This window comes from Mycoplasma sp. CSL10137 (assembly GCF_017116845.1).
GTDB lineage: Bacteria > Bacillota_I > Bacilli_A > Mycoplasmatales > Metamycoplasmataceae > Mycoplasmopsis.
In genome coordinates, this window is sequence record NZ_JAFIRE010000005.1 from 1 (window position 1) to 48,120 (window position 48,120).

38 protein-coding genes and 1 riboswitch are annotated in these 48,120 nt (G+C 26.5%); of the genes, 26 read left to right on the forward strand and 12 right to left on the reverse strand.

The window, feature by feature from the left end:
* A partial coding sequence (locus JXZ92_RS02875; RefSeq protein WP_205852272.1) for a helix-turn-helix domain-containing protein occupies nt 1–559 on the reverse strand: 559 nt, incomplete at its 3' end.
* A 518-nt stretch (nt 560–1,077) separates the two neighbouring features.
* Nucleotides 1,078–6,738 (reverse strand): MGA_1079 family surface serine endopeptidase, encoded by a 5,661-nt coding sequence (locus tag JXZ92_RS02880; RefSeq protein ID WP_205852273.1) that lies wholly within the window; start codon nt 6,736–6,738, stop codon nt 1,078–1,080.
* A gap of 372 nt (nt 6,739–7,110) precedes the next feature.
* On the opposite strand from JXZ92_RS02880, the gene JXZ92_RS02885 reads away from it, so the two are divergent.
* On the forward strand, nt 7,111–9,153 hold the full coding sequence (locus JXZ92_RS02885; protein WP_205852274.1) for a discoidin domain-containing protein: 2,043 nt from the start codon (nt 7,111–7,113) through the stop codon (nt 9,151–9,153).
* A gap of 167 nt (nt 9,154–9,320) precedes the next feature.
* Here JXZ92_RS02885 and JXZ92_RS02890 read toward each other — a convergent pair whose 3' ends face one another.
* Genes JXZ92_RS02890 through JXZ92_RS02920 form a run of 7 tightly spaced genes read right to left on the reverse strand, consistent with a single transcriptional unit; the run spans nt 9,321 to nt 14,877 of the window.
* Nucleotides 9,321–10,700: a M17 family metallopeptidase gene (locus tag JXZ92_RS02890; RefSeq protein ID WP_205852275.1), complete on the reverse strand. Its 1,380-nt coding sequence runs from the start codon at nt 10,698–10,700 to the stop codon at nt 9,321–9,323.
* A gap of 57 nt (nt 10,701–10,757) precedes the next feature.
* The gene (locus JXZ92_RS02895; RefSeq protein WP_205852276.1) at nt 10,758–12,128 is read right to left on the reverse strand and encodes a M17 family metallopeptidase; all 1,371 of its coding nucleotides are present in this window, start codon (nt 12,126–12,128) and stop codon (nt 10,758–10,760) included.
* A complete protein-coding gene (locus JXZ92_RS02900) occupies nt 12,121–12,513 on the reverse strand; it encodes a YigZ family protein (protein ID WP_241006987.1) in 393 nt (130 codons plus the stop codon). The genes JXZ92_RS02895 and JXZ92_RS02900 overlap by 8 nt, the downstream gene beginning before the upstream one ends.
* On the reverse strand, nt 12,506–13,360 hold the full coding sequence (gene ylqF, locus JXZ92_RS02905) for a ribosome biogenesis GTPase YlqF (RefSeq protein ID WP_205852277.1): 855 nt from the start codon (nt 13,358–13,360) through the stop codon (nt 12,506–12,508). The genes JXZ92_RS02900 and ylqF overlap by 8 nt, the downstream gene beginning before the upstream one ends.
* Nucleotides 13,353–13,631 carry a hypothetical protein gene (locus JXZ92_RS02910; protein WP_205852278.1) on the reverse strand — a complete coding sequence of 93 codons (279 nt, stop codon included), beginning with the start codon at nt 13,629–13,631 and terminating at the stop codon, nt 13,353–13,355. The genes ylqF and JXZ92_RS02910 overlap by 8 nt, the downstream gene beginning before the upstream one ends.
* 3 nt (nt 13,632–13,634) lie before the next feature.
* Nucleotides 13,635–14,357, reverse strand: coding sequence for an RNA methyltransferase (locus JXZ92_RS02915; protein WP_205852279.1), 723 nt, complete (start codon nt 14,355–14,357; stop codon nt 13,635–13,637).
* Nucleotides 14,344–14,877 carry a tRNA (cytidine(34)-2'-O)-methyltransferase gene (locus tag JXZ92_RS02920; RefSeq protein WP_205852280.1) on the reverse strand — a complete coding sequence of 178 codons (534 nt, stop codon included), beginning with the start codon at nt 14,875–14,877 and terminating at the stop codon, nt 14,344–14,346. The genes JXZ92_RS02915 and JXZ92_RS02920 overlap by 14 nt, the downstream gene beginning before the upstream one ends.
* Nucleotides 14,878–15,112: 235 nt before the next feature.
* On the opposite strand from JXZ92_RS02920, the gene secY reads away from it, so the two are divergent.
* The 12 genes from secY to JXZ92_RS03880 all read left to right on the forward strand — a co-directional run bounded on the left by secY (nt 15,113) and on the right by JXZ92_RS03880 (nt 24,389).
* Nucleotides 15,113–16,528: a preprotein translocase subunit SecY gene (secY, locus tag JXZ92_RS02925; protein ID WP_205852281.1), complete on the forward strand. Its 1,416-nt coding sequence runs from the start codon at nt 15,113–15,115 to the stop codon at nt 16,526–16,528.
* A complete protein-coding gene (locus JXZ92_RS02930; protein ID WP_205852282.1) occupies nt 16,522–17,160 on the forward strand; it encodes a nucleoside monophosphate kinase in 639 nt (212 codons plus the stop codon). Before secY ends, JXZ92_RS02930 begins: the two co-directional genes overlap by 7 nt.
* Nucleotides 17,161–17,221: 61 nt before the next feature.
* The gene (gene map, locus JXZ92_RS02935) at nt 17,222–17,968 is read left to right on the forward strand and encodes a type I methionyl aminopeptidase (protein WP_205852283.1); all 747 of its coding nucleotides are present in this window, start codon (nt 17,222–17,224) and stop codon (nt 17,966–17,968) included.
* 16 nt (nt 17,969–17,984) lie between these two features.
* Entirely contained in the window at nt 17,985–18,185 is a 201-nt protein-coding gene (gene infA / locus JXZ92_RS02940) for a translation initiation factor IF-1 (protein ID WP_371813988.1), read from the forward strand.
* 17 nt (nt 18,186–18,202) lie between these two features.
* Nucleotides 18,203–18,316, forward strand: a complete 114-nt coding sequence (rpmJ, locus tag JXZ92_RS02945) for a 50S ribosomal protein L36 (RefSeq protein WP_174893073.1) — start codon at nt 18,203–18,205, stop codon at nt 18,314–18,316.
* A 19-nt stretch (nt 18,317–18,335) separates the two neighbouring features.
* Nucleotides 18,336–18,704, forward strand: a complete 369-nt coding sequence (gene rpsM / locus JXZ92_RS02950; protein ID WP_205852284.1) for a 30S ribosomal protein S13 — start codon at nt 18,336–18,338, stop codon at nt 18,702–18,704.
* A 2-nt stretch (nt 18,705–18,706) separates the two neighbouring features.
* Entirely contained in the window at nt 18,707–19,096 is a 390-nt protein-coding gene (gene rpsK / locus JXZ92_RS02955; RefSeq protein WP_174893071.1) for a 30S ribosomal protein S11, read from the forward strand.
* A gap of 35 nt (nt 19,097–19,131) precedes the next feature.
* The gene (locus JXZ92_RS03870; RefSeq protein WP_205852285.1) at nt 19,132–20,142 is read left to right on the forward strand and encodes a DNA-directed RNA polymerase subunit alpha; all 1,011 of its coding nucleotides are present in this window, start codon (nt 19,132–19,134) and stop codon (nt 20,140–20,142) included.
* 1 nt (nt 20,143) lies between these two features.
* Nucleotides 20,144–20,512, forward strand: coding sequence for a 50S ribosomal protein L17 (rplQ, locus tag JXZ92_RS02965; RefSeq protein WP_174893069.1), 369 nt, complete (start codon nt 20,144–20,146; stop codon nt 20,510–20,512).
* A gap of 89 nt (nt 20,513–20,601) precedes the next feature.
* Complete coding sequence (locus JXZ92_RS02970) at nt 20,602–21,330, forward strand: class I SAM-dependent methyltransferase (RefSeq protein WP_205852286.1); 729 nt, start codon at nt 20,602–20,604, stop codon at nt 21,328–21,330.
* A 36-nt stretch (nt 21,331–21,366) separates the two neighbouring features.
* Entirely contained in the window at nt 21,367–23,739 is a 2,373-nt protein-coding gene (locus tag JXZ92_RS02975) for an MYPU_1760 family metalloprotease (protein WP_205852287.1), read from the forward strand.
* Nucleotides 23,739–24,389: a DUF402 domain-containing protein gene (locus tag JXZ92_RS03880; protein ID WP_205852288.1), complete on the forward strand. Its 651-nt coding sequence runs from the start codon at nt 23,739–23,741 to the stop codon at nt 24,387–24,389. The genes JXZ92_RS02975 and JXZ92_RS03880 overlap by 1 nt, the downstream gene beginning before the upstream one ends.
* A gap of 26 nt (nt 24,390–24,415) precedes the next feature.
* Here JXZ92_RS03880 and recO read toward each other — a convergent pair whose 3' ends face one another.
* Nucleotides 24,416–25,087, reverse strand: coding sequence for a DNA repair protein RecO (gene recO / locus JXZ92_RS02985; protein WP_205852289.1), 672 nt, complete (start codon nt 25,085–25,087; stop codon nt 24,416–24,418).
* A 124-nt stretch (nt 25,088–25,211) separates the two neighbouring features.
* On the opposite strand from recO, the gene JXZ92_RS02990 reads away from it, so the two are divergent.
* Genes JXZ92_RS02990 through JXZ92_RS03010 form a run of 5 tightly spaced genes read left to right on the forward strand, consistent with a single transcriptional unit; the run spans nt 25,212 to nt 31,928 of the window.
* Complete coding sequence (locus JXZ92_RS02990) at nt 25,212–25,526, forward strand: hypothetical protein (RefSeq protein WP_205852290.1); 315 nt, start codon at nt 25,212–25,214, stop codon at nt 25,524–25,526.
* Nucleotides 25,526–27,175: a DAK2 domain-containing protein gene (locus JXZ92_RS02995; protein WP_205852291.1), complete on the forward strand. Its 1,650-nt coding sequence runs from the start codon at nt 25,526–25,528 to the stop codon at nt 27,173–27,175. Before JXZ92_RS02990 ends, JXZ92_RS02995 begins: the two co-directional genes overlap by 1 nt.
* A gap of 1 nt (nt 27,176) precedes the next feature.
* Complete coding sequence (plsX, locus tag JXZ92_RS03000) at nt 27,177–28,148, forward strand: phosphate acyltransferase PlsX (protein WP_205852292.1); 972 nt, start codon at nt 27,177–27,179, stop codon at nt 28,146–28,148.
* Between the two features lie 2 nt (nt 28,149–28,150).
* Nucleotides 28,151–28,984 carry a ribonuclease III gene (gene rnc / locus JXZ92_RS03005; protein ID WP_205852293.1) on the forward strand — a complete coding sequence of 278 codons (834 nt, stop codon included), beginning with the start codon at nt 28,151–28,153 and terminating at the stop codon, nt 28,982–28,984.
* 7 nt (nt 28,985–28,991) lie between these two features.
* On the forward strand, nt 28,992–31,928 hold the full coding sequence (locus JXZ92_RS03010; RefSeq protein ID WP_205852294.1) for an AAA family ATPase: 2,937 nt from the start codon (nt 28,992–28,994) through the stop codon (nt 31,926–31,928).
* Nucleotides 31,929–31,988: 60 nt separating this feature from the next.
* On the opposite strand, the gene JXZ92_RS03015 is transcribed toward JXZ92_RS03010, so the two are convergent.
* Together JXZ92_RS03015 and JXZ92_RS03020 are read right to left on the reverse strand one after the other, a co-directional pair.
* Nucleotides 31,989–32,852, reverse strand: coding sequence for a hypothetical protein (locus JXZ92_RS03015; protein WP_205852295.1), 864 nt, complete (start codon nt 32,850–32,852; stop codon nt 31,989–31,991).
* Nucleotides 32,852–33,778, reverse strand: coding sequence for an RluA family pseudouridine synthase (locus JXZ92_RS03020; protein WP_205852296.1), 927 nt, complete (start codon nt 33,776–33,778; stop codon nt 32,852–32,854). Before JXZ92_RS03020 ends, JXZ92_RS03015 begins: the two co-directional genes overlap by 1 nt.
* A 293-nt stretch (nt 33,779–34,071) precedes the next feature.
* Between JXZ92_RS03020 and ffh the strand changes: the two genes are divergently transcribed.
* From ffh to JXZ92_RS03060, 8 genes are all read left to right on the forward strand, one after another.
* Nucleotides 34,072–35,412, forward strand: a complete 1,341-nt coding sequence (gene ffh / locus JXZ92_RS03025; protein ID WP_205852297.1) for a signal recognition particle protein — start codon at nt 34,072–34,074, stop codon at nt 35,410–35,412.
* A gap of 265 nt (nt 35,413–35,677) precedes the next feature.
* A riboswitch (Lysine riboswitch) is annotated at nt 35,678–35,844 on the forward strand.
* Between the two features lie 109 nt (nt 35,845–35,953).
* Nucleotides 35,954–38,758 (forward strand): OppA family ABC transporter substrate-binding lipoprotein, encoded by a 2,805-nt coding sequence (locus tag JXZ92_RS03030; RefSeq protein ID WP_205852298.1) that lies wholly within the window; start codon nt 35,954–35,956, stop codon nt 38,756–38,758.
* A gap of 72 nt (nt 38,759–38,830) precedes the next feature.
* The gene (locus JXZ92_RS03035) at nt 38,831–39,997 is read left to right on the forward strand and encodes an ABC transporter permease (protein ID WP_205852299.1); all 1,167 of its coding nucleotides are present in this window, start codon (nt 38,831–38,833) and stop codon (nt 39,995–39,997) included.
* Nucleotides 39,987–41,297 (forward strand): ABC transporter permease, encoded by a 1,311-nt coding sequence (locus JXZ92_RS04260; protein ID WP_205852300.1) that lies wholly within the window; start codon nt 39,987–39,989, stop codon nt 41,295–41,297. The genes JXZ92_RS03035 and JXZ92_RS04260 overlap by 11 nt, the downstream gene beginning before the upstream one ends.
* Nucleotides 41,298–41,305: 8 nt before the next feature.
* Nucleotides 41,306–42,361, forward strand: a complete 1,056-nt coding sequence (locus JXZ92_RS03045) for an ABC transporter ATP-binding protein (protein WP_205852301.1) — start codon at nt 41,306–41,308, stop codon at nt 42,359–42,361.
* Entirely contained in the window at nt 42,348–44,786 is a 2,439-nt protein-coding gene (locus JXZ92_RS04265; RefSeq protein ID WP_205852302.1) for an ATP-binding cassette domain-containing protein, read from the forward strand. Before JXZ92_RS03045 ends, JXZ92_RS04265 begins: the two co-directional genes overlap by 14 nt.
* 726 nt (nt 44,787–45,512) lie before the next feature.
* Entirely contained in the window at nt 45,513–47,339 is a 1,827-nt protein-coding gene (gene pepF, locus JXZ92_RS03055; RefSeq protein WP_205852303.1) for an oligoendopeptidase F, read from the forward strand.
* Nucleotides 47,340–47,341: 2 nt separating this feature from the next.
* The gene (locus JXZ92_RS03060) at nt 47,342–47,803 is read left to right on the forward strand and encodes a hypothetical protein (protein ID WP_205852304.1); all 462 of its coding nucleotides are present in this window, start codon (nt 47,342–47,344) and stop codon (nt 47,801–47,803) included.
* Nucleotides 47,804–48,120: the final 317 nt, after the last annotated feature.

Consider the following 48,120-nt stretch of genomic DNA (forward strand, 5'->3'; position numbering starts at 1 on the left):
CTTCCCAATGTCCAAATACTAGTCTTAAATCGACTTCTTTAGGTCTAGCCCATATTGGTAATACGTATTCAGCACTTTTAATGAGTCTGCTTATTACAGAAGATTGCCGCTTTCCGCCTTTTTTATAGTAAGATCTTAATCTATCTTTTCTGGTTATAATTCATTTATTAGTTTTGAGTCAATTAAAAATAGTTTTTATAGATGGTATTAAAATATTATTGTTTTTACTTTTTACATAATTATATGTAGCCTTAACACCGTGAAATTTTTTATCATATTTTTTCTTAAAATAATTGCTAAATTCTTCGAATTTAAAATTAACATCAAATCTAAAAAGATATTTATGTGATTTTCTTCTCAGCCTTTTTTCTTCGGCAATTAAAAAATTATAATTACCATAATAATCACAATTTTTTCTTATTTCTCTTGAAATCGAAGAAACATTTCTTCTTAAACTTCTAGCGATACTTCGTAAAGAAAAGTTATTTTGAATACTATTTTGTATAAAAAATCTTTCTTCTTTAGTAATTTGATTGTAATTTTTTGTTGTATAATTCATATGGTTCCTCGGTTCATGTGGAGCCATTTTTTTATTAAAAAATTTCAAGTGCTCCACAACTGTATTTTATATTAATTGTGTTGCTCTTGAAATTACAATTTAGCATCAAGCCTACTAAATAGGTTTGATTTTTTAATTCATTTTTAACAACAATATACTTATCATTTTTTTGGTGATACACCAAATATTAATCATTGATAGACATTTTTTATATATTTTAAAAATAGTGTTTTTAATAAAATACTTATTTATTCAACAACTCTAATCGTAATATAATAATCCAAATAAGTTAAGAGAAGATAATTTAATCAACGTCAGTTTTAGAATACTTAATTCATATAACCTAAAAGAAAATATTAAGAAATTTTAGTGAAAATGAAGTAAATTAATTAAGTATTTATAATCGAATAAAAACCTATATTGATTTTATCGATATGGGTTTTGTGACAAATTTAGCTCACCTAACTTATCATAATATGTAACTATGATGTTTTTAATATTTGATTATTTTTTGTAAATTATTCATCTACATCTTCTTCTTTGTAATCATTTTTGAAGAATCATGGAGTACTGAACTTATACGGATGTTTTAAGTTTTCTCTTATAATTTGACTTGCAAAAGAATTAGAGTTGTTAATTTCAAATGGATTTTCACCTTTAAAGTTCATTCCCATATAATTTAATGTCTTAGTTGCGAATGTAGGACCTGACGATTCAACGGCGTGTCAACCTTGACTTCAAGTTGCTACGTATGTATCGTTATCAAGATACATACTTGTTCCAGAACCACCTGATCCTAAGTATATTGGCGGTTTGTAATCGCCGTCTAATTTAATATTTACAAAATCAATTTTTTTGCTTCAATTATTTCCTTCTCCGCCTCTAAAATAAACAGGCCTTCTGTTAATAACTCCTGACATATTACCGCTTGGGAATCCTAAAATCGTTGTATTTTGATTTGAAACAACTTTATTCGATCTTGCTATTAATGGATGAATATCGAACTTTACGTTATTCATTTTATTATTTATATAATCAAGTTTATAAACAATGTTCATGTCACCTTGTCGCTTAGCTTTTTTATACGCTTCTGTAAAATCACCAATAAATACTGTTAAGTCCACTGTAATTTTTTCATTTGAATTATTATTATCTATTTGTTCAACACCGGATCATATAACGGTAGTAGGTATATTCTTTTTATCCATATGTGCATAAAGAACATCATAATAATCGTTAATGTCATTTTTTCTATGTTTAGGAGCTAACAATAAATTAAAGTTTTCTTCATATTTTGTGTTATCTTTGTTTATATCGTTAAAGTTTTTGATTCTACCACCACCAATAACGTGTCTATTTGTGATTAAATAATATCTATAGTCATTAGGATCATTATTTACTTTACCGATTATAGATGTTGATCCAAAATAACCAGGACCTATAAATTGAACAGATCTCATTCAAGTATCTTTAGCTTGTTTTCAATCATCATGTTTATTTCAGTTTAGTGTGTCCACATTGGTTTGGTATCCATTATGAAATTTGAATCATACATTTTGGTTTGGTCAATATTCTGATTCGTTAAGAAATTCAGAATCATTACTAAATAAAATTGGTTGATTATTATCAGTATAAAATACATCGTTATAGTCAAATCTATTTGAATTAACTTCAAATAATTCATCTTGTAAATTGTTTGTGTATTCAATACTTACTTTGGCAGCTGATGGCATTACTACTATTGCGTGATTTGGGTCAAATAGTTGATTTTCTTCAAATTTATAGTCTTCAGGAGAACCGACAACAACTTTTTGACTTCTATCTTTTGTTTGGATTACTACTTTTATACCTTTTTCTTCTTCTCAAATGAAGAATATATCATACACATAATTTTTATTATTAATTTTTGTGTAATGCGGCTCAGTTTTCTCTATTTTTATTATTTTATTTTCTTTTAGTTGGTTTCAATCTATAGTATATGTATAGGTATTATCTGTAAATCAACCCCCATCACCTCAAACCCTTGAATTTTTCTCTCTATCATTGCTTAACAACCCTGCATATATTGTAAAAATAAGTTTAGCGCTAGAAACATTTTTTCTTAACAATGTTTTTTCTATATATTTTTTATCCAAATATCAATATGCATTATTTTCGTTTTTATCTTCTTTCCAAAGAAGGTCCCTTCAAAATGGTTCAATTTGTCTTTTTCTTTTAACTTTATCATGCGAAATATAAATTGTGCTCAAAGGACCTTGTTCGAATTGAGGAGTTTTAATTTGTTTTAAATCAGTTTCAATAAAATCTTTAAATCCTATAACTCTATACCAACTTTTACCTTTTATTTCTTTATTTTGATTATTAAGTATATTTTTGGAATTAATTTTTAATTTAATATACAACTCATTATTTTCAAGTTTTTGTACTTCATCTATTTTTATATCTGACGCTTTAATTCTAAAGTTATTATAATAAATATAACCATCACTTTCTTCTGTTTTTATTGTAAAGGAATTTCTTAATTCATCTTTGTGGTTTTTGAAGTACTCAGCATTATTAGATTTTAAAATTTCTTTATTAAATACTAAATCGTCAAGAGATATATTATTTACAATCACTTCAGGATATATAGCTTGCTCATAGTCGTTTACCAAATTAATTAATTCATATTCTTTGTCATTGGTAAATCTTATATTACTATTTTGTTTATTAATTCAACCAATTTTGAATTTTAATCCTCTTCTACCTACTAATTTAAAGTCGTAAAAGTAATAAAAGTAATTATTAATTAAAGGATTTATATCCATTTCAAATCTAGTTATATTTTCTTTATTAATTTTATCTTTTTCGCTTAAAGGAATATAATCTAATTCATCTTTAATAGTTCCATTAGATTCTATTGTATGTCTACCATTATTGTCATCTCAAAAAGTATTAGATATTTTAAAGAAATAGTTAAATTTATTGAAAGCTTTTTGTTCTATAAAATTAATAGGATTTAAAGTACGGTAGTTTGTAATTACCCCTGGTCCATAACTCACATGACCTTGTGCTAGTCTTCAATGAATTGCAGATTCATTCATTTGATTTATTAAATTAAGAATATTAGTATCGGTTATCTGTGTGTATTTTTGATCATTAAAGTCTGAAGAAGTAAAATATTCACCTTTTGGTTTTATGTTTTCATAATTTAAAAACATAAAATTGTTTATTGTAAATTTGTTGTTAATACCATTTTCAGGTTTGGGCGCTTCAACTCCATTTTCTGTATATCATAATTTTAAATCTGTTCTTCTTCTGAAATCATCAACATTTTCAACTGACTCAATATAAATTTGGTATTTTCCAAATTTAGGAAGATTATAAAATTCGTTAAACTTTTCTATTGCTTGTGAAGCTAAAAAATCAGTATGATTTCATCTATTTGTAGGGTCTTTTAGAGTAATATTAGTAAATAATTTTTCAATGTTGTTTGAATTGATTATTTCTAATATTTTATTTTTATTATTTTCATCTCAGTATTCTTCGAGTGTTGTTTTTCTTGGTACAAAATGTTTAATTGCTGATAAATTTATTGATTTTAAAATTTGGTTATTATATAAAACGTCAACATTCCCGTTTAAAATATTGTTATTGATATTTATATTAGAAATTTTGTATTTAAAAAAATTATTTAGTTCAAATTTAGAATTTTCGAATATTTTACTTCTTTGATTATTATTTAAGTTATTAAATTCATCTAATGTATATGAGTTAAGTAAATCATAATTAATATTAAATAAAGAATCTAATTCGTTAAATGTTATCGCATCAAGTTGGTCTTTTATGCCTCGTTCATATGTTCTAGATTTTTCAAATGTTATAGAAAAATTATCTACACCTTTTATTTTTGCTTCAACTACAACTGTTAGTATTTCTAAGTTATCTCCAGAAACTTTTAAATCCTTAATTGTGTAATTAAATTTATCGTTATCAAAATGATCGAAGAAAAGAGAAGCGTTTTCTAAATTAAATGAACCAGAACTTTTTAATGAATCCAAATTATATTTTGATTCTTCTTCAAAATTATTAAGATTGAATTTAGAAACTGTCATTTCTTCTAAAAGTTGATGTGCTGTTTTTGAAGCGTTGTCTTGTTCGTTTTCAATTTGGATTAATTCATTAATCACTGATTTTAATTTATCTAAATTTAAATTTTCGCTTGTAAAATCATATTGTTTAAGTTGATTTGTAAAAAATTTTCTATGTTTGTTTTTAAACATATAGAAATCAAATTCTTTTTTGCCTAAAATTTGTTTATTTTTTATTTTAAGTTCGAAAGATTGAATTTTATTTAATAAACTTAATATTGAATTGTTTAATTGATCAAAATAAATTTCTTGAGCACCTAATTGATCAATAGTTTTAATTAATTTGACTCTAAATATTATGTCATTTTTTATTTCGTTAATAATTTCAAAACTTTTTATTTTTTCAATTAATAAGTTTGTTTTTTCTTCAAATTTATTTTCGTATTTATTTAATTTTTGTTTTATATTATTAATTTCAAAATTCACTACCGAAGAGTTAACTTCATTTAATAGAGTATTTTTAATTTCGCTTGAAATTTTATTACTATCGGTTATGGATTTAATAAGAGTTTGTTTGTTTTCTGTAAAGCCATCTTCTAATGATTGTAATTTATTATGTTGAATATATTCTTTAATTTCTGTAATCAAGTCACTTATAGCTAATGAGCTTATGTTTTCTTTTAATAAAATTAAAGATTCGTTAAGTTTATTTTCGAAGTCAAATGATGATAGTTCGTAATATTTATTTATATTATTTGCAATTTCAATATTAAAATCATTTTCTAATAGTTTATTTACTAGATTTTCTTTAATTTCTTGATTATTATATGCAATTTGTTTTTTTGAAAAATATATATCTCTTATTATGGAATTTTTTAAATTATATTCATCGATTGAATTTAAATATTCTTCCATTTTATTATTTTGAGAAATTATGTAAATATTTCTAGATTCTGCAAGTTTTTTTCATTCGATAATTTTTTCTTCTAAATAATCATTAAGTTTTGTTATATCGATTATTTTTGCTTCTACTATTTTATTTATTTCATTAGTTAAATTAATAAATTTGCTTTCGTTTGTGAAACTAATATTTATTCCTTCTAAAGCTTTTGTTTGTTTAAATTCGAAATAATCATTTAATTTTAAAATTACTTTAAAAATGTTATTATTAAATATTTCATAATTTGTAATTTCAAATCGGTTGTAGTTCTCTAATATTTTATTTTTAAATTCTATAACATTCTTATTTTTAAAATTTGAAAGTGTATTTGATAATATTTCTTTATATTCATTAACCTTTTGTTCTTTATTTAAAATTGATGTTAAAAGTTCGTTTAATTTATCTATTTTTGTAATATTTTTTATGTTGATATCATTGTAACTAAAGTTTTCTTTATTTATTAAGTTATTTAAAAATGTTCATAACTCATTTATTTCATAACTATTCTTAATAGTATTTATATTAGAAATTTTATTGTATAAGTTAATTGAATTATTAATAGAACTTAAAAAATTAATAATTTTAGTATTTAAATCGATATTCTTATTACTATTTATTAAAACGTCATACTCTGTTAATATATTTTCTTTAAAGTTAGAAAATTTTGGATTAACAAAATGAGAGAATGACTGTTTCAATTCGTTTAGGTTTTTTATTAAATTATTATTTAATTCAGAAATGAATATTGACAAATTATCTAATTTTTCTGAAAAATCTTTAAATTCTAAATTATCAGATTTGATAATTTTTTTATATTTTTCTTCAAATTTATTTAAAATGTAATATTTTTCATCGTTATTTAAATTATTTGAATTTTTAAATAATGTATTTATATTTTTAGAAATTACCACAAGAATACTATTTAACTTTTTATAATATTCTTGATCGGAATACTTTGGATAATTATTCAAAATATTTTTTTCGAAACTTTCGAAAAATTCATCATCATTATTTTGTATTTCAATTTCTAATTGCTTTTTATATTTCTCTCTACTTTGTTCAGGGTTGTTTTTGTTTTTATTAAATAATGCTCTTGAAGTTATGCCTACAGTAATTGCAATTGTTGTTAAAGACAATGCTGCTATAATTATTTTTTTCTTTTTTGACATATTTTTCCTTTTAATTAATATTTATTTTAAATTTTCGTGTTAGTTTGGAGGGTTATTTTTAAACACCGTATAAAAATTTTAATTAATTGCTTGTAGCAATATCATTTAAACATGGTATCACCACATAAATAAAGTTATTTATATTTAGAAATTAGAATCATTTTTTGGTTTTATAATTAATTATAAACTTTTTTTATTTTAATTCTAAAAATTAAATATTAATTACAATTACTATATTTTTTTTATAAAAAAGATGATTTTATCTTTGTTTTTTAACCTTTTATTCACTTTTTATAATATTTATAGTTTAATTTTATGAGTTGCTAAAAGCAACTATTTATATAAATAGAAAATTATTATAAGGAAACAAAAATGAAGTTAAAAAAAAGCATAATACTTTTAACAATTGCTGGAGTCACCGCAGCAGTTGCAATACCAGTATCTATATTAGCTGCTAATAAAGTTAAAAAAGATAATGATAAAAAATTTATTGATGAAAGTTTAAATAAACTAGAAGGTCAAGGAAACCAAGGCGGAGAAGCAAGCCAAGATGGTGGAGCTACAACTCAACCAACTCAACCAAAAGAAGGAGGCGGAGAAGCAAGCCAAGATGGTGGAGCTACAACTCAACCAACTCAACCAAAAGAAGGTGAAACACATAATGGTGAAAGCGAAGGAAACCAAGATTCTAATACTGAAACAACAATAGACCCTGAAAATTTCTCAGGAAGAGATTCTTATGGATATTATGAAAATATAGTATTGGATACTAACCCAGGCGAAAATGAGGTTAAAAACACTGGAGACCAAAGTGTTAACAATTTATTTGATAAAAGTATTAACACTGAATATTGAGTAAAAAGTGGTAAAGAGCCACACAGAGACTGAATATTAGAAAATAACACATTAACAATTAAATTACCAAGTAAGAAACTAGTATCTAAGATTCTTGTTGCGCAGGGTCTATCACGTCCTTCTGATGTTTTAGCTAATTTTGAACTAGAATATCAATCAAAAGATGGTAGTTGAGTTTTATTTAATGATTCTAAAGGTAATAATAATAAAATTCAGTTCTTTGAAAGAAATGACGCTGTTTTAACCGATAAAGTAAGAATTAAAAATAAAAATAACACTCAAGGTTGATGAAGAATTGGTACATTTAAAGTAGGGTATGATGAACCTAATACTAAAATAGATCATAATTTAATTTCACAAAGAGATGATGAAGGATATTATTTAGGATTATCACATAATGCTAATTCTTACGATAATACAAAAGAAGTTTTAAATGCAGATGCAAGATATAATATAGATAATTTATTCGATTCAAAGGCTGACACTGAATATTGAGTTAGAAATGGTAGAGGTTCTGCAGAATTCCATTCAACAGTTAATGGTAATACATTAACCTTAGATTTACCAAAAGAAAAATTAATTAATAAAGTATTTTTCGAACAAGGACAAACTGGAGATACTGATAAATTAACAAATTTTGTTGTGGAATACAAAAATGGAAGTGGAGAATGACAACAATTTAGTAATCAAAAAGGAAACAGTGATAAATCACAAACCTTTAAAATAAATAAACCTGTTTTAGCAACAAGTGTAAGAATAAGAAATATTGATACTATTCAACATTGATGAAGAATTGGTACATTTAAAATAGGTTATGATATCCCTATGGAATTAACTAAAGAGAATGCTAAAAATAAAATTTCTATTAGATTTAATAAAAAAGAAATAACATGAGAAAGTAAGAATAATATTTCAAATGATAACATAGAATTTAATGTAGAACAAGGATTTGAAAACGAAATAAAAAATGTTTTATTTAAAAACATTGAAATTGAAAATAATCAAATATTTTTAAACTATTCATTTAATTTCAATGATGAGACTGTTGATGCAAAATATTTAATTGCAACAAAATCAGATTTTAATACATATTCTGATAAATTTGAAATAAAATCAATTATGAGTCAAGATAATGGTTGAGGAACATTTAGATTACTTGCAAAGATTACAGATTCAAGTATAACTTTTGATAATCTTAAAAAAGACGGAAATCAACCTGATCCTTCTTTATTTAGATCTGATATCATTGTGTACTCTGTTGATAAGAACGGTTCAAGAGCTGCGGGTTCAAACAATAACATAAAACCATTTATAGAAAATAGAAATACTAATGGTGAATTTATAATTCAAATCGCAAGTTGAAATCCTTTAAAAAATCACTTCTTACATTTAGAATATCAAGGTAAAACTATAAAATATAATATTTTTGATGCTATTTACAATGTAAATAAAGAAAATGGTGATTATACAGTTATTGAAAATGCACATAATAAAGAATATGTATCTTCTGCAAGCGAAAAAGATGCTATTGCAAATGGATTATATGTATTCCCTAGATAATAATGATCTTAGATAAAAATAAAAAACAAAAACACAATCAAAATTTCATTAAATGTGTTTTTGTTTTTTTATATATCTAAAAATTAAATATTAACCATAAACGATATACTTTATATACTTATGATTAAAAAAGCTTAAGAGATTTATTCTTAAGCTTTTTTAATTTATTATTTGTTTGAGTTTAATGCTAGTTGAACTAATGTTTTAACCATAACACCTGTTGGTCTACCACCGATGTCAGCTGTACCAGCCACATCTAGGTGAATATATTCAACACCTTCAGTAAATTCTTTTAAGAACATGGCTGCTGAAGAACTACCAGCTCCTGCACCACTTAAATCAGTATTTTTTAAGTCAGCAACCGGAGAGTTTTTAATTTCTTTTGCATATGCTTCGTCAAGTGGCATTCTTCATACTAATTCATTTTGTGCATCAGAAGCATCTTTAAGTTCTTTTCATGCTTGTTCAGATGTTGCTCAAACACCTGTATATGTGCTTCCTAAGGCAACAACTATTGCTCCTGTAAGTGTAGCTACATCAACTAATCTTGTTGCTTTTAAGTTTCTAACAGCATATGTTAAACCATCTGCCATTACTAAACGACCTTCGGCGTCTGTATTGTTAATTTCAACAGTCTTACCATTCATACTTGTTCAAACTGAGTCAGGTAAAGAAGCATCACCGTTTACTCTGTTATCTGTGATAGCCATAACTGCAGCAACATTTGTTTTTGGTTTTAACTGTGCAATAGCTTTTAATGCACTAGCAACAAATGCTGAACCTGACATATCAAATTTCATTCCTAACATTGAACGACCTGGTTTAAGTGAGTAACCGCCACTATCGAATGTAATACCTTTACCTACATAAACAGTTTTTTCTTTTGAATCAGGATTTCCATTGTATTCAATAACTACAACTCTAGGTTCGAACATACTTCCGCGGTTAACTGAAAGTAATAATCCCATTCCTAATTCTTCGATTTGTGATTTATTTAAAACTGTTACTTTTAAGTTATCGTATTGAGCTAAGTCTTCTTGGACTCTTTTTGCTAATTCTTCAGAATTTAAAATGTTTGGAGGTGTAATTTGTAGGTTTCTTGCAAAGTTAACAGCTTCTAAAAGAATGTTTGATTTGTTTAATTGTTCTAATTCTTTTTCTGTTGCTTTTTCGCTTAATAAGCTTACATTAAATTTATCATCTTTTTTGTTTGTTTTGGCGTTGTAAATTTCTGCTGTTACATAAGAATATGCTTCTGTAAAAGCCTTAACAACTTCTGCTAGACTAACTTTTTCTGTTACGAATGTATCCAAGTTAACTTGTAAATCACGTCCTAAATTTGTAAATAATCCTTTTGCAAAATTATATAATGTAGAAAACTTTAAGTCTTCTTTTTTACCTAAGAAAACAAATGATTTGTTTTCGTTAAAATAATCAGTAACTACTGAATTTTTTTCTATTAATGATTTTGGATATTCTTCGCCTTTAAAAATGGCGCTTAATAATATAGAATCATTTCTTTTATTATCTATTAAATTAATTTTCATAATATTTCCTTTCTAGTATTTAATATATATAGTTTAAATTTTACAACTTTTTTTATATTAATTTTGATATTTTAGTGCAAATTCAACTAATGTTGAAATTAATTCACCTTGAGGTTCTCCGCTTCTATCTGCTGTACCCGCTACATCACAATGAATAAAATCAATATCTTTTGTAAATTCTTTTAAGAACATCGCTGCCTGACTTGAATCTGGACGAACAGTTTTTGATCAGTTAGCTAAATCAGCAACTTTAGATCCTTTGTTTCCTTTGTTGTAATCTTCATGAAGTGGCATTCTTCAAACTTTTTCATTAGCTTCTTTAGAAGCAGATTCAAATTTTTCTCATTTTTCATCATTTGTACTTCAAATACCTGTGTAAACGCTACCCAAAGCTGTTAAAATAGATCCGGTTAGTGTTGCTACATCAATAATTGTTGTAGGTTTTAATTTTTCTGCTGCGTAGTAAATTCCATCAGCTAAAACCAAACGACCTTCGGCATCTGTATCAACAACTTCCACTCATTTGCCACTCATTGAACGATAAACATTCTCAGGTAGTGATGCATCTGAGTTGATTCTATTATCTGTGATAGCCATAACAGCAGAAACATTAACCTTTGCTTGTAATTGCGCTAATGTTTTTACTGCATAAGCGCTAATTACAGAACCAGACATGTCGTATTTCATACCATCCATGTAGTAACCTTTTGTATTTACACCACCTGTGTCAAAAGTAATCCCTTTTCCGACTATTGAAATGCTTTCTTTGGATTTAGGGTTACCGTTGTATTTGACAACTACAACTCTTGGCTCGTGTGTGCTTCCTTTGTTAACTGATAATAATAAACCCATTCCTAATTCTTCTATTTCTTTTTTAGTTAAAACATCAATTGTTAAGTTTGGTATACCACTAAAATCTCTTGTGATTTCTGAAGCTAATTGTTCAGAATTCAAAAAGTTTTCAGGCATAATTTGTAAATTTCTAGTTTTTTGAATATTTTCGGCCAATACAAAAAGTTTTTTAGTTAACGATGCAAATTCTTTGTGGCTTTGTTCATCTAAAATTAAGAATAATTTTTCTTTCTCTTCTTTTTCTGTTTCTATTGATTTTTTAAATAATTTTGCTTTTGCAAAATAACTTTTAAGAATAAAAGTTCTTAAAAGTGTTTTCATATCGTACATACTTAAAAAGTCTGATAATAAAATTTCATAACTTCTTTTGTGTGAAGATGCAAAATTTAATGCAAAATCAGCTAAAGCGTCTACCGTTTGGTGTTCTTTATCGAAAAACACATATGAAATTTTGTTTTCTAAATCTTCAGTTAAAACAAAATTTTTCTTTGTTATGAATTTAGGAAATTCTTTTCCTTCGAATGCAGGTTTTAAAACTTGATTTTTACCTGTGTTTTTTTTGATTAATTTAATCATTTTTTGTCTCCTTTAAATATTTATCTATTGCTTGTGAACTTGATATTCTATATGCTTTAATTAGTCCTCCGGCACCTAGTTTTATGCCACCAAAATATCTAATCACAACAACTAATACATTTGAAATATTTTTTATTCGCATTAGTTCAAACATGGGTCTACCAGCAGTATTTTTAGGTTCTCCATCATCGCTAAAACCACCTGATTCGACACCATCATTATTTATTATATAACTGTAACAAATATGTCTTGATTTTTTATGTTCTTTTTTTAACTGGTTTAAAATATTTTTTAATTCTGTTTTTGATTCAAATCTAAAAATGTAAGAAATAAAACTAGATTTCTTAACCTCATATGTGATTGGATCAAAAATAGGTTTAATCAAAAGTTACGCCTGACATATTTTTTACTAACTGTATAAAATGATTTTGCGCTTTTTCTAAATCTAGTTTACCCTTTTCTTTATAAAAATTAAATTTGATTGCATAATCATGAAATAATGAGTAAATTTCTTTATCGTCATTAGAAGGTTTTAATCCTCAATTTTTTATTATAGTTGGATAATATTTTGATAGAAGTGCTCAAATTTTTGTAGCAACAAACTCTCTACCAAAATTTTCGCTTTTAATTGAACCAATTGCAAGTAACTTAATAGCGACTTCCTGATCATAAAATTTAGGTAGTAATATACCGGGTGTATCTAAAAATAAAAATTCACCATTAACGACTCATTTTTGTTTAGTTGTTACACCAGGATAATTTGCAACTTTTAATTTCGAAGTTGGAGAAACTAAATTTATTAAAGTAGATTTGCCACAATTTGGTATACCAACAACAAATGATTTTATTTTTGTTTGTATCAATCCTTTTGCTTTGTTTCTTTCAATTCTCTCTTGACTCATTAATTTAAGTTTTTTTAAAATTATATTCTTTGATTTATTTTTTCTTAAATCTAATCAAAGAATATGTTCACCCTTAAATCTTTTTGTAATTGCATCTTTTTTACTTTGATCCATCAAATCACTTTTAGTTATTATGAATAATCTTTGCTTTTGAGGAGCGATTTTATCAAAATCTTCATTATATGAACTAATTGGACATCTTGCATCTAGTACAACGATAAAGATATCGGCAAGCGTTGCGTTTTCTTTTATTTCTCTAATCCCTTTTGCCATGTGTCCGGGATATCAATTAATTAAATTGTTGTATTCTTTTTGGTTTTCGTTATTCATTTTTTCCTTTTTTGATATCAGATAATTGTGTTTTCAATCTAATTAAGTCAAATTCTAGTTGTTCCTTTTTTGTTTGAATTTTTATTAATTCTTTTTCTAATTCTTTTTTTTGCTTTTGTTCAATTTCTAAGTCGTTCAATAAAATACTAATTTCTGAATAAATTTTTTCTAGTAGTTTATCGATTTCAAGAGTACTATAACCTTTTAATGTTATTGGAATATTTACATTTTGAATATATTCTAAAATTTTAAAATTGCTTTTTTTATTCATTGTTTATCCGTTTCTTATTTTATTTAAAATTATGGCAGCACTCATAGAGACGTTTAAACTTTCAAAACTAATTGGTATATAGATTTTTTGATCAAGTAGAGCAATTATATTTTTATCAATTCCTAGACCTTCATTACCAAAAATAATAACCATATTTTCGTTATTAAAATATGTGTCATTAAGTTTTGTTGAACTTTTATCTAAAAGTGTTCCATAAATTTCAAAACCATTTTTTTTAAGTTGTTTAATTGTGCCTATGCTATCTTTAGTTTCTACTATGTTTATTGAAAACATCGCACCTTGTGACGAACGTATTATTTTGTCATTATAAGGATCTGTGTTTTCGACTATAACAGTATCAAAATCGAATGCTTTTGCAAGTCTAAAGATGGTTCCGATATTCCCTGGATCTTGAACATTATTTAATAAAATTACTTTATTTATTTTAATATTATTAATCTTTTTGTTATTGCATAAAGCGAAAATAGGTTGTGTTGTTTTTGTTGGTGAAATATAATCTATTAAATGTTCTTCAATTAATGTGGAATTTTTATATTTTTCATTTCCGGGTATTTCAAAAATTTCTTCAATAATTCCGGAATTTTTAGCTTCTTCAACTAAGTGATAACCAAAAACTAAAAACTTTTTATTTTCTCTTCTATATTTTTTATCAAGTAATTTTTTTAAAAATTTAATTTTAGGATTCTGTCTACTACTTAAAATCATTTTCGATTAGAAAATCTTTCCCTTTTTCTACTTCAAATAATGATAAGTCTTTAAAGTCTAATTGTCTCATAACTTCAAATCCTAAAATAGAAACGCAGTTTGCTAAATTAATTGATCTCATTGCAGAAACCATAGGTATTCTCAAACAATTATCGATATTATTTTTTAAAATTTTTTTATCTATACCGGTTGATTCTCTACCAAACATTAATCAAATTTCTTTATTTTGATTAAAGACGTTTTTATAATTTATATCAGTATAATTTTTTAATCCATATCTTGTTATGTAGTAGATGTTTTTGTCGTGATATTTTTTTGCAAATTCTTCGTAAGATGAGTGTATTTCATGTTTAATATCAGAAAGCATTCTGCCTGCACCATATCTTTTTAGATATTTTGGATGCAAATCAAAACTAGTAGGTTTTATTATGTGTAATTTCATACCCAAAGCAAAACAAGTTCTGATAATATTACCTGTATTTGGGAAAATTTCAGGTTGATAAAGTACGATATTAATCATTTTTTCTCCTTTTGTTAATATATTATTTAAATTATATATTTTTTATTATTTTTAGTGCATAAAATGTAGGATAATATGCGTTTTAAATATTATTTTTACTAAAATTAAATTTAATTTTTTATTTTTTCTACAAAAAAATATCAATAGCAGTTGTTTATGCAAATATATTGGTTAAATTTAATAATTTTAAAAATAGAAAAATTTTATATAATTAAAATACAAAAAAGAGGTAACATTGGATAGTTTAATATTATATATAAGACGTGGTTTTAGAGCATTTTCTAAATCATGAGTTTCTTTTTGAAAGACAAAAGAATTATTAAAAAAAGGAATTTTTACATTATTATTTTTGGTTATTTTTATTTTAGGAACTTCTCTTACAGCTCCTTTCATTAGAATTCAAAATCAAAATCAACTATCAGAAAATTCATTTTTAAATACTTTAAATTTAATAGGTGGTGGAGGTTTAAGGCAATTTTCGCTTTTTGCTTTAGGAATAAGTCCGTTTATTAATGCATCGTTAATTATGATGATTTTACAGTCTAAAATTTTTCCGCCAATCTACAAATTGAGTCAAAGTGGTCCGCAAGGTCGTAGAAAAATAAACATCATTACTCGTTTAGTTACTCTAATTATAGCTTATCCACAAGCTGTTTTCTTAGTCAAGTCATTATCTGCGCAAGGAACAAGAGGTTTTATCGAAATTGTTGGAACAAACATTTTAAGCGAATCTACTTTAATATATTTTATAATTCCAATCATTTTAACATCTGCTTCATTGGTTGCGTTATTTATTTCGGAACAAATAACTAACAAAGGTATAGGGAACGGGACTAGTTTAATTATTTTTACTGGTATAGCCGCAAGGTTACCGTATCAATTTAAGAATGCGGTAGAGTATTACATTGGTGGTAATGGCTCTAGTGGAGTTATGACCGGTATAATTGATGTTGTTACATATTTTAGTGTTTATTTATTGACTATTTTAATAATTGCTATATTTTATGTAGCGGAACGCCATATTCCGATTCAACAAGTTGGTGCAGGACGTTCAAGAAATCGTAAAGAAATGGGTAAATTACCTATTAAAGTTAATCCTGCAGGAATTATGCCAATTATCTTTGCTATGATGGTTTTATCATTTCCTACTATGATTGCAAATTTACTTCCAGAGACAAGTATAGCGAAACAATGAATTAATACTAATCTTCAATTTACACAACCTGTAGGATTTACTTTACTAGTTGTGATTGTTTGAGTATTTTCATTATTAATGGGAATTCAACAATCAAAAGTCGATAAAATAGCCGAAGATTTTACAAAAAATTCAACTTTTATACCTGGTATTAGACCAGGAGAAGAAACTCAAGATTATTTAATAGGTACAGTTTTTAGATTAAGTGTATTTTCTTCTATTTATTTATTAATTTTAGGAAGTATGCAATTTGTACAAATAATGGCCGGTATTCTTCCACAAAGTATTGCTTTTGGTGGTACAGGATTAATGATTTTAGTTTCTACAAGTATTGAAACTTTAGATCAACTTAAAGCAAGAAGAAAAACAATGCGTTTAGCTAGAGCAAAACGTCTATCGAGAGATATTAATGATATTAACGATGTAAACAATGTAGATGAAGGATTATTGTGATAACAAAAAATTTAATTTTTATGGGTCAACCTGGTGCTGGAAAAGGTACAGTGGCAGAGTTAATAACAAAAGAAACTAATTTAGTTCATTTATCAACTGGTAATATTTTTAGAACAGAAATAAAAAATAAAACAACACTAGGATTAAAAGTTCAAGAATATGTTAATTCTGGAGGATATGTTCCAGACGAAATAACCAACGAAATAGTATTTAATGCTATAAGTAAATTAAAAAATGAAGGTAAATACTTTATTTTGGATGGGTACCCAAGAACAGTACAACAAGCCGAGTACTTAAAAAGTTTAAAAGAATTTGAATTTGATGTAATTGAAATAAGAGTTACTCAAGAAGTTGTTTTAGAACGTCTTGGAGGAAGAAGAACATGTTCTAAGTGTGGTACAGGTTACCATATTAAATTTAAACCAAGTAAAGTTGCTGGAAAATGTGACTTAGATGGTGCTGACTTGATAATAAGAAATGATGATACTGAAGAAAAAATAGTAAATAGATTAAAAATTTATCAAGAACAAACAAAACCATTATTAGACTACTACATAGGCATGAACGAGTTAAAAGTGGTTGATGGAAGTTTAGCTCCAGAACAAGTAGCAAAAAAAGTACTTGGAATTTTATAAAATTTTGTTAAAATTTAGATACTTTTGGTATCTATATTTTTTATACATTTAAGGAGAATTTATGATTCAAATTTTAAAAGAAAATGAAATAAAAAAAATTACTAAAAGTTGTCAAATCTTGGCAGAAGTAAAACAAATACTTTGAGACTTCATAAGACCAGGGGTTTCTTTAGAAGAGATTGATCAATTAGCTTGTAAAGAAATTAAAAAAAGGGGAGCAAATTTATCTTTTAAAGGATTATATGGTTTTCCCGCTACAGCTTGTATATCTGTAAATGAAGAATTGATCCATGGTATTCCTTCCAAAAGAATCGTAAAAGATGGAGATTTAGTTAGTGTTGATCTCGGATGTGTTTGAGAAGGTTACCATAGCGATAGTGCTTTCACAAAAGGTGTTGGCAAAATATCAGAAATAGACCAAAAATTAATTAATGTAGCTAAAGGTGCTTTTGAAGCGGGTGTCGCAGCTATTAAACCAGGGGCACGTGTAGGAGATATATCTTATGCAATTGGACGTTACATTAGAAAAAATAAATTATATACACCATCCGAATTTTGTGGTCATGGTATTGGTAAAAAATTACACCAAGATCCAGATGTTTTTAATTCGGGACATGCAGGTACAGGTCCATTATTAAAAGATGGAATGGTTATTTGCATTGAACCTATGATAACTCAATCAAAAAATATTTATATTAAAAATGATGGGTGAACAGTTGTTAGTGAAGATGGTACTAATACAGCTCATTATGAACATACTGTTTTAATTAAAAACGGAAAAGGTGTTATTCTTACGAAAGGAATTTAATTTGGCTAAAGACGGATTAAAAATAAAAGCTGTTGTAAAAGAAGCTCATACAACAGATTTATATACTGTTGAACTTGAAAATGGTTTAACAATTAAAGCTCACATTTCTGGAAAAATGAGAGTTAATCATATTAGAATTTTACCAGGTGATACAGTTGATGTTGAAATGAGTCCTTACGACTTAACTCAAGGTCGCATTGTGTATCGTCATAAATAAAATCGAGGAGATACAAAATGAAAGTTAGAGCAAGTGTTAAAAAAATCTGTAAAGATTGTAAAATTATCAAACGTAGAGGAATTAACCGTGTAATTTGTGTTCAACCAAAACACAAACAAAGACAAGGTTAATATTTAAGAAAGGGAAAATATGGCTAGAATTTTAAACGTTGAAATTCCTAATGATAAACGTGTTGTTATATCACTTACATACATATATGGAATTGGTAAATCAACAGCACAAGAAATTTGTGCACAAGCAGGAATTGATGAAAACGCAAGAGTAAAAGACTTACATGAAGATCAATTATCTAAAATTCGTGAAATCGCTAAAAATTATGTAACAGAAGGTGATTTACGTAGAGAAGTAACATTAAACATAAAACGTTTAATGGAAATTAAAAGCTACCGTGGTATAAGACACCGTAAAGGTTTACCAGTACGTGGACAATCTACACAAAAAAATGCACGTACACGTAAAGGTCCAAGAAAAACAGTAGCAGGAAAGAAAGGTAAATAATAATGGCTCGTAAAACTAAAAAGAAAAATATTGTTAGTGGTGTAGCACACATTCATTCTACAAACCAAAATACCATTGTTACATTTGCTGATGAAAATGGTAATGTTATTGCTTGATCTTCTGCAGGAAGCATCGGTTACAAAGGAACTAAGAAAAAGACTCCTTATGCTGCTGGTTTAGCAGCTCAAGCAGCAGCTGAAGCTGCTAAAGAACACGGAATTAAAACAGTTAAAGTTGAATTGAAAGGTTTAGGTGCTGGTAAAGATGCAGCTAGAAAACAAATCGAAGTTGCAGGAATTACAGTTACTGAAGTTAAAGATGTAACACCAGTTCCACACAACGGTACAAGACCACCAAAAAGAATTTTAAAACGTGAACGTGCAAAAAAATAATTTAAACCAAGTTTAAGAGGAAAGGAAATCTAAATATGGAAAAAATGAAACCATTATCATATAGAAAAAAACCAGAATTTAGAGTTGTTTCAGACAATGAAGTAACATTTATATTAGAAGGTTTAGAAAGAGGATTTGGTAAAACTTTAGGTGTAGCACTTAGAAGAATGATTATATCAAGTATGCCTACTTTAGCACCTTTTAGCGTACGAATAGAGGGTGCTGAGTTTCATTACAAAGCACTTAAAGATGTTACTGAAGACGTTCTATCATTAATAATGAACCTAAGAGAAGTTAATTTTACATATTCCCCATCATATGTTGCTGATGATGAAATTGTTAAGGTTAAACTTAAATCAAATGAAATTGGACAAATCACTGCTAAATCAATGGAAGTAAGCAACCCTGGTGTTCAAATTATCAACCCAAATCAATACATCGCTACAGTTAATTCACCTGATGCATTAAATCTTGAATTGTTTCTTCGTGTAGGACGTGGGTTTATGTCTGAAGAAGAAAATAAAAATTACATCAATGATAAAGATTTAAAATCAAAATTAGAAACAGATATTAAACGTGCTGAATTTTTAGCAGTTGATTCTAATTTTGCTCCAATTAAGGCTGTAACATGAGATGTTAAAGAATTAAACTCCGATTCAACTAAAATTGAAGAAGCTTTAGAATTTAAAGTTGTTACAAATGGTTCAATTACTGCAAAAGAAGCTATAAAATATGCTTCAGAAATGTTAATTGGATTATTTAGAGTTATTGGTGGTGTTGAAAATATGGAAGATGTTCAAATTTTCGAAGAACCAAAAGTTGAAGAACCACAACAAATTGAGGATGATTTAGATATTACACAACTTGGTTTATCTGTTCGTTCTCTAAATGCACTTAAGAAAAGTGGTAAGAAAAAACTTAGTCAAGTTGCTGAAATGAGATTTGAAGAACTTGAAGGAATTAAGAACTTAGGTAAGAAATCTGTACAAGAAATTATTGAAAAACTTGAAGAACATGGTTTACAATTAAAAGAGGGAGAAGAATAATATGGCTAATCCAAAACAAATTTATTCACGTAATACAAAATGAAGAAATGGTGTGATGCGTTCACTTACAAGTGAATTATTCGCAAACGGTCACTTAACAACAACTTTAACAAGAGCTAAAGAATTAAGAAAACATGCTGAAAAAATGATTACTAAAGCAAAAAACCCTACATTAGCTAATGTCCGTGTAATTACAAGTTATGTAAGACCTATTACTGTTAAAAATTCAGACAAAAAAGTTTACAAACATTTAATTGACACTATTGCACCAAAATACAAAGAAAGACAAGGTGGTTATACAAGAATTATTAAATTACCTAAACGTCTTGGTGACAATACAAGAATGGCAATTATTGAACTTGTTGATTAATTCAAATAATAATTAAATATTCGGATTGTTCCGAATATTTTTTATTTCAAATACTAAAATAACAAGTTTTATTTTGTTATAATAAATAAATGAATTTTAATGAAAATAATAAGAGTGTTTTTGAAGATGATCAAACAGTAGTTAGATATGCTAAATCAAATTCTTCAATAGGTCTTTGAAAATCTGAAGAATTTATTTTTGATAAGTATTTCAAAAATAAAAACTTCAAATTACTTGACATAGGTTGTGGAACAGGTAGAACAACATTCGGGCTAATAAAAAAAGGATTTACTAATATTCTTGGTGTTGATATTTCATCTAATATGATTGATACTGCTAAATATTTAGCAAAAAACGATAATATAAATGTTAATTTTGAGATAGCAAATGCCTCAAAATTACATTATGCAAATAATTCATTTGAATATGCTCTTTTCTCTTTCAATGGATGACCCGGAATACCTAGTGAAGAAGGAAGAATAGATGCTATAAACGAAATATATAGAGTTTTAAAATCTGGTGGAATATTTATTTTTTCAACAATTATTAGAAATGAGGATACATACATTAAACCTAAAGATGAAATAGTACTAAAATGTAGTGAATTTAAAATAAAAAATTATGGTGATCATATTTTTTTAAATGAAAATAATTTATGCGATTTTATGCATTTATATTCTTATGAAGAATTAATGCAATTATTAAATAAAACAAAATTTACAATTTTAGAAGTTATTGACAGAGATAAAAATTTTTTAGAAAATTATAAAGTAAAGGAATTTGCGAATAATACTCATTTTATTATTTTAAAAAAATAATATAATTAATATATCGATAAAAATAAGGAGAAAAAGATGAAAAATAAGTTATCATTAATCAAAAAAATTGCAGCTAGTTCATTGTTAATTTCACCAATTTTATTAACAATAAGTTGCGAGCCGATCGATTTTTTATTTGGTAAGAATGATTCAAAAGAAACTACAAAAACTGACTCTGGAATCGTAATAAAAAACGATGGAACTTCAAATACTTTTGATGCAAATAACGGATTTGATCAAGCTCCAAAAGATACAAATAATAATACTGACACCGCAAATGTTTCGAATGATAATACATCTAATAATGATGTTATTTCTGAAAACGACAACCAAAATAAACCAATAGACGAAATACCAACAGATTTGAGTGATGATTCTGATAATCACAAAATAAACGAGGAAAATTCAAAGAACGAGCAAAAAGATAATAAAGAAAATGAACCTTCAACTAGAAAGCTTATCGATATTAATTTATTCCCTATTTTAAAAAATGAAGCATCATATGGAGATTCACTTTCTAGTGAAGAATTATATAACGATTTGGTTAAATTAAATGATACCTCTATTGATAGCTTGGATGATATAAAGGAAATGAAGACAAATGATGGACGTTTTTACTACGAATATCAAGATCCTTATACAAAAATATTTTTTAGAGATTTTTCATATTATACAAATCAAAATGATCATAGATATTTACTAGGAAAAAGCGGAATAGTTAAATTAGCCCAAGAGTTTAAGAGAAAAATACCATTTGGTACAGAAGTTTTTGATCTTGATGGTATTAACATCAATGATTTTAAAATCATTGGTAAAAACGCAAACGGACTTTATATACCTTCTACAAAAACCATTTATATTAATGGATCTATTTTAAGCGAACAATCTTTTAACGAATATCAAAGAATAGGCGGAATTATGCCTACTGTTTTCCATGAGTATATTCATCATTGAGCTACATCATATGCTGAAACAGGTTTGCTTAGTGATCCTGAGATTGAAGTTACAAGCACAACCGATGATATCGATGATAAAAAAAGAATTGATATTTATTATGATCCTAATTCAAATTCTAAAGATAATCATACCCATGGTTCAAGACAATATTGAAATGCATTTTTTACAAATAAATTTTACAACTTATTAAACTATGATGTAGACAAAAAAGGTTTTATAGATTATGAAACTTTATCTCTATTTGGTGGTCCTGATTTAGCTCTTAGAACAGAATTAAGTTTTATGTATAGAAAACTTTCTGCAAACGATTTATGAAATATTTCTAATTCGAAAACAGGTCCACAATATCTTAAAAATCCAGAAAATTATGTTAATTTATCATACTCTCCAAGCGAATCTTTTAAATTAGATTATTCTAAAATTAAATATTATTATTCGTTGACTGAACTTTTACCTAGAGAATATTTAAAATTTGCTTATGAAGCGTACTTTAATATGAATCATGTAAACGAAGCATATGAAAATAGATTTACAAATAAATCAAGTATTGGTTGATTTGGTCTTCATTCTTACAAAGAAGATAATAAGGATAAAACTTTAATTTTTTCACCTTCAGCAAATGCTGATGATTGAAGTAAAGTGTTTTTGAATAATTTTGATTCCTTTAGAAGACAATACATGTTTCAAGATGGTAAAATAGACCCTAATACTGGCGAGCCAAGATTAAGTGCTATAATGTATCCTACTTCGGTTTTTGATATTTCAACTTTTAAATATACCGAAAAAACAGGAGTTAATTATAACGGAAGATATCTTATTGGTCAATTACCTGAATATAAAACTAAAAGTAGGTCAGAAGATTTTTATAAATTATTTTTAAAAACAATGGGTTATGGTAAAACAATTTCTCAAATTTATTTCGATAATGATTTTGAATGAGTTGCTTCTAATGGAGTTTCAATTGATGAAGCAAAAGCAAAAACAATAAAATTTACTGGATTTTTAGATAACAAAAATGTTAGTGGTATAGTACTTAAAGATTCTAATAATCAAATTTACAAAACAATCGGTATTGAATATTATGATTTATTCAATTTCTTTGGTCATAAGGATTTTGATCAAGGAGCAACATTGATAGATCCAAATACTAACAAAAATACCAAAGATAGAGAAAATCAAATAGCAAATCGTTTATATCCAGAAAATAAAAATTATTTTCAATATATAACAAAAGAGTTTGTCAATATTAAAAATAATTCTCTAATTTATTTATGAACTGATTTAAATAAAAACGGTATCGTAGAAGAAGATGAATTGAATAGCGAACAAATAACATTACCAGAACAAAGATGAGTATCATCACAAAGATCTAGTACAACAAACACTACATTATCTAAATATAAAGTGATAAAAGATGAAAATAACAGAACAAAAATAGAGGAATACACTTAATGAAATGAGACTTTAGTAAAATCCAAATTGGACAAATGGTTAATATTCAAGCATATAAACATAACGGAAAATTATATCGTCAATGATCTAATGCTAAAATAATTTTTCATAATAAAAGGCATATAGTTCTTTCGTTAAAGGGAACTAGGGTTGTAGAGACTTCTAAAAATTATAAGGGTTGAAAATACAAGGAAGACGCCATTTGGTTCTTTCCTAAAGAAAGTTTATATAACACTATTGTATTAATCAAAAGAAAATTAGGCTATTCATATTATACAAATTTAGCTTCAAGACCCATTTTTGAAGATAATACAATTAAATTTATCGATTATGATTTAGATATTAAAAGTTATCCTAATAGAGATTTACAAATTGTGGATAAAGAAGAGTTTAAAGAAAATTCTAAGTTATATAATTATCCAGAACAATTAAAAAAAGATATTTATAATGAATTAACAGAAGTAATTAATTTATATAATAAGGATGAATATTTTTTTAACGAAGGGATTATTGCATATTATTTAGAATTAATGTTAAAAGATAAATTAATTGATTTAAAAACATATAATATATATACCAAAAAATATAAAAATAGTTATAGTGAAGAAACAGAAATGTTTAACAAGTTAAATAAATATTTAAAATATTAGTTAACACTTTTGGTGTTAACTTATTTTTATATAATGTGTCCTGATTCTTTGATTAAAACATAAAATTCTGATCTGATTTTTCTGTCTAAATTATAATCTGCAATTTGTAAGTATTTGTCAAAATTATGAAATAAAGATCAATAAGCATTAAGTTCCAAATTAGTTTTTATATAGATATGACCGTGTTTATTACAAATAAAACCGCCTTCTGATGCTTGAAAATCAATTAAATTTTTCCTTGAACCACAAATTCTACATTTATTAAAAATTGGAACAATACCAAAATAAACGGTACTTTGAACGTAGATAAAAGTAACGAATTTATTGGAGTTTTCAACGTTAAATTTGTCAAAATAATCCTTGTATGAATCAAATAAATGATTCGGAAAATTAAAGTTTAAAAATATATTTTTTATTCTTAAAAATGAACTATTTTTTTTCTTGTTTGTTATGTCAAAAAAATGAGTAATTGTCACTTTTTTTAGACGGCCAATTTTATCTTTTAATCGACTTGGAAAATATTCAATTTCTACAATTGAACCTGGTATTAAATTAGCTCTATTTTTTGAAGAAATTTTATTTAGTCCTTGAGCAAAAAGTCTTAACATACCTTTGCGTGTAAAAAATGAAACTATAAATCCATTTTCTTCTATTTGTTTCACTTCTAAAACTATTCCAAATTTAATGCTAATAGGCATAAAAACTCCTTTTTACATTAATATTTTACTAGAATTAAATTTTACTAAAAAACTAATAATGTTGTAAAATATAACTAATACTTAAATAAGTACTTATTTTTATATACTAGAATAGAGGTTTTAAGTGAAAATAAAACAAGCAAGCGAATTATTTTTTAAAATAATCACTTCAATTCCTGGTATTCATGCAATTCATGAATTATCAAATGATGAAAGAATTACAAAAGATATTGACGATGATAATGTAGAACTAATCGACCGTATTTTTGCTTATGAAAGTACTCCAAATGTTTTTAATTTTAAGTTAGCTATAACTATTTTAGAAGGTGTAAATGTTAACTCATTAAATACTGATTTGTATAAAAGAGTACAAAGGACTTTTAAAAAAAATAAAATCTCGTTAGATAAATTAATAATAATAGTTAAAGGAGTTAAATAATGAGTAAAAAAACAATTAATTTAACCGGATATGAATTTGCACAGGCTATCATTTCAGGTGCAACTGCACTCCAAAATGCAAAAAATCAAATTGATGCTATGAATGTTTTTCCTGTTCCTGATGGAGATACCGGGACTAATATGTCTTCAACTGCTTACGGTGCAATCGAACTTTTAAATTCATATGATAAAAATATTGACATCGCTACTGTTACTAAGGAATTAGCTCATAGCATGTTATTTGCAGCAAGAGGTAATTCTGGTGTAATTTTAAGTCAAATTTTTAAAGGATTTGCAGAAGCGTGTAAAAATAAAAAAACATTAAATTTAGACTCATTATTAAAAGCTTTTAGAGGTGCAACGGAAGCTGCATATAAATCGGTTTTTAAACCTGTTGAAGGTACAATGCTTACTGTTATCAGGGAAACAACAGAAGATTTAGAAAGAGAGTTTTATCGTTTTGATAGTAGTAGAGTTACAATTAATGAATTTTGATCAAAACTTTTAAAATTTATGCGCGAAAGTTGTGACGAAACTCCTAATAAACTTAAGACCTTACGTGAAGTTGGAGTAACTGATAGTGGTGGAGAAGGTTTGTTTAAAATATTCTGAGGGGTAAATGAATATTTTAATGGTAGACCAGTTAAATTAGAAGAAAATGAAAATGTAAATGTTTTTTTAAGTAGCGAAGAAGTTTACAACGGTGAATTTGGTTATTGCACAGAGGTTTTAGTTGATTTGGATAAACCAAAAGATTTTGATAAAGAGTCTTTTACAAAGAAACTTGAAATGATAGCTAATTCTTTAGTAGTTGTAAATGATGATAATATTTTGAAGGTTCATGGTCATACTGTTAAACCTGGAGATATGCTTAATTTTGTTCAAGAATTTGGTGAATTTATTAAAATAAAATCAGAAAATATGACACTTCAAGCGAATGGTTCTAGAGAAAATGCTAAGGTGATAAAAAGTAATTTAGAAAATTCTAAAAGAAATTTATGTGGAGTTGTCTCATGCAATTTAGGTTCAGGAATTATTCAGAGAATGAAAGATTTAGGTACTGATTTTGTTGTGGAATCAGGACAAACCCAAAATCCTTCTGCTCAAGATTTAATTAACGCTATTAATTCGGTTAATGCTGATACAGTGTTTATTTTGCCTAATAATTCAAATGTTATTTTAGTTGCTCAACAAGCCGCTCAAGTTGTTCGTGATAAAAACATTATAGTTATACCAACAAAAACACAAATTCAGGGTTTGAGTGCCATTTTAAATTTCAACCCAGAAACAAGCGCTGAAGATAATAAAGAATTAATGGAAGAATCGATTGAATTGGTTTCAACAGGGGAAATAACAAAAGCAGTTAGAAACACTAAGATAAATGGTATAAAAGTTAAAGTAGATGATTATTTAACAATATTAAATGGTAGAATTGTAAATTCTAGCAAAAACATAACAAATTCATTAAGAGATTTAGTGTCTAGAATGATTCAAGATGATAGTCAACTTGTAAGTATTTATTACGGAGAAGACGGTAATATTAATGAAGCTAATGAATTAAGTAATTATATTGAATCTAATTATGAAGTTGAAGTTCAAGTTATTGATGGTAGCCAACCTAATTATTCTTATTTAATAGGAGTCGAATAGCATGGAATTTAAATACAAAATAGCTTTGGATGCAAATGGATTAGATTTTGGTTCTATTGAAGCTTTAGAAGGTTCAAAAATATTTGTTAAAGATAATCCAGATACTGAAATACACTTGGTCGGTGATTTTAAAAACATAGATATTAGTTTATTACCTAAAAACATCAAAATTTATCAAAATAACATAAAATCAGCTAACCCAAGAGATATACGTCAAGTGATGCGTGAAAATATTTCTATTAATGAAGCAATCGATTTAGTTAGAAATAATATTGCTCAAGGTATTATTTCAGGTGGTGATAGTGGTTCTTATTTAGCTTCCTTAACTTTCAAGTTGAAAAGACTTGAAAATATTTCTAGACCTGCTTTCATGGGTATGGCTTATTCTATAAGAAATGAAATATTATTAATGTTGGATATAGGTGCAAGTTTGGAAGCTAAACCAGAATATTACCTTGAATGAGCAAAATTAGCTAATAGGTTTTATAAAGTTATGTACAAAGTTGAAGAGCCTAAAATTACTTTATTAAATATAGGTGTTGAAGAATATAAGGGTACTCAAATTTTAAGAGATGCACATGAATTATTAAAAAACGAAAATTTTAATTATATTGGATTTTCAGAACCTAGAGAATTATTGCAAGGTAAATATCAAATTGCCTTGACGGACGGTTATGGCGGTAATTTAGTTACTAAAAGTTATGAAGGTGCATTGTTAACTTTTAAAGATGCGTTAAAAATTCATGTTCAACGTAGTTTTATTAGCAAAATTGGTGCTTTATTAATGAAAGGAGCATTTAAAAAAGTTGCTAAAACCTTCGACTATAGAAATATTGCGTCAGCATGAGTTATTGGAGTTAATGCTCCTGCAATTAAAATTCACGGTGCTAGCGATCGAAAAGCCGTTTTAGTGGCGCTAAACAATATGAAAAATGCATTAGAGTTTGATTTAATGTCTCATTTAAAAGGTTAAATATGGAAGTTAATAAAATAGATAAAGTAAAAAACGAGCAAATATTAGCTAAATTATTACCTTTTATAAAAGGATTAAAAAACGATTATAATTTAAAAATTTCAGAATCATATGCTAAAAAATTAATTAAATGATTTATCAAAAATTTTTATTATGTTCCTAATGAAATTCATCATTACATTTTAGCAACTACACATAAATCTTTCGATCCTAAAGATGAAACAAAAAAAACAAATTATGAGAGATTAGAATTTTTAGGAGATGCTTTTTTACAACTGTACACATCAGATTTAATTTTTAAAAATTTTAAAAATTTAAGTCAAGGAGAATTAACAAGATTGAGAGCTGACATAGTTAATACTAAAACCTTGGCTAAAGCTTCAGATAAAATGAAATTAATCAACATTTTAAGAACCGGTAATGGTAGAATGGAAGAAGAGGTTAAGAATTCATTAAAAGTTAAGGCAGATACTTTTGAAGCTATAGTAGGAGCTATTTATATTGATTTAGGAATAGAATTTGCAAGTAATTTTATTTTTGAACATTTAATTAAAGAAAATATGGAGCATAAAGTTGTAAATAGTAATGAAAAATTAGTCACAGATGAAAATTTAATGTTTACAACCGAAAAAGATCCTAAAACACAATTGCAAGAATATTTCCAAAACATAGATAAAAGAAATATTACTTATGAAACTAGGGAAGAAAATGATAAAATTTTTGTGGCAAAAGCTATAAAAGATGGTATTGTTTATGGCGTTGGTTCTGGAAGTTCTAAGAAAAGAGCTGAAACCGAAGCTGCTAGGGATGCTTTAAAAAAGCTATATAAATATTAGGAGAAAAATGAAATTAATTAAATTTGAAGCACATGGGTTCAAATCATTCGCAGACCCAATTGTTTTGCGTTTTGATGGTGGTGTTGCTGGGATTGTTGGTCCTAATGGTTCTGGTAAAAGTAATATTAATGATGCTATACGTTGAGTTTTAGGTGAACAAAGTTCAAAAGAATTGCGTGGAGATTCCATGCAAGATGTAATTTTTGCGGGTTCTAAAACAGTTCAACCTATGCAAAAAGCAACTGTATCTCTTACATTTGATAATAGAAAAGGTGAAAGTTCTATTCAAAGTGAGTATATTAAAATTACTCGTTCTCTTGAACGTGGAAAAGGTATTAACGAATATTTTATTAACGATCAAAAGGCTTTACATAAAGAAATTAAAGCTTTAGCTATGGAAACTGGTATTGGTAAAAGTTCGCTTGCTATTATTTCTCAAGGGACTGTCTCTGATATCGCAAATTCTTCAGAAGAAGAAAGAAGAAGAATTTTTGAAGAAGCCGCTGGTGTTTCTAAATATAAATTACGTAAGCACGAAGCTACTTTAAAATTGGATAGTTCTGAGCGTTCTCTCGATATTTTAGAAGCCAAAATTAAAGAAATGGATAGACAACTAAAACCTTTAAGAGAAGCTGCTGAAAAAGCTAAAAAGTACAAAGAAAAAGTTGATGAATTACGTTCGGTAGAAATTGGTTATTTAGCACATGAAATCGAACGAAATGAAAAGATATATTTAGACTTATCTGAAGAATTAGTTGGGGTTGAAGAAACTAAATTATCTTATAATAAAGAAATCCAAGAATCAGAAGAAAAAATATCAAGTAAAAGAGATGAAGTTGTTGAATTAGAAGAAGAGATTAATACTTTAACAAGTAAAAAAGAAGCTCTTTCTACAGAAATTCAAATTATTGATAAAACAATAACAGAAAATAATCTTATTAGAGAAATGAAAGTAAATGGTCAAGGTAACTTTAATGAAGAAGAAAGAATTCAAGCGGTTATTGAAGAAGCAACAATAGCTGAAAAGAAAATTAAATATCTTGAAGATAGTTATAATTCTGTTGTAAAAGAAAAAAAAGAAGCATTTGACCTTATCGATGAATACCGTAGAAAATTCAATGATTATGAACGTAAAATAAATAACACTACAAATCAAATTATTTCTATTGAAACAAGATTAAAATTACTTGTTGAAAAGAAAAATAAACAAACTAACCTACACCAAGGAACTAAAAATATTGTTCAAAACAAGCATGTTTTTAGGGGTTATATAGGGTTAGTTAGTGAATTATTTACAGTTGAACAAGAATTTATTCCGGCAATAGATGTTATTTTAAAAGCAGCGGCACAAAATATTGTTGTTGAAAATTCTGATGTTGCTGTTAAGGCTATTAATTATCTTAAAGCAAACGAAGGTGGAAGAGCTACTTTTATTCCTTTGGCGTCTATAAAAGGAAAAAGTGTAAGAGACGATTATTTATTAGTTCTACGTAATAATCCTGGATTTATTGGCTTAGCTAAAGATTTAGTTACTATTGATGATAAGTATAGAGTTTTAAATGAATTTCTATTAGGTAATATCATTGTTGTTTCAGATATTAAAGTTGCAACTCAAATTTCTAATTTAGTTGAGAAAAAATATATGGTTGTTACAAAAGAAGGTGATATCATCAGAGTGGGCGGTGTTATGCACGGTGGAACCAAGGATATCGCAAGTGATTTAATTGGTTTAGACGGGCAAATTAATCAGTTAAAAGAAATCATACCTGGACACAAACAAGTTGTTGAAAACTTAAGAAAAGAAAAAGATAATTTAATTCAATTAATCGAAAGTGAACAAACTAAACATAATTCTCTTGATACTCGTGAATCATTAATGAGAGTTGAAATTCAAAAAGAAGTTGAAAAGTTAAAAAAATACAAATCAACAATTGAATTTTCGGATTTAAACAAAACTCAAAAAGTTGTAGAAGGTAATGTTTCTGCAGAAACTAAACTTATAGAGCTTGAAAACGAGCTAAAAATAGTTAATTTTGATATTGAAACAAAATCAAAAATTAGAAATAAAATTAATGCTGATATAGTTTCGATAGAAGAAGTTAGAAAAAGAACCCAAAAAATGTTGAATACATTACTTAATTCTTTCTTAGAAAAGGAAAAAGCAAAAGCAAAAGCAGAAAACTTATTCAACATACACAAAGATAGATTAGGTTCATTTTACTCAATTACTTTAGAAAATGCTAAAAATAATTTTCCATTAACAATGTCTGTTGAAGCTGCAAAAGAATTGGTTTATGATTTAAGACATGAAATTGAAGAAATTGGTAATGTAAACTTAAATTCTATAGTTGAGTTAGAAGAACTTGAAAAAAGATTCGATGAATATACAAGCAACTATAACGAAGTTAAAGAAGCTAAAAATATTTTAATAGAAGCTATAAAGGACTTAGATAATAATATTATCAATCGTTTAACTAAAATTGTTGATGACGTTAATGTTGAAATGGATGCAGTTTTCCGTTCAATGTTAGGTGGTGGAAAAGCATATGTAGAATTTATTGATCCTAAAAATATTTTAGAAAGTGGAATTAGCATCTTTGCACAACCTCCTGGAAAAACAGTTAAAAATTTAAAACTATTTTCAGGTGGTGAAAAAGCTTTAATTGCTATTTCATTATTGTTTGCAATACTTAAAGCAAGACCACTTCCTCTTTGTATTTTAGATGAGGTTGAAGCAGCTTTAGATGAGTCTAATGTTGTTAGATATGCAGAATATTTACAAAAACTAAAAGAACAAACTCAATTCTTAGTTATTACTCATAGAACCGGAACAATGGCAAGAGTAGATAGCTTATTCGGTGCAACAATGCAAAGAAGAGGTGTTACAAGTTTCTTTAGTGTTAAATTAGAAGATGCTAAAAAATTAACAGAAGTAAACCAATAAGCTAATTAAAATTTATATTAAAAACATCATAATCAACTGTTATGATGTTTTTAATAATTTTTATTTTTTAGTTATATTATAAATTAGTTTGGCTAATTCTTCTTTTTCCATATCTTCATAGCCGAAAATATTTAATTTCTTAGCAATATCATTTAATTGTTCTCTTGGTAGTTCGATAATTTTCTTGTAATTTTCTGAATTTGTATAGTCATCTTTAGAATGTGAATTTCTATTATTGGAATTTTTTTCTTCTTCAGATGAATTAGTTGCATTAAACGAAGAAGGCCCAAAAGGATTGTTACTTCTTATGTTTTCCATAAATGCTTTTTGATATTCTTCCATTGTTTTTACATATTCAATATACTTGAATGCTCTTTGTATTTTATTTAATTTACCATGCAAGAAGAAGATAATTACCATAAATATCACTAAAGATAATATATTAAAAATTAATGAAATTATTGATAAATAATTATTACCTATAGTAGCAAAAGCATTTTGTGTTATCGAAACAATAAAACCAATTATTTTTCAAATTGCTAATCCATAATATATTAATTGTACTCATGAACTAATATGTTTAAAGTTTTTGTTTTTATAGCTCTTAAATACTGACATAATGTATGAAACATTCATAGCTATTAATGATATTGTATAAAAAGTTTGTTGAATTAGCTCGCTATTATAGTAAGCTATTGGTTCTCCAAGTTGTTTATTATTTTTAATTGACTCGCTTATTAATAATAAGTATTGTTCTTTTGAAACTAATAATATTATAAACCAACTAAATCATATTAAACTTAACAATGTTATTGCTAAAGTGTACAAAATAAAATAAATTCTAAAATCTTTTTTTTCGTGTTTTCATAATTCATCGGTTGTTTTGATGTTTTTATATTTCTCATTTCAATTTTGATTAAACATTATAGTGTCCTTTCGCTTTTTAAGAATTCATCAAAGTCGAATGATGATGCATTAAATTCTTTTGGGGTTTTTGAAAATAATTCAATTTTCTTTTGTGTAATAGGATGCATAAATTCTAGTTTATAAGCATGTAATCTTTGTCCGAAATCATCTACTTTTTTACCATAGACAGGGTCGCCGTAAATTGGATTTCCAATGTATTTTAAATGTACTCTAATTTGGTGTGTTCTACCTGTTTCTAATTCGCACTTAACTAGTGTTTTAGGCATTTTATCAATGTAGAAAGTTGATAATTTTTCAACTCAAGTAATTGCGTGTTTTGAATTAGTATTTGTTATTGCCATTTTTTGTCTATCATTAGCACTTCTACCAATTGGAAGGTCTAATTTTAATTTTTTATTTTCAATAATTCCATCACAAATTGCTATATATTTTCTATTTATTTCGTGATTAGCAAATTTTTCTGCCAATAATTGGTGTACTTGATTATTTTTAGCTATTATTAATAAACCACTAGTATCTTTATCGATTCTGTGGACGATACCAGGTCTCAAAACTCCACTTTCATTTGAAAGATTATTTTTAAAATGATACAATAATCCATTTACTAATGTTCCGTTTGGGTGTCCAGGAGATGGATGAACAACTAGTCCACTTGGTTTATCTATAACAGAAATATATTCATCGTCATATACTATATCAAGTTCCATTTGTTCCGGTTCAATATTAATTTCTTTATCAATAACCTTCATTATTTTAATTACTTGATCTTCTCTAACTACAAATTTAGGTTTATTGATGGCAACATCGTCTACTAAAATAGCATGTTCATCAATTAAAATTTTAATATCATTACGTGAAATGTTTGTATTATTTGAGATATATTTATCTATTCTTTCTTTATATTCTACTTTTAATTCAATCATATATTAAATTATACATTAAAAAGGCATATTTTTAAGTTCAATATCAAGGTATTAAAGTTTTCGTTTTTGTATAAAAATTTAAAGCAAATATTTTTTATTAATGTTCATTTATATGGGTTTAATGATAATTAATGCTAATTTACAAATAATAATTTAAACACATTATTATTCAAATTAAGGTCTTATGTATTTTCGCTATTTATTGTTAGTTTATCTTAACAAGCAAAAAATATACATATCAACTAACTAAATTAATAACATAAAATATAACATCTAAATGGTATAATTAAAACATGGTAGGATTTTTAGAAAAAAGAATGCAAAAAGCACTTGAAAAAGTGTCTAAAAAAATAAAGTTAGATGAAGCCGATTTAGTAGCAGTTACAAGAGAAATAAAAATGGCGTTGTTAGAAGCCGATGTTAACTTGCAAGTTGTAAAAGAATTCATAAAGAACGTTAAACAAAAAGTTCTTGATCAAGAGTTGATTGGAAAATTAAATCCTTCTCAACAATTTATTAAAATTTTACATGAAGAATTGGTTTCTATTTTAGGTAATAAAGTTCAAGAGTTTAAAATAGAAAAAAAACCATATATTATAATGATGTGTGGTTTACAAGGTTCTGGTAAAACTACAGCAACTGCAAAATTAGCTTATTATTTTAGAAAGAAAAAACATATTCAAAAGCCATTAGTTGTTGCTGCGGATATTTATAGACCAGCAGCAGTGGAACAATTAGTCACTCTTGCTAAAAGTATACAAGCTGACTTTTATGAACAAGGGGTTAATAATCCTGTTTCGGAAATTGTTGCAAATGCTCTAAAACACGCTAAAGAAAATGATAACGATTTAATTATTCTAGATACAGCGGGTCGTCTTTCTATTGATGAGCCTTTAATGAATGAATTACAAGAAGTTAAGAAAATTGCACATCCAGATGAAATTTTCTTTGTTGCGGATTCATTAAGTGGCCAAGATATAATAAATGTAGCAAAAACATTCCATGAAAAATTAAAATTAACAGGTTCTATAATAACTAAATTAGATTCTGATGCTAGAGGTGGTGCAGCGTTTTCATTAAGATATATTCTTAATTTACCAATTCGTTTTACAGGTACCGGAGAAAAAATTGGTAATTTAGATTTATTTTATCCAGAACGTATGGCAGATAGAATTTTAGGAATGGGTGATGTTATGTCATTGATCGAACATGCTCAAGATAACATCGATCAAGATAAAATGACTAACATGGTTAAAAAGATTTTATCAGGAAGTTTTACTCTAGACGATCTAATGGAGCAAATTAAACAAGTAAAAAATTTAGGTAAATTTTCAAAAATACTTAAAATGCTTCCAGGAAATTTATCTTCGAGAGTAAATGAAGATCAAGTTGAAAAAGCCGAAGAAAAAATGAGAGTATTTCAAATTTTAATTTCATCAATGACTAAAAAAGAAAGAAATAATCCAAGGTTACTTAGACAAGCTTCTAGAAAAGAAAGAATATTGAAAGGTTCTGGTAGAACACCCCAAGAATTTAATAAACTTTTAAGTGACTTTGATTCTATGGTTAAGCAAATGAGTGAAATGGCTAAAAGTTTCAAAAAAACTGGTGGTTTCGGCGGTTTTGGTTTCTAAACTAAAAAGGGTGTAGGCCCTTTTTATTATTGAAAAAATAACTTTTTAGTTAAAAAATAACTTTTTTAAATTGTAAAAAAACTTTTAAAAAATTATTTTACGTGTATAATAATGGTATGAAAAAAGCGTTACAATGAGACTTTATGATTATTATTAACGAAATTATGAATATTAATATTATTCGCATTCGTTAGTTTTATCATTAAAATTTTGTTGTACTAATTATGTATGCATAACAGATTTTAATGTATAAATTGAAATCTGTTATGTCTATAGAGGAGCTACTAATATTAGTAATCAATTGAGCTGGCAAGCATTGATATTGATGAAAGGATATAGTGGCCGAAACTTGCTTAATGGCGATTAAGTTAGTTGGTAGAAAAGCATAAAAGATTTCTACTCTTTGGTTTAACCATTGGTGCTATAGACTTACATTTCTTTAAATTATTGAAAAATAATAAAAAAGTTTTGTATGGTTATATAGCCTATACAAAGCTTTTTTCATATTTAATAAAAATATATATCATATAAAGGAAATAAAATGAAAAGAAAATATTTATTAATGGGTTCTTTAGCTAGTTTATCTACCCTAGGACTAGCGGTTGCTTGTGGAACCTCAGAAAGCAATTCAAGTACAAGCAGTCAAGAAAATAAAGGAGGAGTATCATTTTCAAATAATTTCAATATTTTAGCAAGAAATGGAATTTATTCAACAAATATTAATTCACCTTTTTCGTATAGTAGATCACGTTTTGATTTAAGTAGTTCTTATGGTGGGTATTCATTATCAAATGAAGATACAACATTTGGAAAATTGGTTGAAGTGAAAAATGAAGGAAAAGCTGAATATTCAGAAGAAGTAGAAAGAGATGCATTTGGAACAATAACAAAAACAACTAGAAAAATTACTAGACCATCAACATGATCATACGAATTGAACGTTGCTGATGCTGTTGTTTTAACAGTAGATGGTCACGAATATACTTTTGATAGTGATGAAGCAGAAATTATTCCAAAACCTGATTTAGAAAATAATTTATACTCTTCAATGTGAGTACAAAAAACAAGTGCAAACGAAAATTCAATTAACTCACAAAACTTCTTCGATAAGCTTAAAAAAGCTACAAAAGTTTCATTAAGAATTAGAGATAATGTTTATTGAGTAAATAATAAAGGTGAAGCTACACAGTATAAAATGAGTGCAGAAGATTATTATTTAGGATTTTTAAGAACATATATGTCAAATGATACTTCATATAGACGTTCACACGGTGGTTCATCTGATCTGGATGCTGCATCAAAAGCTTTATATACAAAAAATGGAGCTAAATTATTCGAAGAAAAAGATACTTATTCAAACTCATATTTATTCGATTTATACAAAATTAGTATAGAAAACTTATTAAACGAAGAAAAAACAGTAACAAACAAAGATAATAGAAGTTACTTTAATGTTACAACAAGTGGCGATGATGCTTTAGTTTATGAATGATTTACAAACAACTTTGTTGGTTCATACGAATATGCACCTGCGCCTAGTGCTTATATTAATGCTGTAAATCAAGGCGCAACTCTTCCTGATTTTGCTACAGATTCAACAGTTCAACAACCTGAAAAAGAGCAAAAAATGACTCAAATTAAAGCAGCTACAGATTTAGCTCAAAAATCAGGTATTTACTGATATGGTTTCAACGAAAATTCAACTTTATATTCAGGTAAATATTACTACGAAGGATATAATGGTGACAACTATACAGCCACATACAAAATTAACAATCACTATGCTTTGGAATCATATTATAATGATCCTACAACAGTTAAAGAATTTAGAAGTGTTTATGTTCAACAAACTAAAGAAGGTAAACAATTTGAAATTGATCAATTTAACGCTTATAAAGCTGGTTTAGTTTCTACTATTTCATATTCAAATTTACCAGAATCAAGTAAAAAAGAAGTTAATGAAAATCCAAAATTATTTGGTGTTAATAAACAACAATCATTAAACGCAGATCATAGTATTGGAAATATATTTTCAACTTTAGTGCCTCGTGCAAAAGATAGTGATGGCGCTAATTCTTATGTTAACGAAGTATATTCACAACTTGTATGGGGCCACTCACTTTCTGAAATTGAAGCAGGTACTGCTACAAATGTTTTAGAATATACAACAACTGGAATTGCCGAAGAATTTAGAAATATATTAACAGCAGCTGTTAACTGATCTCACATAACAACAGTTATGTCACCTACAGAAGAAGCTGTTCCATGGTTATCAACATTAGCACCCGACTCAGCAATTAACAGTGATGCGAGCGATAAAAGTGCAACAAATAATAGTCCTAGATATAATTGAGAATTACTTTCTACACTTTTTGTTGTAGATAATCAAACAAATCAAAAAGTAGATTTAGGTGGCACAATTGGAAACGAATTAGAACCTAGTGAATCTACAATCATCGGTATTTCTGATAATGACAAATATAAATCAGGAGCATTTGCTGAATTACAAAAAAGAATGAAAGCGTTGCTTGATAAATTCTATGAAGAACACCCAACGCTCAAAGGTCAAAATGTTGAATTTAAATTATTAAAAAGATATAAAAATTATCCACAAACATATATCGAAATAGTTAAAGGTCAAATTGATACAATCAACCAATTAGATTCAAGATTAAAAGCAACATATGTCGAAGAACTTAGTGATAGCGACTTTTATTCATATTGATTAAAATCATCTTCACCAGTTCATACTGCAGGATGAGGATATGATTATAAATCAATTGGTTCAGGAATTGATGGATTATCATGAGGAATGGGTAAAGCTTTCCCAATCTTAATGAGTGTGTTAGGCGATAGTGATTATAAAGCAAAATTAGAAGCATCATACCCAACGATTGTTAAAGCTGCAAAAAAATTAGGTGATTTTTTAAAACATAATAAAAATACAATTGCACTTTCAATTATCCCAAGTAAAGTTAAATTATTAACAAATGCACAAATGGACCAACTTTCTGATTTACTAGGAACTCAAAAATTTGATGAACAAGGTCAATTAGTTAATTTAACAGAGCAAGATTTAAGTTCTAAAAAATACAAAGATGGTTACACAATATCGGCTCAATTCTTCTCATGATTAAATAATGGTGACACATCATCTGATCACTTTACAAAGAAAGAATTATTAGAATTAGCAAGAGAATTTACTAACCAACAAGGAACAATTGTTAAATTAGCAACAACAGTAACTAAAAATTCATTTGTTACAACAATTTTAAATACTAACTATATTTCACCAGTTGATCAATTAAATTATGTTGATTTAACAAAAATTAGAATAGTTAAATAATAAATTACATATAAAAAACAATTAACCAATTTGTGGTTAATTGTTTGTGTTTTAAAATAAGCAAAGGAAAAAATGACAAATTATATATTAAAACGTATCGGATTTGCAATATTGACTCTGCTAATTATTTTAGTTGTAGTATTTCTATTAGTAGCTCAATTTAGTGAAAACCCATTTGCTCAAAAGGCAATTGGACAAGCTGATGGAGCAGGATCAAGTGGTTCGGTAGAAAAATTAATACAATTATATGAGCAATCGGTCAAATATCATTTCTTACCATCTGATTGAGCAGGTAAGTATAATCTACATGCAAATGAATGAATGACATATAAATTAAATCCAGTAGCTCGTTTTGGTTATTGAATTAATGATTTATTTACCAATTCAGATCATCCGTTTGGATTGCCGTTTGAAGAAACAATCTTTACGAGATTTTCAGCTAACTCAATACCTCAAATATTTTTTAAATATTTAAGATATTCAGTAATAATAACAATACCAGCATTCGTAGTAAGTGCAATTATTGGTATAGCTCTTGGGATTATTTCTGGATACAAACGTGGAACAATTTTTGACACTGCTATTAATGCGTTTTCGTTGTTATTTATAGCACTACCATCATTTATTATTGCTCCAATTTTGATTAGTATTTTACTTAAATTTGGCGTAACACCAAAATTCTTATTACCAACAGATACTGAACATACAAGTGGCGAAATCTTTTTATCATGATTACCACCAATTGCGATTATTACTTTGGGTTCTTTATCAGTTTATATAACATATACAAGAAATCAAATTATTACTGTTTTAACTTCAAATCATGTATTGATTGCCAAATCAAAAGGTTTAAGTAAATCAGAAATATTCTTTAAACATGTTTTAAGAAATATTTCTATACCACTTGCTGCTTTATTGATACCATCATATATTGGACTTCTTAGTGGTGGTATTGTTATAGAGCTATATTGAGCAGTTCCAGGAACTTCACAAGTTCTTGCACAAGCATTCCCAACAGGTGAAATTAATATTATTATGTTTAATACATTATTTTTCACAGCATTAGGTATATTTACATCTATTTTAGTTGACGTATCATATACTGTATTAGATCCTAGAATTAAGTACAATTCAGGTTCGAACCAAAGTAATTTAGTTCTCCTTAAAAGAACTTTAACTAGAAATAAAGAATTTAAAAAGAATTTATTAGAAATGAAAGGAGTTAGAAATGACAACTAAAGAGTTTGAATCAAAATATAAAGTTTCTTTAAACGGAATCGAAAATCCATTTGAATTTTCTAAAAATACAAATGTTTTCACAAACGTAGCTGGTAAACCTAAAAAAATCTTAATTGAAATTTTGAAAAGATTTTTTATGAGTTGACCTTCAGTTTTGTTTTTAATAGTATTCTTGGTTGTCTTTTTAATTTCAATTATAGTTACAGTAAATTCACAATATAGCGCGACAGAAAGTATTTCTAAAATACAATTAAATTTAATTGGTGATAAAGTTGGACAAGCAACAAATTCAGGTTCATCATTTGATAGTTCTATACCTCCTTTATACTCTGATCATTATGTTAAATTAGGGGATACAATTAGTCAAGATCTTTATAGAAATACTGTTAATGGTTATCGCGATTCTAAATTTTTTAACGGTTTCTTTGGAGATCTATTCTTAAAAGAAAATACTTTTAAAACAATTAATGGTGAAGGTTATATCGATGCATATAAATTATTTAAAATTGATAGTGCATTTATTGTGTTTAACTATTCGAACATACCAAACAATCTAACTATAGAACAATATCAAGAATTATATAAACAAGCTTTAGATGCTAACCCACAAATATTTTTAAATACTATTTTAGGAACAAAAACTAGTGGGGTAGATATTTGGACCCAGTCATGAGTAGGTACTTGAAAAGCTGTTAGATTAGCAATTATTGTAGCAACAATTCAAACAATTATTGGTGTCGCTATAGGTTCTTACTTAGGTTTTCATGTGGGAAGTCAAATTGATACAATAATCATGCGTATTATTGACATTTTTTCAGCTCCGCCAACACTTATTTGATTACTATTATTTGTTTCTTTATTTGGTACAACAGATTTAACATTAGGTTTTGCATTAATTTTTATTGGTTGAGTTGGTTCTGTAGGTAGAACAAGATTATTTATTATAACTGTAAAAGATTCGGAATTTATTAAGGCTTCAAAATCTGTTGGAGCTTCAAAAGCAAGATTAATTTATAGACATGCATTACCAACAATTATAGGTAAAATTGCAACAGGATTTGTTGAGTCTATTCCATCAATTATATTATCAATATCATCATTAGCATTCTTAGGATTCTTTAAAGCAGAATCAGATATTAATTTAGGTCAAATTATTTCTCAAGCACCATCAGAAGCAGGATTAAATATTTGGGTATTATTGCTACCATCATTAATTCTATTATCAATATCAGTATCATTACACTTTATAGCATTAGGAGTGCACGATGCTCTTGATCCAAAAGTTATTAGAGCAAAATAGGTAAAATTATGAAAGAAAAATTATTAGATATAAAAGATTTAAGAGTAAGTTTTAAATTAAGAAGAAATAAATTCATAACAATAGTACGTGGTGTTGATATTGAACTAAATAAAGGTGAGATAATTGGTATTGTTGGTGAATCAGGCTCTGGAAAAACTGTTACATCAAAATCATTTTTGAACATTAATGAGAATGCAGTTATTTCAAGTGAAAAAATGGAAATCGAAGGAATTGATTTAACACAAAGTAAAAAAGAAAAATTCTGACAAACAATACGTGGGCATAAAATTGGTTATATTCCACAAGACCCGCTTACATCTTTAAATCCAACACGTAAAATTGGAAAACAATTAATAGACGCTTTAAACAAAAATGAAGATTGAAAGAATAAGCCTTATTCCGAGAAAAGAAAATACTTAGTAGACTTATTGGTTAAATTTGGTATAAACGGTGCTGAACAGGTCTTTGATATGTATCCACACACATTAAGCGGAGGAATGAAACAACGTGTAGTTATTACTATGGTTGTAGCACTTAAACCAAGTTTAATTATTGCTGATGAACCTACTACCGCTTTAGACCCAACGGTCCAAGCGTCAGTTTTAGCCTTATTTGAAGATATACGTAGCACAATGGATATTTCTATTATACTTATTAGCCATAATATTTCTGTTGTCGCGAAATTTTGTGATTATATTTATGTAATGTATGCTGGAAAAATAGTTGAAAGAGGAAGTAAAAAAGATATTTTTACTGACCCAAGACACCCTTATACATGAGCATTAATTTCTGCTATACCAGAAAATAAAGACGATAGACTTTATTCAATAAAAGGAACACCTCCTGATATGAATAATTTACCTTTAGGAGATTCTTTTGCTCCGAGAAACGACTATGCAGTTGAATTAGACTTTATAAAAGAACCACCATTATTTGAAGTTAGCCAAGGGCATTGAGCCGCAACATGACTTTTACATCCAGACGCGCCAAAAGTTAAACTAAGCGAAGAATTAGAAACTAGATTAAACCATTTTAGAAAGGTATTTTCAGATGAAAGAAAATAATAGATCGATTTTAGAAATTCATAACTTAAAAAAGTTTTTTAGAAATAAAAATATTGTTAATAAAGCTGTCGATGATGTTTCTTTTGACCTTAAAGAAGGTGAAATAGTAGGTTTAATTGGTGAATCAGGTTCTGGTAAAACAACTATTGGTCGTTCATTATTACGTTTATATGATGATTTTAACGGTTTCGTTCGTTTAGATGGTAAATTAATTTCGGGTAAGAAAATAACACGTAAAACAAATAAGTTTTTACATAAAAATATTCAAATGATTTTTCAGGACCCAATGGCTTCATTAAATGGACAAAATACAATTTTTTCTATTTTAAAAGAACCACTTGTTGTTAATGGAATTATCAAAAATAAAATCAAGGATATTAGAATTGATTGAAGCGAAATTAAAAATAATTTCCATTACACTTTTTTAGAATATTCTCTTAAATTAAAACTTGAGAATTTAAAAATAAATACTAACCTATCTAGTCCTTTCATGAAAAAATGATCTAAAAGACTAGATAAAATTGAATTTAAGGATCAAGCAAACGATTCTTATGATGATTTATATAATTCATATTTTTCATATTTAGATGAAAAAAATAAAATTAATTCAAAAATAATAAATAGTCTATATGCAAATACAGAAAAACTTTTAAATTTTTATAAAAGCAAACAATTAAATTTTAGAAATGAAGAAATAGATTTCGATGAAGAAAATCTTAAAAAAGCTAAAAATAGATTTATTTTAGCAAAACAATTAACAAAAAAAACAGAGTCCTATTATAAATATAAAAATTTAACTAAAGAGAATTGAGTTAAATTTAAGGAAAATTTAGCAACCGCAAGGGAAGTTTATGTTGATTCTAATAATTCTACTAAAAATCTTGCCAGCGAATTAAAAAATGAAGCTAAATTACTATTTAACGAAGCTTATTCAAGTCCTTACATAGATATTTTTGCATATAAAATTAAATTATATGAATTGAATAGACATGTATATAAATTATTTAAAAAAAATAGATCTAAATTAGCATTTTTAAACTACGAATCATTACAAGAGTTGATTTATCAAATTGAAGATGATTCTAGAGAATTTTTCGTAAATTATTTAAAATTTGAACCATACGACTTTGATTCTTTATCAAAATATAAAAATAAAATACGCACTTTTATTAATGATGAATTTAAACTAGATATTAAACAATATTTAGAAACTTCAGCAAAAATAAAACAAGATACTTTTAAAAGTGTTAAGGAATCGTTTAAAGAATTATATTCAAGTTTAAAAAGCACAATTAAAAATTTCTTTGTTTCTCCTAAAAAAGAATTTGAATTCAAAGAAAAAATTAATGAACTTGAAGAATCTAAAAAAGAATATTTAGAAGCTAAAAAAGTGGCTGATGATGAATTATCTAAATATGTTATTGAGTATAAAAATAGAATTTTAAAAATAAACGATGAAATTCAACAACAAGAATTACTTCTCAAAGAGATTAAAGATCAAGAGAAAATATATGATAGTAAATTTAATCAAATACATAAACAATTTGTTAAGTACTATCATGAAAATACAGTTAAAAAATTAAAAGATAATTTATCCAAAGTTGATAATAAAAATAAGTTACAAATCGAAAAAATTAAGGATAAAATTAAACAACATCAAGTTGAACTTAAAGTTTATCAAACAAATGTTGAAACGAAATGGAATAGTAATAATTCATTCTATATAGAGTCAAAATATTTAAATAAAGATTTAAATAATATATATATACTAATGGGGATTTCTAAATTTGAATTATTATCAAAAAATAAGTGATATTCATACGTTTTAGAAAAAGCAACATTACCTTATAAATTATTTAAATTAAATAAATTATTAACAAGGGTTGCTATTTATAAGAGTCTAGAAGATGTCGGTTTATTAAAACAATTTGCTTATCGTTATCCACATGAATTTAGTGGAGGCCAAAGGCAAAGGATTGTTATTGCTCGTGCTTTAATCACAGAACCAAAAGTTATTGTTGCCGATGAGCCAATAGCATCACTTGATATCTCAATTCAAGCCCAAGTTGTTAACTTATTAAAAGACCTATGTAGAGAGAAAAACATTGGTATGATCTTCATCGCTCACGATTTATCTATGATTGAATATATTGCTGATAGAGTTCAAATTATGCACTTAGGTAAAATTGTTGAATCGGGTAAAACTGAAGAAATTTACAAAAAACCATTACACCCATACACAATTAATTTATTTAAAGCTATTCCAAAAATTTCGAATGCAAATGAAAAATTCAAGGGAGTTAAATTCGAACTTTCATATATGAAAGATCAAGTGTTCCCTAACATTCCATATGTTCAACAAATCGAAGACAAAAACCACTATGTTCTAGGAACTAAAGAACAAGTTAAAGAATGAACAAAGTAGCAAAATATGCTAATTAAATTTCAAAAATTAACATCAAAAAATGGATGTTAATTTTTATTAAGAGTTAATTTTATTCCATAAGTTTTTCTATTATAGTAGCATAAATTCAACCAAATACAATGTATGAATAATGATTGTCTTAATTTTTTATAAAATTTATATAGTATAATTATTTTAGTCTAAAATAAATGAAAATATACTTTGAGACCAAGAAACAAAATAAAAATTTTAATAATAATTTCTAAAATGAAGAATATTATATTAACTTACATTCTTTTTGAAAATCTATTGAAAAATAATCGCTTTTCAATAAACAAAAACGATTTTTATACAAAAATATTAATTGAGACAGAGATATATTTTTGTGTTTTAAACAAATTTAATATATAGATCTTAATTTAGTACTAGATGGTAATAAAAATAATAAATTAAATCTTTTATTTTATTGTTTAAATCTATTATTATATAGTACATGAAATGATCTTTTAATAAAATAAAATCAACCGGAATTTAATTTTATCGAAACAAACACAAATATAGATACAATAAACGATAAAAATAGATATTGTTCAAAAAATAAAAGAAATTAAATAAATAAAAATATTTTAGTATCTAGTGATCTATCATCTGAAAAAGTAATATTTTAAATTTTAATTATATTAAAAATACAAAAGAAAAAGATGCATATAAGATTAGTTTTAGTGATATTAATAAAATGGAGAAATAATGAAAGCAAAACAATTTAAAAAACACACAGATATACCGAAAAAATATACCTGAGATTTAGAAGACTTACTTAAAGGTAAAAAAATTGAAGAATTAATCGATGAATACGAAACTGTATATCGTGAAAGAATTCAAAATAAAGATTCTAAATATGATAACTTAGAATCGTATATTAAAGACGTTAAAAAATCGGAACAACAAACATTATTAGAATTTAAAGTAGAAAACTATCTTTCAAATAAATTAAATGAAGATTTAGTTAACCCAGAAATTTTAAAATTAGAGTCAGAATTAAAAGTTCGTTTTAACAAATTAAACATTGAATTTGGTTCAGAAACCAACCGTTTTTATAAAAATATTGAAAAAATAAAAGAGTGAAAAAACGATCCCAGATTAGCGGACTATAAACGTCATCTAGAAGATCAAATTGAAGATTATAACCATAAATTAGACGATAAAGTTGAAGAATATTTAATAGAATCAGCTTATGGTCAACCAGACCCACATAAAGTATTTAGCATTCTTACAAATAGCGAATTAGACTACGGTTATGTTCATTTAGGTAAAAAGAAAGTTAAATTAAATCCAACTAACTACCGTCAATTTGGTAAAAACAAAGATGAAAATGTTAGAAAGGAATCATACAAAAACTTCTGAAAAGCATATGAAAATCACAAAGATTCACTTGCTGAAGTTTTGTTCCAACACTTTAAAGAAATCGTTACAGAAGCTAAAATTAGAAAATTTAAATCTGCTACTGATATGTTAACTAAAGATGACAAAATGACAGATGAATTATTAAATAAATTATTTGAACAAGTTTCTCGAAGTAAAGACATGGTGCAAAAATACCGTAACTGACACAAAAGATTTTACCAAGCTAAATTCGGTTCAAAAATGCAAAAATGAGACTCAATGCGTGATTTAGTTAATGTTAAAACTGAATACACTGTCGATGAAATGGTGGAATTAGCAAGAGAATCACTTATGCCTTTTGGTGATGAATATAATGAACAAATTAATAAAGCGTTAAGTGAAAATTGAGTTGATTATATGCCTACAGACACCAAACGTGGTGGAGCTTACAGTATTGGTGGTACTTACGGAATTGATAAAAAATATATTTCAATGAACTTTGAAGGATCATTACGTAGTGTTGAAACATTAGTTCACGAATTAGGTCACTCAATGCACTCATACTTCTCAGACACAAGAAATAGTTTGGTCAATTCCCAATACCCAATTTTCTTAGCTGAAATCGCTTCAATTTACAATGAATTAATGCTAACAGATCACTTATTAAAAAATTCAAAAAATGATAAATTAAAATTCCAAGTTTTAGGCGCTTTAATTGATAATTTCATTGGTACAGTACACAAACAAGTTTTATGAGCAAATTACGAATATGATTTGTACAAAGGCATTTGAGACGGAAAAGTTTCTGGAAGTTATGACTCAATTAGTAAAATTTACTTTGAAAACGCTAAAAAATATAATGCAAACAAATTAAAATACTCAACTTCAAGTACAATTAATTCAATTTATGTACCACATTACTACTATGGATTTTACGTTTATAAGTACGCTATAGGGCAATTAGTTGCACTATATTTCTTTAAAAAATACAAACAACATGGTAAAAAAGCACTTAATAATTATATTGATAACTTTTTAAGCGCTGGTGGTAGGGATTACCCAATTAATATTCTTAAATCAGTTGGTGTTGATTTAAACGATAATAAATTCTATCAAGAAGGATTTGATTTTATTGACGAAATAGTCGCAGATTGAGTAAAATTAGGTAAAAAGATCTTCAAAATTAAATAATTATGAAAAATAAATTAAATATTTTATGATCACGCTTTAAAAGTCAAAGCGTCGCAAACTTTACTTCTCTTCGTTTTTATATAATAAGTTTAATTTATTTAGTTATATACTTCTCGATCTTTACATATTCAACACTTAGTGTAAAAGATACTATAACAAAATGAAATAATGCAGTAACTGCTTCAGGAATTGTTACATTTGCACTTGTTTTATTCATTTTACTCTTTAAATGAGGCTTTTTAGAGAGAACTATAGAAAAAATGAAGACAGGTATTAGTTCAAGTAATAAAAGTAGAATTGAATATAGAGCTAAAAAAATGAATCAAACAGAGAGAAGAATATTCTTAGAAAATAATAAGAAAAAAGAACTTGAAAAAGAAAATAAACCACCAAAATCAAATTATCCATTTTATTTTAATTGGATAGTTTATGCGTTAAGTTTGATTTTAATCGGTGTGGTATAGTTAAAAACACAAAATAGTTACAAAACTATTTTGTGTTCCTAAAATAAAATACCAAGTGCAATACTTTTGTGCTTGGTATTTTTATTATATCTTAATGATCTAAAAAATCTTAAATTTATTTAAAAAAATTAGTATTTTTGCTTTGTTGTGAATATTAAAAGTTTTTTGTTTCACTTTTTTTAAAAAAAGTGAAAACTCTGTTTCTTTAGTTACAAAAAAACCCACCCTTCGCTAGAAGGATGTTTTAAAATTGTTTTGTTAAATTTTTTATTGCTTAAATCTTAAGTCAAATTTTCAAAAGTAAACATTTCAAGGGA